Source organism: Afipia broomeae ATCC 49717 (genome assembly GCF_000314675.2).
Taxonomy (GTDB): domain Bacteria; phylum Pseudomonadota; class Alphaproteobacteria; order Rhizobiales; family Xanthobacteraceae; genus Afipia; species Afipia broomeae.
On sequence record NZ_KB375282.1, the window covers coordinates 1 to 56,649 of the forward strand.

At 61.7% G+C, this 56,649-nt stretch carries 53 protein-coding genes and 1 pseudogene (1 of these 54 only partly in view); 46 read left to right on the forward strand and 8 right to left on the reverse strand.

The features are described from left to right. Positions 1-329 precede the first annotated feature (329 nt). The 5 genes from HMPREF9695_RS00005 (at position 330) to HMPREF9695_RS00025 (ending at position 7,278) form a co-directional block, all read left to right on the forward strand. A complete protein-coding gene (locus tag HMPREF9695_RS00005; RefSeq protein ID WP_245258688.1) occupies positions 330-1,685 on the forward strand; it encodes a tyrosine-type recombinase/integrase in 1,356 nt (451 codons plus the stop codon). Beyond that, positions 1,682-3,523, forward strand: a complete 1,842-nt coding sequence (locus HMPREF9695_RS00010) for a hypothetical protein (RefSeq protein ID WP_006018699.1) — start codon at positions 1,682-1,684, stop codon at positions 3,521-3,523. Before HMPREF9695_RS00005 ends, HMPREF9695_RS00010 begins: the two co-directional genes overlap by 4 nt. Further along, positions 3,523-5,685: a hypothetical protein gene (locus HMPREF9695_RS00015; protein ID WP_006018700.1), complete on the forward strand. Its 2,163-nt coding sequence runs from the start codon at positions 3,523-3,525 to the stop codon at positions 5,683-5,685. The genes HMPREF9695_RS00010 and HMPREF9695_RS00015 overlap by 1 nt, the downstream gene beginning before the upstream one ends. Next, positions 5,682-6,122 carry a hypothetical protein gene (locus HMPREF9695_RS00020; protein WP_006018701.1) on the forward strand — a complete coding sequence of 147 codons (441 nt, stop codon included), beginning with the start codon at positions 5,682-5,684 and terminating at the stop codon, positions 6,120-6,122. The genes HMPREF9695_RS00015 and HMPREF9695_RS00020 overlap by 4 nt, the downstream gene beginning before the upstream one ends. A 223-nt stretch (positions 6,123-6,345) precedes the next feature. Further along, positions 6,346-7,278 carry an ArdC family protein gene (locus tag HMPREF9695_RS00025; protein WP_006018702.1) on the forward strand — a complete coding sequence of 311 codons (933 nt, stop codon included), beginning with the start codon at positions 6,346-6,348 and terminating at the stop codon, positions 7,276-7,278. A gap of 43 nt (positions 7,279-7,321) precedes the next feature. On the opposite strand, the gene HMPREF9695_RS00030 is transcribed toward HMPREF9695_RS00025, so the two are convergent. Continuing rightward, complete coding sequence (locus HMPREF9695_RS00030; protein ID WP_006018703.1) at positions 7,322-7,750, reverse strand: MerR family transcriptional regulator; 429 nt, start codon at positions 7,748-7,750, stop codon at positions 7,322-7,324. Positions 7,751-7,835: 85 nt separating this feature from the next. On the opposite strand from HMPREF9695_RS00030, the gene HMPREF9695_RS00035 reads away from it, so the two are divergent. From HMPREF9695_RS00035 to HMPREF9695_RS00085, 12 genes and pseudogenes are all read left to right on the forward strand, one after another. Continuing rightward, a complete protein-coding gene (locus HMPREF9695_RS00035; protein ID WP_006018704.1) occupies positions 7,836-8,261 on the forward strand; it encodes a mercuric transporter MerT family protein in 426 nt (141 codons plus the stop codon). A 21-nt stretch (positions 8,262-8,282) separates the two neighbouring features. Continuing rightward, the gene (locus tag HMPREF9695_RS00040) at positions 8,283-8,576 is read left to right on the forward strand and encodes a heavy-metal-associated domain-containing protein (protein WP_006018705.1); all 294 of its coding nucleotides are present in this window, start codon (positions 8,283-8,285) and stop codon (positions 8,574-8,576) included. A 1-nt stretch (position 8,577) separates the two neighbouring features. Continuing rightward, entirely contained in the window at positions 8,578-8,826 is a 249-nt protein-coding gene (locus HMPREF9695_RS00045; protein WP_006018706.1) for a hypothetical protein, read from the forward strand. Next, the gene (gene merBA / locus HMPREF9695_RS00050) at positions 8,823-11,087 is read left to right on the forward strand and encodes a bifunctional organomercurial lyase/mercury(II) reductase MerBA (RefSeq protein WP_006018707.1); all 2,265 of its coding nucleotides are present in this window, start codon (positions 8,823-8,825) and stop codon (positions 11,085-11,087) included. The genes HMPREF9695_RS00045 and merBA overlap by 4 nt, the downstream gene beginning before the upstream one ends. A gap of 120 nt (positions 11,088-11,207) precedes the next feature. Then, positions 11,208-11,435 (forward strand): annotated as a pseudogene (locus HMPREF9695_RS00055) (zincin-like metallopeptidase domain-containing protein); the annotation flags it as partial. A 97-nt stretch (positions 11,436-11,532) separates the two neighbouring features. Then, a complete protein-coding gene (locus HMPREF9695_RS26540) occupies positions 11,533-13,647 on the forward strand; it encodes a ParB/RepB/Spo0J family partition protein (RefSeq protein WP_006018709.1) in 2,115 nt (704 codons plus the stop codon). Between the two features lie 186 nt (positions 13,648-13,833). Then, positions 13,834-18,153 carry a bifunctional class I SAM-dependent methyltransferase/DEAD/DEAH box helicase gene (locus HMPREF9695_RS00065; RefSeq protein ID WP_006018710.1) on the forward strand — a complete coding sequence of 1,440 codons (4,320 nt, stop codon included), beginning with the start codon at positions 13,834-13,836 and terminating at the stop codon, positions 18,151-18,153. Beyond that, positions 18,153-19,214 carry a DUF7146 domain-containing protein gene (locus HMPREF9695_RS00070; protein ID WP_006018711.1) on the forward strand — a complete coding sequence of 354 codons (1,062 nt, stop codon included), beginning with the start codon at positions 18,153-18,155 and terminating at the stop codon, positions 19,212-19,214. The genes HMPREF9695_RS00065 and HMPREF9695_RS00070 overlap by 1 nt, the downstream gene beginning before the upstream one ends. 339 nt (positions 19,215-19,553) lie before the next feature. Beyond that, on the forward strand, positions 19,554-20,477 hold the full coding sequence (locus HMPREF9695_RS00075; protein WP_006018712.1) for a DUF2493 domain-containing protein: 924 nt from the start codon (positions 19,554-19,556) through the stop codon (positions 20,475-20,477). A 140-nt stretch (positions 20,478-20,617) separates the two neighbouring features. Beyond that, positions 20,618-21,067 carry a hypothetical protein gene (locus HMPREF9695_RS00080; protein WP_006018713.1) on the forward strand — a complete coding sequence of 150 codons (450 nt, stop codon included), beginning with the start codon at positions 20,618-20,620 and terminating at the stop codon, positions 21,065-21,067. 92 nt (positions 21,068-21,159) lie between these two features. Continuing rightward, entirely contained in the window at positions 21,160-21,456 is a 297-nt protein-coding gene (locus tag HMPREF9695_RS25375; RefSeq protein ID WP_080654815.1) for a hypothetical protein, read from the forward strand. Positions 21,457-21,644: 188 nt separating this feature from the next. Continuing rightward, a complete protein-coding gene (locus HMPREF9695_RS00085; RefSeq protein ID WP_006018714.1) occupies positions 21,645-21,965 on the forward strand; it encodes a DUF736 domain-containing protein in 321 nt (106 codons plus the stop codon). A gap of 101 nt (positions 21,966-22,066) precedes the next feature. Here HMPREF9695_RS00085 and HMPREF9695_RS00090 read toward each other — a convergent pair whose 3' ends face one another. Then, positions 22,067-22,315, reverse strand: a complete 249-nt coding sequence (locus HMPREF9695_RS00090) for a helix-turn-helix domain-containing protein (RefSeq protein WP_024337241.1) — start codon at positions 22,313-22,315, stop codon at positions 22,067-22,069. Positions 22,316-22,461: 146 nt separating this feature from the next. Here HMPREF9695_RS00090 and HMPREF9695_RS00095 point away from each other — a divergent pair, with 146 nt between their 5' ends. The 23 genes from HMPREF9695_RS00095 to HMPREF9695_RS00210 all read left to right on the forward strand — a co-directional run bounded on the left by HMPREF9695_RS00095 (position 22,462) and on the right by HMPREF9695_RS00210 (position 42,925). After that, positions 22,462-22,734 (forward strand): hypothetical protein, encoded by a 273-nt coding sequence (locus HMPREF9695_RS00095; protein WP_006018715.1) that lies wholly within the window; start codon positions 22,462-22,464, stop codon positions 22,732-22,734. A 165-nt stretch (positions 22,735-22,899) separates the two neighbouring features. Next, positions 22,900-23,094, forward strand: a complete 195-nt coding sequence (locus HMPREF9695_RS00100) for a transcriptional regulator domain-containing protein (protein ID WP_006018716.1) — start codon at positions 22,900-22,902, stop codon at positions 23,092-23,094. Between the two features lie 136 nt (positions 23,095-23,230). Beyond that, positions 23,231-23,671, forward strand: coding sequence for a DUF2285 domain-containing protein (locus HMPREF9695_RS00105; RefSeq protein WP_024337242.1), 441 nt, complete (start codon positions 23,231-23,233; stop codon positions 23,669-23,671). 134 nt (positions 23,672-23,805) lie between these two features. Continuing rightward, positions 23,806-24,087: a helix-turn-helix transcriptional regulator gene (locus HMPREF9695_RS00110; RefSeq protein ID WP_006018718.1), complete on the forward strand. Its 282-nt coding sequence runs from the start codon at positions 23,806-23,808 to the stop codon at positions 24,085-24,087. A gap of 22 nt (positions 24,088-24,109) precedes the next feature. Beyond that, complete coding sequence (locus tag HMPREF9695_RS00115) at positions 24,110-24,991, forward strand: replication initiator protein A (RefSeq protein ID WP_006018719.1); 882 nt, start codon at positions 24,110-24,112, stop codon at positions 24,989-24,991. A gap of 289 nt (positions 24,992-25,280) precedes the next feature. Beyond that, complete coding sequence (locus HMPREF9695_RS00120; RefSeq protein ID WP_006018720.1) at positions 25,281-25,745, forward strand: DUF2840 domain-containing protein; 465 nt, start codon at positions 25,281-25,283, stop codon at positions 25,743-25,745. Continuing rightward, a complete protein-coding gene (locus tag HMPREF9695_RS00125; protein ID WP_006018721.1) occupies positions 25,742-26,254 on the forward strand; it encodes a S26 family signal peptidase in 513 nt (170 codons plus the stop codon). Before HMPREF9695_RS00120 ends, HMPREF9695_RS00125 begins: the two co-directional genes overlap by 4 nt. A gap of 2 nt (positions 26,255-26,256) precedes the next feature. Continuing rightward, positions 26,257-27,087, forward strand: a complete 831-nt coding sequence (locus HMPREF9695_RS00130; protein WP_006018722.1) for a lytic transglycosylase domain-containing protein — start codon at positions 26,257-26,259, stop codon at positions 27,085-27,087. 385 nt (positions 27,088-27,472) lie between these two features. After that, a complete protein-coding gene (locus tag HMPREF9695_RS00140) occupies positions 27,473-29,236 on the forward strand; it encodes a relaxase/mobilization nuclease domain-containing protein (protein ID WP_006018724.1) in 1,764 nt (587 codons plus the stop codon). Between the two features lie 36 nt (positions 29,237-29,272). After that, a complete protein-coding gene (locus tag HMPREF9695_RS00145) occupies positions 29,273-31,261 on the forward strand; it encodes a conjugal transfer protein TraG (protein ID WP_006018725.1) in 1,989 nt (662 codons plus the stop codon). Positions 31,262-31,267: 6 nt separating this feature from the next. Next, on the forward strand, positions 31,268-31,693 hold the full coding sequence (locus HMPREF9695_RS00150) for a ribbon-helix-helix domain-containing protein (RefSeq protein WP_006018726.1): 426 nt from the start codon (positions 31,268-31,270) through the stop codon (positions 31,691-31,693). A gap of 133 nt (positions 31,694-31,826) precedes the next feature. Further along, positions 31,827-33,155, forward strand: coding sequence for an MFS transporter (locus HMPREF9695_RS00155; protein ID WP_006018727.1), 1,329 nt, complete (start codon positions 31,827-31,829; stop codon positions 33,153-33,155). Positions 33,156-33,383: 228 nt separating this feature from the next. Next, a complete protein-coding gene (gene trbB, locus HMPREF9695_RS00160) occupies positions 33,384-34,298 on the forward strand; it encodes a P-type conjugative transfer ATPase TrbB (protein WP_006018728.1) in 915 nt (304 codons plus the stop codon). A gap of 1 nt (position 34,299) precedes the next feature. Then, positions 34,300-34,623, forward strand: coding sequence for a TrbC/VirB2 family type IV secretion system protein (locus tag HMPREF9695_RS00165; protein ID WP_006018729.1), 324 nt, complete (start codon positions 34,300-34,302; stop codon positions 34,621-34,623). Further along, positions 34,623-34,886: a VirB3 family type IV secretion system protein gene (locus tag HMPREF9695_RS00170; protein ID WP_006018730.1), complete on the forward strand. Its 264-nt coding sequence runs from the start codon at positions 34,623-34,625 to the stop codon at positions 34,884-34,886. Before HMPREF9695_RS00165 ends, HMPREF9695_RS00170 begins: the two co-directional genes overlap by 1 nt. A 10-nt stretch (positions 34,887-34,896) precedes the next feature. Next, complete coding sequence (gene trbE / locus HMPREF9695_RS00175; protein ID WP_006018731.1) at positions 34,897-37,338, forward strand: conjugal transfer protein TrbE; 2,442 nt, start codon at positions 34,897-34,899, stop codon at positions 37,336-37,338. Next, the gene (gene trbJ / locus HMPREF9695_RS00180; RefSeq protein ID WP_006018732.1) at positions 37,335-38,063 is read left to right on the forward strand and encodes a P-type conjugative transfer protein TrbJ; all 729 of its coding nucleotides are present in this window, start codon (positions 37,335-37,337) and stop codon (positions 38,061-38,063) included. Before trbE ends, trbJ begins: the two co-directional genes overlap by 4 nt. Next, complete coding sequence (gene trbK-alt / locus HMPREF9695_RS00185; RefSeq protein WP_006018733.1) at positions 38,063-38,434, forward strand: putative entry exclusion protein TrbK-alt; 372 nt, start codon at positions 38,063-38,065, stop codon at positions 38,432-38,434. Before trbJ ends, trbK-alt begins: the two co-directional genes overlap by 1 nt. Next, entirely contained in the window at positions 38,431-39,654 is a 1,224-nt protein-coding gene (gene trbL, locus HMPREF9695_RS00190) for a P-type conjugative transfer protein TrbL (RefSeq protein WP_006018734.1), read from the forward strand. The genes trbK-alt and trbL overlap by 4 nt, the downstream gene beginning before the upstream one ends. A gap of 100 nt (positions 39,655-39,754) precedes the next feature. Beyond that, a complete protein-coding gene (gene trbF / locus HMPREF9695_RS00195) occupies positions 39,755-40,438 on the forward strand; it encodes a conjugal transfer protein TrbF (RefSeq protein WP_006018735.1) in 684 nt (227 codons plus the stop codon). Beyond that, positions 40,435-41,469 carry a P-type conjugative transfer protein TrbG gene (gene trbG / locus HMPREF9695_RS00200; protein WP_006018736.1) on the forward strand — a complete coding sequence of 345 codons (1,035 nt, stop codon included), beginning with the start codon at positions 40,435-40,437 and terminating at the stop codon, positions 41,467-41,469. Before trbF ends, trbG begins: the two co-directional genes overlap by 4 nt. Further along, a complete protein-coding gene (locus HMPREF9695_RS00205; protein WP_006018737.1) occupies positions 41,466-42,677 on the forward strand; it encodes a TraB/TrbI/VirB10 family type IV secretion system protein in 1,212 nt (403 codons plus the stop codon). Before trbG ends, HMPREF9695_RS00205 begins: the two co-directional genes overlap by 4 nt. Before the next feature lie 8 nt (positions 42,678-42,685). Continuing rightward, the gene (locus tag HMPREF9695_RS00210; RefSeq protein ID WP_006018738.1) at positions 42,686-42,925 is read left to right on the forward strand and encodes a DUF2274 domain-containing protein; all 240 of its coding nucleotides are present in this window, start codon (positions 42,686-42,688) and stop codon (positions 42,923-42,925) included. Here HMPREF9695_RS00210 and HMPREF9695_RS00215 read toward each other — a convergent pair. The 5 genes from HMPREF9695_RS00215 to HMPREF9695_RS00235 all read right to left on the reverse strand — a co-directional run bounded on the left by HMPREF9695_RS00215 (position 42,898) and on the right by HMPREF9695_RS00235 (position 48,832). Further along, complete coding sequence (locus HMPREF9695_RS00215; RefSeq protein ID WP_013500405.1) at positions 42,898-43,854, reverse strand: LysR family transcriptional regulator; 957 nt, start codon at positions 43,852-43,854, stop codon at positions 42,898-42,900. The two genes, HMPREF9695_RS00210 and HMPREF9695_RS00215, sit on opposite strands and share 28 nt — an antisense overlap. Before the next feature lie 59 nt (positions 43,855-43,913). Beyond that, positions 43,914-44,543 (reverse strand): acyl-homoserine-lactone synthase, encoded by a 630-nt coding sequence (locus tag HMPREF9695_RS00220; RefSeq protein WP_006018740.1) that lies wholly within the window; start codon positions 44,541-44,543, stop codon positions 43,914-43,916. Between the two features lie 81 nt (positions 44,544-44,624). Beyond that, on the reverse strand, positions 44,625-45,353 hold the full coding sequence (locus HMPREF9695_RS00225) for a LuxR family transcriptional regulator (RefSeq protein WP_013500406.1): 729 nt from the start codon (positions 45,351-45,353) through the stop codon (positions 44,625-44,627). Between the two features lie 330 nt (positions 45,354-45,683). Further along, the gene (locus HMPREF9695_RS00230; RefSeq protein WP_006018742.1) at positions 45,684-47,276 is read right to left on the reverse strand and encodes a GMC family oxidoreductase; all 1,593 of its coding nucleotides are present in this window, start codon (positions 47,274-47,276) and stop codon (positions 45,684-45,686) included. A 308-nt stretch (positions 47,277-47,584) separates the two neighbouring features. Next, on the reverse strand, positions 47,585-48,832 hold the full coding sequence (locus HMPREF9695_RS00235) for a CaiB/BaiF CoA transferase family protein (protein ID WP_006018744.1): 1,248 nt from the start codon (positions 48,830-48,832) through the stop codon (positions 47,585-47,587). A gap of 187 nt (positions 48,833-49,019) precedes the next feature. On the opposite strand from HMPREF9695_RS00235, the gene HMPREF9695_RS00240 reads away from it, so the two are divergent. From HMPREF9695_RS00240 to HMPREF9695_RS00255, 4 genes are read left to right on the forward strand one after another with little or no spacing between them, the layout of a single operon-like run. Continuing rightward, positions 49,020-50,180 carry an ABC transporter ATP-binding protein gene (locus HMPREF9695_RS00240; protein ID WP_006018745.1) on the forward strand — a complete coding sequence of 387 codons (1,161 nt, stop codon included), beginning with the start codon at positions 49,020-49,022 and terminating at the stop codon, positions 50,178-50,180. Further along, positions 50,140-51,501 (forward strand): ABC transporter substrate-binding protein, encoded by a 1,362-nt coding sequence (locus HMPREF9695_RS00245; RefSeq protein ID WP_006018746.1) that lies wholly within the window; start codon positions 50,140-50,142, stop codon positions 51,499-51,501. Before HMPREF9695_RS00240 ends, HMPREF9695_RS00245 begins: the two co-directional genes overlap by 41 nt. 32 nt (positions 51,502-51,533) lie before the next feature. Beyond that, complete coding sequence (locus tag HMPREF9695_RS00250; protein ID WP_006018747.1) at positions 51,534-52,406, forward strand: carbohydrate ABC transporter permease; 873 nt, start codon at positions 51,534-51,536, stop codon at positions 52,404-52,406. Positions 52,407-52,408: 2 nt separating this feature from the next. Beyond that, positions 52,409-53,389: a carbohydrate ABC transporter permease gene (locus HMPREF9695_RS00255; RefSeq protein WP_006018748.1), complete on the forward strand. Its 981-nt coding sequence runs from the start codon at positions 52,409-52,411 to the stop codon at positions 53,387-53,389. An 87-nt stretch (positions 53,390-53,476) separates the two neighbouring features. On the opposite strand, the gene HMPREF9695_RS00260 is transcribed toward HMPREF9695_RS00255, so the two are convergent. Then, positions 53,477-54,205 (reverse strand): FadR/GntR family transcriptional regulator, encoded by a 729-nt coding sequence (locus HMPREF9695_RS00260; protein ID WP_006018749.1) that lies wholly within the window; start codon positions 54,203-54,205, stop codon positions 53,477-53,479. Positions 54,206-54,407: 202 nt separating this feature from the next. Between HMPREF9695_RS00260 and gor the strand changes: the two genes are divergently transcribed. After that, positions 54,408-55,793: a glutathione-disulfide reductase gene (gor, locus tag HMPREF9695_RS00265; protein ID WP_006018750.1), complete on the forward strand. Its 1,386-nt coding sequence runs from the start codon at positions 54,408-54,410 to the stop codon at positions 55,791-55,793. Between the two features lie 215 nt (positions 55,794-56,008). Then, positions 56,009-56,649 carry the beginning of a class I adenylate-forming enzyme family protein gene (locus HMPREF9695_RS00270; RefSeq protein ID WP_006018751.1) on the forward strand. Its footprint extends 916 nt past the window's final position, so the window shows 641 of its 1,557 coding nt (coding positions 1-641); it begins with the start codon at positions 56,009-56,011; its stop codon lies off the right edge, out of view.

Here is a 56,649-nt window from a genome sequence, read left to right on the forward strand (position 1 = left end):
TTATCCTGACTCTGTGATCCTGTCTCAGAATCAGCCATGGAGATGCATCACCGGTGGTTCCGGTGAGGCTCTTCAGACGTCCGGGTCAAGCGTTCCCGCAGCGTAGCGAGGACAACGCTTGACGCGGCGGCGACACCACAAGCTGTTGATGGGGTGCAGGCGAAGTCCTGCACCCCTGCCACGCGGCGAGCGGGAGAGCGCGAGGGGAACCCCTCGCATTCTAAACAATGAAGTTGCGCCGAAGGCGCTCCGCTTAGGTATCTTGCGTGCAGTTGTATTTTACAGACGTTGATGTTGTTTCGCGCCCGCTTTCGATTGGTGACCTTGCAGTGAACGTGGTGGCCGGCGCGCTCGGCACCGCCGAGCGCGCCGGATTGATCGAGGGCATGCCCTTCATCTTGATGGATGACGGGAGCTACGATCTTCATCTCAATCGATTCTTCCGCGTATGTCCGGGCATGGGTGCGCGGTCGCCGAACACATGGCGCTCCTACGCCCACGACATTCTCGTCTGGGCGCGTTTTCTCAGCGAGCGGCGGGACCGCAAGACGGTCTGGCAGGCCGACCGTCACGACGTGCTGGCCTTTCACCGGGCGCGGCGCCTGTCGGACGCCGCGTTCCGAGTCTCGGCGGCGAGCTGGAACCGCGGCATTGCGGCACTCGATAAGCTTTATCGGTGGGCCGTCGAAGAAGGGATCATCACGACCTCGCCCTTCAGCTATGGCGTCACCCTTCGCAGGGCAGCTGGCACGCGCGCCGTGCTGGCCGTTACGACGAACCGGGCGCGCGAGCGCGCGGCACGGCAGCACGATATGCGTTACGTTGATCTCGGCCGCTATCTGTTATTCCGCGACGTGGGGCTGAGAGGACGCTCGCCCGACGGCACGGACGATCCGACGTGGCGTGGCCGCAATGGCGAACGGAACGCGCTCTTCGCAGAGCTGTTGGTCACGACTGGACTGCGGCTGACCGAAGGCGGTAGCCTGCTTCTGGCTGATCTTCCTCGTGCGACAGAAGCCGGATTGCGCTCGGTCGTATTCGATCTGCCAGGCGCGGTCGCCAAGGGCGGACGGCCGCGCCGTGTTCGCATTCCCCGTCGGGTATTGGCGCTGATCAATGACTACATCGATCTCGAGCGAACCATATCGTCCGCCCGATGGGAGCCATCGGTCACCAATCCACTCTGGTTGGCGCCGGAGGGCGGGAGGATCGTCGACGCGGCGGGCAAGCGGGTCCGGCTCGATCGGCTGACGCCGAGCGAGCGACGGCGTGTGCTGATCGGCGTGCCCGGCAAGGCGCAACACGCCTTGCTCTGGTTGACGGAAGGTGGCCGGCCGGTCCCATCAGCCACTTGGGAAGCGGCTTTTCGCCGGGCCTGCGTCCGCTGTCGCCGTTTCGGGATCGACCTCGACGTATCGCCCCATACATTGCGGCACTCCTTCGCCGTCAACATGCTTTCAATGCTGATCCGCGAGCAGATTGGCGCGGTGTTCGATCCGCAGGATCGGCACGGCGCGGCCTATCGCCGGATTCTCGGCGATCCCTTGCAGAAGCTGCAGCATCTGCTGGGGCACGCGAGTGTGACCAGCACCTACATCTATCTCGACAGCTTGGCTGAAGCGCAGGAACTGGTCGAGGCGGCCGCGGATCGCTGGGCCCAAGATACGGCCGGTGATGCGCAATGACCGCCGCCATGACTACATCGGCGCGGCGGCCTGGCCGTCGTGCCCTCTTTCCCGAGACGCTGCCCGATCCCGAGGAGGAAGCTGCAGCGGCGATCGCATCGCTCCGCTTCCCTGTCACCCTCGCGGACCGCACCGTGACGATCGACCTGACGATGCTGGGCGGTCGCAGAGCATTGGCGCGGACGCTTGCGGGGGCGCTTTGGCGCGCCTGCCAGGTTGGCGGTCCGGCAGGCTCGATCTCGACCGCCGCTGCCTACGCCAATGCGCTCAAGATGTTCTGGCGCTACCTCGACGCCGGCACTCATCACGTGATGCGTCTGTCGGACGTCAACGCCGCGTGCATCGACGGTTTCGACGCTTGGATGGAAGAGAGTGGCCTGCATCCCAATCATCGGTTGCACCGGATGAGCAAGGTGCTCAATCTGCTCCGGCTGGCGGATGCGGCAGAACCGCGGCAATTGCCACCTGATGCGTCGCGCCGGCTCATGTACACGAGTAATCGGCCGGGCGTGCGCGCCCAACCGCGCGATGCCTATGGCGATGATGTTGCGTCGGCACTGCGAAGTGCAGCACGCGCCGACCTCAGCGCGATCATGCATCGCTTTGCTGCGGCCGAGCGCCTTCCGGCGCACGACGATGCCGATCGGAGCAGCGTTCTGGCAGCAGCACACGAAGCGGCCATGGCAGCGATCGATGTCGAAGGCGTCATCGGGCACCGGCATCCGCTCTTCAAACGGCTCTATACGCTTCGCCGGGAAAGCGGTTTGGCGAACGATCGCCTGATCCACGATCTCCATGGCCGTCGGCACCTCCTCGCCGCCGACTTGGTGCCGCTCATCGTTCTCATTTCGCTCGAGTCTGGTCTCGAGGTCGAAGCCATCAAGGGATTGCGGTCAGACTGCCTGAAGAACCCATCCGGCGGCTATGTCGAGATCGAGTATTGCAAGCGGCGGGCGCGCGGCGCCGAGTGGAAGCGACTGCGCGTCCGCGCTGGCGGATCGTCGACGCCCGGCGGCCTGGTTCGGAAGGTGCTGCACTGGACGGAAGCCGCCAGACACCGGCTCGGCGTGCACTCGCTGTGGGCTCATTTCGCCTGGGGCCGGCTGACCCCACGCGTCCTAAGCATGAAGGAAGTTATCGCCTCATGGGTCGGACGGCATGGCATCCTCGACGAGCAGGGCCGGCCGCTCCGCCTCAACCTGACCCGCCTGCGCAAGACCCATAAGGCGGCATGGTATCGCCGAACCGGCGGCCAGCTCGACCGCTTCGCGGTCGGGCACAGCATCGCGGTCGCGGCCAATCACTACGCCGACATTCCCGCGCTTCGCCATCTCCACGAAGCGACCATTGCCGACGCCATGACCGATGCGCTCGACGCCGCTCGGCAGCCGCACGTCTTGTCATCAGGGCAGGAGGCCGCCCTTCGAGCTGATCCTGACGAGGCCGGTGATCTGGCGGTCACGGGCGCCGCCGCCGTCAATGCCCTGTTAAGCGGCGAGCAGGACGTCTGGCTCGCCAGTTGCGGCGGCTTCTACAAGAGCCCGTTCGGGGCCGACGGCGAAGCCTGTCCGTCGCCATTCTGGGGATGCCTGGAATGCAGCAATGCGGTGATTACCGCCCGCAAGCTGCCCGCGCTCCTGTCGTTCCTTACCTTCATCCGCGCGCAAAGGCAGACGCTCACCGAACATGACTGGACGACGAAGTTCGGACGCGTTCACAGACGGATCGCCGATCAGATCCTGCCCCGCTTCAGTGATGCCGAGATCGAGCAGGCGCGTCAGGTCGCGGCTTCAGACCCGGCGCTGATTTACCTGCCGCCTGAAGCGGGAGCGCCGTGATGCCGACGCCGATCACGCTGCCGGCGCGGCGGTCGCTGCCATCCGCCATCTATGGTGACGACGAGCCTGTCCTCGCCGGCGTCACGGTCAGGGAGGATGTCGACCGCGCGCAGCTTCCCCGTTTCGGTGACGATCACTGGGATTTGGGCGCCACCATCTTCCGCGTGAACGCCCGCTACAGCAATTATCGGCTGAACTTCGCCCGCATCGCCGATCCTGTGACGCAGCGGCTTGCGAAGGAGTATGTGATCGCCCGTTTGCGCATCCATGTGCCGGGATACCGCGCGCCTTGTGGTGCGACCTCGGCGATCCGCTTGCTGCGCTACATCCAGCATTTCGCGGCGTTTCTCAGCACAAGGATCGGTGCCGTCGATCTGAGCCGGATCGATCAGGCGCTGCTCGATGCCTATCTGGTGCACGCCCGCGACGGCGGGCGGCGAACGCCCAACGAGACGGTGAAGTATGTCGAAGTGCCGATCGATCTGCATCATTTGTCGCCATGGTTGACGGGCGGCGGCATCGGCATTCTTCCGTGGCGCGGGCGCGCGGCGCACCATGTTGCAGGACGTCCGCCTGCGCCCGCCGAGAATGCCACGCCGCGCATTCCCGAGCCGATCATCGGCGCCATGCTTCGCTGGTCGCTCAAGTACATCGAGGTCTATGCGCCGGATATCCTGGCGGCGCGCGCAGAACTCGATGCCCTGGAAGCCCGCTGCGCTCGATTGATGGCGCGCGATGCCCGGACAAGTCGAGCCGTTGCCAAGACCTACCGCGCCCGTGTCGCGAAGTGGGTCGACGCGCGCCGGGCCGCAGGCCGAGGCGTGCCGATCTGGGAGCGGGCGCCCAACGCCGCCCGCCGGATCGATCCGCTGACCGGCCGCGAGATTCCTCCCTACAACCTCCATCTGATGCGGCTGCATGTCGGAGCTCCCGAGAGCGGGCGCGTCAGCCAATCCGAACCGACCGCGCGGCTGATCGATGCCGCGGCGGCTGAACTGGGAACCGAGATCGGCGGTCTCAATACGCCAATCTCGATCGATACCGACACGGGTTTGCCATGGCGCGAGCGCTTCGACGGCTTAAGCCTCGCCCGCGAGGAGCGGATGCTGCAAGCCGCCTGCTATGTGGTCTGCGCCTATCTCACCGGCATGCGCGACAGCGAGGTGCAAGCCATGCAGCCGGGCTGCGTGTCGGCGGTTCGTAGCGCCGATGGCCTGGTCGAACTCTACCGGGTGCGCAGCACCGTCTACAAGCGTCAAGGCGCACGCGGCATGATGGCCGACTGGATCACGATCGAGCCGGTCGCTCGCGCCGTCGCGGTCATGGAGGCCCTCTCCGCACCTAATCGCCGCGAGAAGGGATTGTCATCCTTATGGGTGACGCTGAAGGATTGGCCCTGGAGCAACGATCATCTCGGCATGGGTGCGACGATCACGCTCAATCTGTTTCGCGACGGGCTGGATGCGCGCTCCGCCGACACGCCGGCGATCCCACGGATCGGAGACGAGCCCTGGAAGTTCACCACCCGGCAATTACGCCGCACGGTCGCATGGTACATCGCCAATCGGCCGTTCGGCACCGTTGCGGGAAAGATCCAGTACAAGCACGCCTCGGTCGCCATGTTCGAAGGCTATGCGGGCTCGGCGCACACGGACTTCCGTCTGGCCGTGGAGCGCGAACGCGCGCTTGGCCAACTCGACGACATCGTTGCTCATTACGAAGCGTTTCTTCGTCATGAGGGTCCGGCGGGACCAGGCGCGACACGATTGCGGCGGGAGTTCGCGCGTGTGCAGGACGAACTCGGCGAGCTTCCCGGCCGGATCATGGATCGCAAACGGTTGCGCACCATGTTGGCTCATCTCGGTCGAACCTTGCACGTCGGCTTTCTCAACGACTGCCTCTTCGATGCCGCGACCGCGCTGTGCCTCAACGCCGCACCGCATTCCGAGCGGGCGGCACCGGCCTTGTCCCGATGCAGCCCCGATCGCTGCCCGAACGCCTGTTTGACCGCCCGACACCGCGAGCCGTGGCAAGCCTCGATCGCGGACGGCGAAGCCCTGCTCGCCGACCGGCGCCTGTCGCCGCTGCAGCGCGCGGCCATCACACGCGACAACGAACGCAAGCGTCGGCTGATCGCACATCTGATGGACGGTGATGCATGACCAGCCTGGGTCCGAAGAGCGAGGCGGCATTGAGGGCGGGAATGGCACGACTGCTCGACGGTCGGCCCGAGCGCACCGACGGCGCGCTCACCGTCTCCAATCTGGCGCGCGAGGCCGGCGTCAGCCGGGCAACGGCGAACCGTGCGATCGATCTTCTTGCTGAGTTTCGCGCCGCCGAAGTACGCCACCGGCGATCATCTCCCCAGGCACTGAAGGAGCGTGTCCGCTTCCTCGAAGCCGAGCTCCGGGCCGTGCGTGGCGCCGAGATGACCGAGTTGCGTGCGCTCACCCGCACACTCGCACAGCACATCCAGGTGCTGACGTTGCAGGTTGCCGAGCGTGACGAGGTGATTGTCGGCTTGCAGAATGAACTGGCGCGATCGAATGAGGCCAAGGTCGTTCCGCTGCGGCGCTCGCCGCGAGATGGCGCTGGCTGAGAGCCACGCAATATCCCCGTAACCGGCCGGTCCTGCGGCCATCGGTCGTGGCCGACGTCTCCTGTGCTCGCCCGTCGAGGCAGGGGCTCGGTTGTGGCAGACGTTGCCAGCCCGTCAACCCTGTTCCGCACCGGTAACCGAGAACAGGGTGTGACGGCCCGGCTCGCCGCGTCTGCCCCTGCCGCTTCGCCCTCGACGGAGAGGGCGAGCACAGGAGGCACCCATGACCACCAATCGCAACAGCCAGGCCCGCACCGTCAACGATATCTACGAGCGCGTGACCAACCAGATCATCGCCGCCATCGAGGCCGGCGCCGGAGATTACCGGATGCCCTGGCATCACGACGGATCGGCCATCACCAGGCCCGTCAACGTCACTTCACGCAAGGCCTATCGCGGCGTCAACGTCATCACCCTCTGGGCTGCGGCGCATGCGGCCGGCTATCCCGCCGGCATCTGGGGCACCTATCGCCAATGGCACGAACTCGGCGCTCAGGTTCGCAAGGGCGAGCGCGGCCACCTCGTCGTGTTCTGGAAGACGGCAGATCGCAGCAGCGACACAGATCGTCAGGATGGCGACGACAATCATCACGAGCCCGCACGGCGCCTGTTTGCTCGCGGCTACACTGCCTTCAATGCCGCTCAGGTCGACGGCTACACACCGCCCGAGCTGCCGGTGCTTCCCGAGGTCGAGCGGATCGAGCACGCCGAGCGCTTCTGCGCCGCCCTTGGCATCGATATTCGCCACGGCGGATCACAAGCTTGCTACATCCCGTCCAAGGATCACGTGCAGATGCCCGAGTTCGCTTGCTTCCGGGACGCGATTGCCTACTACGCCGTGTTGCTCCACGAATGCGGCCACGCTTCCGGCGCCAAGAATCGCCTCGACCGCGATCTCTCCGGACGGTTCGGCTCGGCCGCCTACGCCATGGAAGAATGCACGGTCGAGCTTCTCAGCGCCATGATCTGCGCCGACCTCAACCTCAGTGTTGAGCCACGACCCGACCACGCCCGCTACATCGCCTCCTGGCTCGAAGTGCTGCGCTCCGACAAGCGCGCCATCTTCACCGCGGCGAGCAAGGCACAAGAGATCACCGACTGGATGCACGCCCGGCAAGCCAATGCTCATGGGCACGACGTCAGGGGCGCTGCATAGGCGCCCCCTCAACGGGCCGTTTCAAAGGGTCCACCGGGTGCGATCAGTTGACCGCACCCTCCCGGAACAGCGTCTCGATCAGCGCGCATTCCGGCAACGTGCCGTCAGCACATTGCGCGACAACCTTCTTGAGCACCCGCTCCATGCGCTTCAGATCGGCGATCTTCGCCTGCACGTCCTCAAGGTGTGCGGCGGCGACGGCGCGCGCCTCGGCACAGGGCTGGTCGCGCTCGTCGACGAGACGCAGTAGCTCACGGATTTCATCAAGGGAGAAGCCGAGCTCGCGCGCCCGCAACACGAAGCGAAGGCGCCGCTCATGCGACGTGTCGTAGCTGCGGTAGCCGCTCGTTGTACGCGGCGGTTCGGGCAGAAGGCCGACCTTCTCGTAATAACGCACCGTCTCCAGATTGCAGCCCGTTCGCTGGGCGAGTTCAGCCCGCTGCAGTCCCTTCACCACGGCGTGATCGCGCATCGCAAAATCCTTCTTGACCCTGTAGCGACTACAGACCGCATGGTACGGCACGCTTAGGATTTCGACAAGGAAAGAGAGAGTGGACATGGTCGCATCGCGATCCAGAACGGCAAGCATGGCGCCTCTTGTGGCGGATCCCTCCGCGTCCGAGCGCGGCGAGGTCGGACGGCAGCGTCTGATCGCCGTTGGCGGCATTTTCGGCGCGCTCGCCGCCTCGTCCTGCTGCATCGTGCCGCTGATCCTGTTCAGTGTCGGCATCGGCGGCGCCTGGATTGGCAATCTGACGGCGCTTGCACCCTACAAACCGATCTTCGTCGCCGGAACGGCAGGCCTACTCGGATACGGCTTCTACCTTGTTTACTGGAAGCCCAGACGGGCCTGTGCTGATGGCGCTGCCTGCTCACGCCCCATTCCCAGCCGCCTTGTTCAACTCGCGCTCTGGATGGCGACCGCGCTTGTGATCGCCGCCTTCGTCTTCGACTACGTTGCCCCACTGCTGCTTCGCACCTGACACCAAGAGGAGACCCGACCCATGAAGAACAGTTTGGGCGCTTTCGCCCTGATCGCCTCAGTGATGACGGCGTCGACCGCATTCGCCGGCGAACGCACGATCACCTTCGCTGTCGACAACATGACCTGCGCCTCGTGTCCCTACATCGTGAAGAGTTCGATGGAGGGGGTCCTCGGCGTCGCAAAGGTCGCCGTTTCGTTCCGAGCCAAAACCGCGACCGTGACCTTCGACGACGCCAAGACAAACCCGGCCACCATCGCGGCCGCCAGCATGAACGCGGGCTATCCAGCCCGTCCGGTGCAGCAGGGCAGTTGAGGTGAATGACCGCGCCCTCATCGGTGCAGGCACGGCTGGCGCCGTCCTCGCTGTGATCTGCTGCGCGGCGCCGCTCCTCGCCGGAGTCCTGCCACTGGCCGGCCTCGGCGCGTGGCTGGCAGGTGCAGGTCTGGTGATGCTTCCCCTGGTGATCACGTGCTTCGGTCTCGTCGCGTGGGCTATCCATCATCGCCGTGCAAGACCCGCCTGCAGCGAGACCAAGATTCACAACGAAGGCGTGAAGCCATGAACGACTGTTGCGCATCCTCCTCGTCTCGCGACAAGCTTGCAGCTTCCGCATCCGCGACGCTCCCGAGCTACGTCGTGCGGCCGGGCGTGACGTTTCCGGATTGGTCTGTGGTCAAATCACCAGCGGTCAAGGACGCCCTGCTGGCCATGGTCGGGTCCGACCATGTGTTCGATCGCTGGAGCGGCTACGATCCCGCCACCGACCGCGTTCGCATCGCGCTGCTCCAGCTCTACGCGGAACATGGCCGAGCTCCGGCCGCAGACGCGCTTGCGGAGCGCGCAGGGTTGAGCGAGACGTCCGTCCGGGCTCTGCTCGAAGAGCTCCGCCGTCGCGACCTGGTCGTGCTCGACGGCGAGCGGATCGTCGGCGCCTATCCCTTCACCGATAGTGACACCGGCCACCGGGTCACACTCGACGGACGTGTTCTCAACGCAATGTGCGCGGTCGACGCACTCGGCATTGGCGCCATGACTGATCGCGATGTCACGATTGCATCGCGCTGCCGCCATTGTGGTGCGCAAATTCGGGTCACCACACGGGATCAAGGTCGGATGCTGGCTCGCGTTGAGCCGAATACGTCGGTCATGTGGCAAAGCGTCCGCTATGAAGGCGCGTGCGCTGCGAACTCGCTTTGCGCGACGACCGCCTTCTTCTGTTCGGACGACCATCTCTCCGCCTGGCGCCGTGAACAGGCGGCGGACGAGGCCGGATTTCGGCTGTCGATCGAGGAAGGGATGGAGGCTGGCCGCGCTCTGTTCGGCCCGAGCCTCGCCGGCCTCGATACCCCGGCACAATCGTCGGTCGGCTCGACATCGAAGAACCCTGCAGCGGCGGACCGTCGCTTTCGCACGAACGATCGCAATGGTGGCGCCTACGATCTCGTCGTCATCGGCGCCGGCTCGGCCGGCTTCTCGGCCTCCATCACAGCGGCCGATCAGGGCGCGCAGGTGGCGCTCATCGGCAGCGGCACCATCGGCGGCACCTGCGTCAATATCGGCTGCGTGCCGTCGAAGACTCTGATCCGGGCCGCCGAGACGCTTCACAACGCGCGTGTAGCAGCACGTTTTGCCGGCATCACGGCGGAGGCCGAACTGACCGACTGGCGCAGCACCGTTCGTCAGAAGGATGCACTCGTTTCCGAACTGCGCCACGCCAAGTACACGAATCTGCTGCCCGCCTATAACGGCATTGCTTATCGCGAAGGCGCGGCGCGCCTCATAGAAGGTGGTGTCGAGGTGGACGGCGCGCGCATTCCCGCCGGCAAGATCATCATCGCGACCGGCGCGCGGCCGGCTGTGCCCGCCATCCCCGGCATCGAGACCGTACCCTATCTGACCAGCACGACCGCGCTCGACCTTGAGGAGCTACCACGATCGTTGCTCGTCATCGGCGGCGGCTATATCGGGGCCGAGCTTGCCCAGATGTTCTCCCGCGCGGGCGTCAAGGTGACGCTCGTATGCCGGTCCCATTTGCTCCCCGAGGCCGAGCCCGAGATCGGCGCGGCGCTGACAGGATATTTGCAGGACGAAGGGATCACCATAGTCTCCGGCGTTGCCTACCGTGCGATCCGCAAGACCGAGCACTGCATTGCGCTCGATGTTTCGCGCGACGACCAGAACACGACGATCGACGCCGATCAGGTGCTGATTACCACCGGGCGCGCGCCCAACATTGAAGGTCTTGGGCTTGCCGAGCGCGGCATCACCGTCTCGCTGAAGGGCGGCATCGTTGTGGATGACCGCATGCGCACCACCGGGGCCGGCATCTATGCCGCCGGCGACGTCACCGGCCGCGACCAGTTCGTCTACATGGCCGCCTATGGCGCCAAGCTCGCCGCCAAGAACGCCCTCAATGGCGACAGCCTGCGCTACGACAACAGCGCCATGCCTGCCATCGTGTTCACCGACCCGCAGGTGGCGAGCGTCGGGCTGACCGAGGCCGCGGCGCGCACGGCCGGGCATGCCGTCCGTGTTTCCACGATCGGTCTCAACCAGGTACCGCGCGCGCTCGCCGCTCGCGACACCCGGGGACTCATCAAGCTCGTGGCTGACGCCGGCAGCGGCCGGCTGCTCGGCGCGCACATTCTCGCGCCGGAAGGGGCCGACAGCATCCAGACCGCAGCACTTGCGATCCGGCAGAGCCTTACCGTCGAGGACCTCGCGGATACGATCTTTCCGTATCTCACCACTGTCGAGGGCTTGAAGCTCGCAGCGTTGTCATTCGGAAAGGACGTCGCGAAGTTATCCTGTTGCGCTGGGTGAGCTAGGGCCCCTAAGCGATCCGCGAATCTGTCTCACGCGCCGACATCCAGCGGCAGTCCGCATTTTCAGGCAAACGCCGCCGCAAATCCGACTGAGACAGCTTGACTGTTCAGATAACGCGCCGAATTGAGTTCCGCGTTCAGCTGCGCGTCGCTAGGGATCGTCCCCACCGTGCGCCATGCCGACTATATCGGCTCCTGGCTCGAAGTCCTGCGTGAAGACAATCGCGCCATCGTGCGGGCCGCCTCGCAGGCGAGCAAGGCCGCGGACTATTTGCTCGGTTTCGTTCCCGGGTCCATTGAGCCCGCATCGCTGGATTCGGCTGTCGCCGATCACGAGACGGCGTGATGCCTGGCCTCGCGCGAGAGTGAGAGGAGGGGAGGCTGTTCGCGACGGGTTGGAAGCCGAGAGAGAGTCTCACGGCCACCCGTCGTGGAGAGCCAAAATGACGAAAGCCGTACAAAAGATCACGCTGTCCCCTTCTCGGGACATTCCCTTCAACAAGCTCGTGCTCGGCCAGTCGAACGTTCGCCGCGTCAAGGCCGGTGTCTCGATCGAGCAGCTAGCCGAGAGCATCGCGCAGCGTACGCTTCTGCAAGGTCTGAGTGTCCGGGCCGTCGTCGATGCAGATGGCAACGAGACCGGCATGTTCGAGGTGCCAGCGGGCGGCAGGCGCTATCGCGCTCTCGAGCTCCTGGTAAAACAGAAGCGGATGTCAAAGACGCAGGCGGTGCCGTGCGTTGTGCGTGAAGGGGGCATCGCCGAGGACGATTCGGTGGCGGAGAACGATGAGCGGGTCGGCCTGCATCCGCTTGATCAGTTTAGGGCCTTCCAGACACTCCGCGATCTCGGCATGAGCGAGGAAGACATTGCCGCGCGTCATTTCGTGAACCCTGCAATCGTCAAGCAGCGCCTGCGCCTGGCGTCGGTCTCGCCAAAGCTGCATGAGGTCTATGCCGAAGACGGCATGACCCTCGAGCAGCTCATGGCGTTCTCGGTCACGGCCGATCACGCCCGCCAGGAGCAAGTCTGGGAGAATGTCAGCCGCTCCGGTTATGACGAGCCATACCAGATCCGCCGGCTGCTCACGGAGAACACCGTGCGCGGTTCCGATCCCCGGGCCCAATTTGTGGGCCTCGATGCCTATCAGAGCGCGGGTGGCGGCGTTCTGCGGGATCTGTTCGAGCACGACGACGGCGGCTGGCTTCAGGACGTCGTCTTGCTCGACCGCCTCGTAACCGAGAAGCTCAAGGCCGAAGCTGAGACGATTGCTGCCGAAGGCTGGAAGTGGATCTCGGTCGCCGTAGATTTCCCCTACGGTCACACTCAAGGCCTACGACAAATCGAAGGCAAGCCCGTCGATCTCTCGCCTGAGGAGCAGGCCACCATCGATGCGCTGAACGCCGAGCAAGCCAAGCTGGAAGTCGACTACCGGGATGCCGACGAGTTGCCCGACGAGGTCGATCAGCGTCTCGGCGAAATCGAGTCGGCCCTGGCTGCATTCGAAGACCGGCCGATGCTTTACGAACCGGCGGAGATCGCCCGAGCTGGTGTCTTCATCAGCATCGACTCCGAAGGACGCCTCGCCGTGGACCGGGGTTACGTCCGGCCGGAGGACGAGGTGCCGGCAACTGATCCTGATGTCGGGCAGGGCGCCGATGCGTCGTCGACCGAAGGTCTTGAAGTGGGCCCTTCCGTCCAGCGCACGGTCATCGCGGTCGCAGGCGGCGCTGCTGATGCCGAGGAGGATGATGAGGACGCGACCAAACCTTTGCCGGATCGTCTCATCATCGAGTTGACGGCGCATCGTACACTGACATTGCGTGATGCGTTGGCGGGAAATCCAGCGGTCGCGTTCCAGGCAGTTCTGCATAACTTCGTGCTGACGGCCTTTTACCGGTTCGCATCGTCCGGGAGCTGTCTTGAGATCAGCCTTCGCACGCCGAACTTTCCCGCCCAAGCTCCGGGGCTGAGGGAAAGCGTCTCGGCCAAAGCAGTCGAGGCGCGACATGAGGTCTGGAAGGCACGGTTGCCAAAGAGCGAGAACGATCTCTGGGATGCGCTGACGGCTCTCGATGGTGGTGCACAGGCGTCGCTGTTCGCCCACTGTGCGTCGTTTGCGGTCAACGCCGTCCATGAGCCAGCCAATCGCTACAATCAGGGTCGCGTCTCCGCCCATGGCGTTCGCACGCGTCTCGACCAGGCCGATGTGCTGGCGCGCGCGGTCGGGCTCGACATGGTGCAGGCCGGCTGGCGACCGACCGTCGACAACTATCTCGGCCGGGTTACCAAGCCGCGTATTCTGGATGCCGTGCGGCAGGCCAAGGGCGAGTCGTCGGCGCAACTGATCGACCATCTGAAGAAGGCCGACATGGCCAAGGAGGCTGAACGACTTCTGGATGGCTCGGGTTGGTTGCCGGAGCCGTTGCGTCTCCTCGATCCCGATGCGGCGTCAGAGCAGGAGAGCGAGGCGGGCCGGCTGCCCGAATTCCTCGCCGACGAGGAGGATCAGGAGACCGCCGCCGACGAAGATCCGCAACATCTCGACGCGGCTGAGTGATCATCACAGAGCGGGGCGGCTTTGGCCGTCCCGCGGTTGCTTGGGGACCGGTGTGTAGCGCTGGTCCCCATTCTTATTGGGAACGGCGGAGAGTGAGAGTCGGGCCGGGAAGGGTTTGAGCCGTCGGGGGCAAAGGAGAGCGCCTGATGGTTCGACCCATTCCTGCTCTCCGAAAGAATTCCTGCCATGACCGAATCTCTTGCCGGCGGCATCGCCACGCCGCTCTCCATGCGTGCCGCTGCAAATCTCACCTCTGCCGCTGTCAGGGCCGCGCGACAGGTCCTGACCGAGCTCGAACGCGGCCGTCGCATCGATGCCGCTGTTCTGCGTAGCGCCATGGAGTCTGCCTTTGGCGCCTCGGACACGGCCGGCGTTTGGAATTGGAAGACCGCCTATGACGTCTGCGAGGCGGCAGCCGTTCTGTTCCTTCGCAAGTTCGGCCCCGCGATGCGTGCCAAGGCTGGGTCGACGGCAGCAATGCTGCCGATGCTCACGAAGATCGCTAGCTGTCTGCCGACCCACACGCGGCGTTCCGAGGACAGCCAGGCGCTTCAGCAATTCTCGACGCCGATCCCGCTTGGGCTGGCCGCATGCGCCGCGGCTGGCATTACGCCGGCCGATCGCGTTCTTGAGCCTTCTGCTGGGACCGGTTTGCTCGCCGTCTTTGCCGAGCTCGCCGGCGGCGTTCTGGTCTTGAACGAGTTGGCCGAGGCCCGCGCGGCGCTGCTCGATCATCTCTTCGCAGGCGTTAAGGTCTCGCGGTTCGATGCTGCACAGATCGACGACCACCTCGACGCGAGTGTCGTGCCGAGCGTCGTTCTGATGAACCCGCCGTTCTCGGCATTGACGAACGTAGACCGACGGATGACGGATGCGGCTCTCCGTCACATCGCTTCAGCGCTCGCGCGTCTTGGCGACGGTGGACGCCTTGTCGCCATCACTGGCGCCAGCTTCGCACCGGATAACCCGGCATGGCGAGAAGCCTTTGTGCGGCTCCAGGAACGCGGGCAGGTAGCGTTTTCTGCGGCGATCGACGGCGCCATCTACGCGAAGCACGGAACACAAATCGACACACGGCTGCTTGTGATCGACAAGCTGCCCGCTGCCGATCCGACGGCTTTTCCGGCTTCGCCAGGCATGGCGGCCGACGTCGCTACCTTGCTCGACTGGGTGAACCAGCATGTGCCTCCAAGGCTGCCCGTCGCCATATCACCGGAGATCGTCGCTATCGAGCGGCCGGCTATGTCGCGATCGCTGGGCGCCGTTGCACCACGCTCATCGTCTTCTTCGAGAGACGCCGCGCCAGAAGGCGTCGAACTTACATACGAAACGGTCGAATGGTCGCCGCCGGAAGGCACCCGGCTCACCGATGCCCTTTACGAGGAATACGGATTGCAATCGATCCGTATTCCCGGATCGTGCGCACACCCGACCAAGCTCGTGCAGTCCGCGGCGATGGCGTCCGTTGCGTCACCGAAACCATCCTATCGTCCGCACCTGCCTTCGAGTCTGGTGGCAGATGGAGTTCTGTCGGACGCCCAACTTGAGAGCGTCATCTATGCCGGCGAGGCGCATTCTGAGTTTCTCGTGGGCTCCTGGACGGTCGATGCGACCTTTGATGTTATCGCCGCCGCGCGCGATGACGCAGAGAATGCCGTCCGCTTTCGCCGCGGCTGGTTCTTGGGCGATGGCACCGGCGCGGGCAAGGGCCGGCAGGTCGCCGGGATTCTGCTCGACAACTGGCTCAAGGGCCGCCGACGTGCCGTCTGGGTCAGCAAATCCGACAAGCTGATCGAGGACGCGCAGCGCGATTGGTCCGCGCTCGGGATGGAGCGCCTGCTCGTTACGCCCTTGTCCCGGTTTCGCCAGGGCACCCGGATCCGGCTTGCGGAAGGCGTCCTATTTACCACCTACGCCACGCTACGGACCGACGAGCGTGGCGAGAAGCTTTCGCGCGTCAGGCAGATCGTCGAATGGTTGGGCTCGGACTTCGACGGAGTGATCGTCTTCGACGAGAGCCACGCCATGCAGAATGCGATCGGGGGCAAGGGCGAGCGTGGTGACCAAGCGGCCTCTCAGCAGGGGCGCGCGGGCTTGAGGCTCCAGCACGCGCTGCCGAATGCCCGCGTGGTCTATGTGTCGGCGACGGGCGCAACCACGGTCCACAATCTCGCTTATGCCCAACGCCTCGGCCTTTGGGGCGGCGCCGACTTTCCGTTCGCCACCCGTGCCGAGTTCGTCGAAGCGATCGAGGAGGGTGGGGTCGCGGCCATGGAGGTGCTGGCGCGCGACCTCAAGGCGCTCGGCCTCTACGCAGCCCGCTCGCTCTCTTACGAGGGCGTCGAGTACGAGCTTGTTGAGCACCAACTGACGCCGGAGCAGGTCCGCATTTACGACGCCTATGCCGGTGCGTTCAGCGTCATCCATAATAACCTGGACGCGGCGATGCGGGCCGCCAACATCACCGGCGCAACGGGAACGCTGAACGGGCAGGCCAAATCTGCGGCACGCTCCGCCTTCGAAAGCGCGAAGCAGCGCTTCTTCGGTCACCTCCTGACCTCGATGAAGACCCCGTCACTGATCCGTGCGATCGAGAACGATCTTGAGGCTGGGCACGCCGCGGTCATCCAGATCGTGTCGACGGGCGAAGCGCTGATGGAGCGCCGGCTCGCGGAGATTCCAACTGAAGAATGGGGCGACGTCCAGGTCGACATCACCCCGCGCGAGTATGTCCTCGACTACCTCGCCCACTCCTTCCCGGTCCAGCTCTACGAACCCTTCACCGACTCGGAAGGTAACCTCTGCTCCCGGCCTGTCTATCGCGACGGCCAGCCGGTCGAGAGCCGGGAAGCCGTCGCACGCCGTGACCGCCTCATCGAGAAGCTTGCCTCGCTGCCGCCGGTACCTGGGGCACTGGATCAGGTCATCCAGCGCTTCGGCACCGAACTGGTCGCCGAGGTGACGGGCCGCTCGCGCCGCGTCATCCGCAAGGGCGACCGGCTGGTGGTCGAAAACCGCGCAGGCTCGGCCAATCTCGCCGAGACCTCGGCCTTCATGGATGACGTCAAGCGCATCCTCGTGTTCTCCGACGCCGGCGGCACGGGGCGGAGTTACCATGCCGAACTGTCGGCGCGGAATCGCCGGTTGCGCGTCCATTACCTGCTCGAGCCCGGCTGGAAGGCCGACGCCGCGATCCAAGGCCTTGGCCGCACCAACCGGACCAACCAGGCGCAGCCGCCGCTGTTTCGTCCGATTGCGACAGACGTGAAGGCCGAGAAGCGCTTTCTCAGCACCATTGCCCGCCGGCTCGATACGTTGGGAGCCATTACGCGCGGCCAACGTCAGACCGGAGGACAGGGCCTGTTCCGGCCCGAGGACAATCTCGAAAGCCAGTATGGACGTGATGCGTTGCGTCAGCTCTACACGCTGCTCGCGCGAGGCAAGGTCGACGGTTGCTCGCTTGGGAGGTTCGAGGATGCAACCGGTCTGAAGCTCATGGATGCCAATGGGCTCAGGAATGACCTGCCGCCGATCACGACCTTTCTGAACAGGTTATTGGCGCTCACCATCGACCTCCAGAATGTGCTGTTCACCGCCTTCGAGCAGCTCTTGACCGCTCGGATCGAAGGCGCGGTTGCATCCGGCACCTACGACGTCGGGTTGGAAACACTCCGTGCCGAGAGCCTTGTCGTCACCGACCGGCGGACGATCTATGACCAGCGGGGGACCGGCGCCGAGACCCGGCTGCTCACTGTCACACAGCGCCAGCGCAATCATCCGGTGAGTCTGGATGACGCTCTTGCTCGTCTTTCCGATCGTCAGGCCGTCCTGCTGGTCAATGAGCGCTCGGGACGAGCCGCCGTGCAGGTCCCCGCGGCGAGCGTCATGCTCGATGACGGCGAGATCGAGCGGCGCGTCCGTCTGATCCGGCCGATGGATCAGCACACGGTCCCCTTGAGCATGATGGCGGAGAGCCACTGGATCGAAGCGGACCGTGGGCGCTTCGCTGCGGCCTGGGTGGCGGAGCTTGCCGAGGTGCCCCAGTTCACGGAAAGCACGATCCACGTTGTGGCGGGCTTGCTGCTCCCTATCTGGAAGCGGCTGCCGAACGAATCAACCCGCGTCTATCGGCTCCAGACCGATGCGGGCGAACGCATCATCGGACGCAAGTTTTCGGCCACATGGGTCGCAAACGTCCTTTCGAGGGACGCGCCCGCGCTGACGCCGGACGCTGCCTTTGCCGCGCTGATGGAGGGACGCACCGTCCTCGACCTCGCGGAGGAACTCCAACTTCGCCGCGTCCGGGTGATGGGCGCCTATCGCATCGAGCTGTCCGGATTCAACGACACGATACGCGATCGCCTCCGTGCTTACGGCCTCTTTGGGGAGATCATCTCCTGGAAGCTGCGCATGTTCGTACCCACGGACGCGAGCGGCATCGAGGTCCTGTCCAGGGTGCTCGACACCTATCCGGTTACGGGCGTCAGTGAGCGGGAGGCCGCGTGATGGCCGGCGATGCTTCCGAACTGGCACGCCGCCTCTCGTGCGAGGCTGAGGCGGTGTGCCGACACTATCTCTCTAATGGCAGGCGGGCGGGGCGGTACTGGCTGGTCGGCGACGTCTACAATACGCCGGGCCGCTCGTTGTTCGTGCGGCTGCACGAATCACCGAAGGGACCCGCTGGGAAATGGACCGACGCCGCGACCGGAGAACATGGTGATCTCCTCGACATCATCCGCGAAAGTCTGGCCTTGCGAGACTTTCGCGAGGTCGCCGAGGAGGCGAGGCGCTTTCTGAAGCTGCCTCGTTCCGAGGAGCAATCACTCCCGAGGCCCGTTCGTCCAGTCGCGCCGGCCGGATCGCAGGAAGCCGCTCGTCGGCTCTTTGCGATATCCAACCCGATTGAAGGGACATTAGCCGAGGCGTACTTGCAGCGTCGCGGAATTAGTTGCATCAACCATGGTGGCAGCTTGCGCTTCCATCCTCGTTGCTACTATCGACCGGATGAGCATTCGTCGACCGAAACCTGGCCGGCGATGATAGCCTGTGTCACCGACCTCGATGGACGGATCACCGGCGTGCACCGCACCTGGCTAGATCCACACGGTTTTGATCGCGTGCGGCTCGGCAAGGCTCCGATCGACACACCACGACGCGCCATGGGTGACCTGCTCGGCAACGCCGTTCGCTTCGGCGTGGTCGATGATGTGCTCGCTGCCGGCGAGGGAATCGAGACCATGCTGTCACTGCGTTACGCACTGCCGGCCCTGCCCATGGCGGCCGCGCTTTCGGCTAATCATCTCGCAGCGATGATGCTGCCATCTGGCCTGCGTCGGCTCTATATCGCCCGCGATGACGATGCTGCCGGAGATACCGTACAGGCGATTCTCACGCAGCGCGCGGTAGAGGCCGGCGTTGAAGCGATTCCGCTGTCGCCTCGGGTGGGCGATTTCAACGAAGATCTGCACATCTTTGGCCTCGAAGCCCTCCGCGCATCGTTGCGGCTTCAGCTCGTACCAGAGGACGTCGTCCGTTTGCTGCATTCGTCGTTGGCAACCGCGGAATAGCCCCGGCAATTCGATGGGCATCGACAGGTCGGTCGCGGTGCGGCCACTGCCGGGAGAGCACGCGACCACGGCCTTCTAGAGGGCGATCGGACGGCAAGCGGCTCGGACCGGCAATGGCTGCGTCCGGCTATTTTCCGCCGCGCGCCGGCGACGAGAAGACACATTAGCCATCTGGCGAGCGCGCTTTGCATCGCGAAGCAAAATAGCCCGGCCTCCGCCATCCTCCGCTGCGCTTCGGCCCTCCGCTCTGCTCCGGGTTCTGGCCCGTTCCGCCTGCCGTCTGAGTGATCGCCACGAAGGCCGCGATGGTCGCGGCCGATCCGGCAAAGGATCGCCTCCATGACCGACCACGATGACATCGAACCACCGCACGACGCATCTCCGACCGAACACGTTCTTGCCGAATTGCAGCTCTTCGGTTACCGCCCCTTCGACGACCAGCCCGATCCACGGCCGCTTCCCGACGGCAGGATCATTACCGGTGCCGTCGTCGATATCTTCGATGCCCTGGTCGCGACGTTGAGCGACACGCGGCTCGAGCCGGACCTCGACGATCTGCTCTGGTCGACCGTCAACCTGTTCCACCGAGCCGTCGACCGCATCGGTCGCCAACTCGACGACAACGAACAGGCGCAACGGAAGAGTCAGCGCGAGCAGGACGGTTCCGAAGTTCGATCCGTCGAACTCGAACGCATCACGGCGGAAGGCACCACGTTGATCGAGCGACGCAACTGCCTGGAGCTCTTCCGTGACCAAGCCATCGAACGCTTCGAGACTCACACCGGCACATTATGGCGCCCCCGATCGGGATCGCTGGTGAACCACCGCACCCTGACCGCGGCGATGATCGACTCCCGCGACTTCATCGCAGCCAAGCGCCGCGCCGAGACCGAGATCCTGCTGCCCTCAGGGCCAAAGATCGCGCTCACCGGAGGGCTCGACTTCAACGACCACCACCTCATCTGGGATCGTCTCGACAAGGTTCATGCCAAGCATCCCGACATGGTCCTGCTGCATGGCGGCTCCCCGAGGGGGGCCGAACTGATCGCCTCGAAATGGGCGAGCAACCGCAAAGTGGCCCAGATCGCCTTCAAGCCCGACTGGACGAGGCACGCCAAGGCAGCACCGTTCAAGCGCAACGATGCCATGCTCGAACTCCTGCCGATCGGCGTCATGCACTTCCCGGGCACGGGCATCCAGGACAACCTCGCCGACAAGGCGAAACGGCTCGGCATCCCGGTCTGGATGTTCGGCGGCGCATGAGCGCCGTCTGCTCAACTGAAGTCTTTGAGGCGAAATTGCTCCCGCCGCAACTCCGCCTCGTTTCAGTCTCATATCCAGAGTTGCGCCGTGGTGGTGGTGGAAGGCGCGACTGGTAGATCTATGCACATGGAGCCACCACCATGCTCGCTATTGGGCTTGTTCTCAACACACTCGGCATCGGTCTGTTCTGCTGGGCGATCATTGCGCTTGCCGTGTATGCCCTGCCGTTTTTTGTCGCACTCATTATCGGGATGATGACGTTTCACAGCGACGCCGGCCTCATTGGCGCCATGCTTATCGCGACGGCCGGCGGTGCGCTGACGCTGGTCCTCGGCCAGGTCGCCTTTGCTGTTACTCGGTCCTCGGCCTTGCGCATCGCGATCGCAACAGCATTCGCTGTTCCCGCCGCCGTCGCCGGCTATCATGTGGTGTTCGCCGTGTCCAATATCGGGGTGCCCTCGCTGGCTTGGCGTGAAGTCTTCGCTTCCTTGGGCGCGGTTTGCGTTGGCGGCACGGCGATGACGCGCTTGGTGGTTTTGGCGAAGACCCGCCCGTTCGAGCCCGATGTGGTGGTGGAGAAACCGTCCTAGCCAATTCTTACGGCCGCATGGCCCCAGGGGCGATCGCTTACCGCTGCCATGTCGAATAGCTTCGTTTCGCGTAGATCGGCGCGGTGAACGGGATGATCGAACTTGAGCGCGGAGATCTCGTCCTGCTCGGAATTCATCGATCAAGCTGCCGACATTCGGTCTGGCCCACGCAGCCGCGGCAGAACGATCTTATCTCGATCCGTTCTTGGGAGACGATACCGCCTTTTGCAGGAGATTGTTTCTCTTTCCCCGCTGAATCGTTCACGCCTCTTGTTCATCAAAACCGAGATAGCCACGCTTCTCCAGATATCGTGGTTCAGCACGCGGACGCACGTGGCCTCGTTGATGGCTTGATCTGGCCGAAGACCGGCTTCGCCTCGATCGTCTGAGCCGCAACGCCGTTGATGCGACTTTCTTCCCCTGGGCTTCGCCCATTCCTCGCGAGGCAAGAAAGTCGCCACAACGACGTCCTCCGCTGCGCTCCGGCCCGAGCGGGTGCGTCGCCGATCGTCCTCGGCCCTAGATCGCCATCGAGGCCGCGGTGGTCGCGGGCTCGAAACACAACAGGAGAAGTGACATGGCTAACATCGGTTCTTTCAAGAAGGTCGGTAACGAATTCCAGGGCGAGATCGTCACCCTGAGCCTGAAGGCCAAGGGCGTCCGCATCGTCGCCGAGACCAACCGCTCCAATGACAACGCCCCCAGCCACCGCATCTATGTGGGCCGGGCGGAGATCGGCGCAGCCTGGTCGAAGCGTTCCGAGGAAGGCCGCGACTACCTCTCGCTCAAGCTCGACGATCCTTCCTTCAACGCGCCGATCTACGCGAACCTGTTCGACGACGAAGGCGGTGAAGGCTACACCCTGCTCTGGTCGCGGCCGCGCAAGACCGGCGAGTAGGCCACTTCATCAAGCCCCGTCCGGTCTGCCGGGCGGGGCTTCCCATCCTTCCAGGCGTCAGTGAGCGCGAACCGGCCGCCGGATCGAGCGGGTCGGCTCAATCACTCGGCCTGCCCCCGAGTCCTTTTCTTGGTGCTTGTGGGCGGGCGAGTGAGCAGGTCGGCGGCCTCGACACCCAGGCTGCGAGCGAGCCGATCGACAACGTCGATACCCGCCGCATAAACGCTTCGCTCGAGTGCGCTGATATAAGTGCGGTCAATTTCAGCACGATGAGCCAATTCCTCCTGTGACAAACCACGGGCCTGCCGGAGCTTCCGCAAATTGATTGCAAGTATCTCGCGTATATCCATACGCGAGAGGGCATGTCCTTGAAGAGTATTTCACCACGGAGTATTTTCGACAAAACGCGATCCGGACGGCTTCCGCGACAATTTTGGCGCTTCTGCTCCTTCCTGCCCGCGTGTTAGAAATTGTCTAAACTAAGGCGTGGAGTCTTATGAGGAAGCCGCCGCTCGACCCAGGCGTCGCCGACGCTGCGCCTGCAGATCAAATTCTCACTGCCTACGATGAGCAGCATGTCGTGACCTACATGCGCCTTCTGCAGGCCGAAAGCCAAGGGGCTGACTGGATGGAAGTCGCTCGAGTGGTGCTGCATATCGATCCGGTGCGGGAGCCGGACCGTGCGCGAAGCGCATATCAGAGTCATCTCGCGCGCGCCAAATGGGTGACCGAGCAGGGACGCCTCTTGCGCGGCACCGGCTCAAAATAGAAGAAAACCGCCGGCCGGCGACTTGCAGGCAGAACTATTTTCTTTTGCTGATCGGTGGTCATTCCGGTGCACCACGTGGTGCCAAACTAGGGGCTTCCTACAACCGCCTCGTTCATACCTATTGCGGCGCAATCGTTGTTAGCAGCGTGCAATGGGGCGGAAGCAATGCCTGAATTCGACTGGCGGTCGCCGGAATCCTACAAGAGCCTACAAGACGCCGAAATCACCGACATCGCCTGGGAATGTCTCCGCCGCAACGCCGGTTACCGGCGTGAGTACGAGGTGATGATTGCCAACAGCCCGAACGGCGAAGTGACTGACGAATTCAGGAGGAGGTGGGGCCTCTGCTTTCGCCCATGACCCGCGGCGGTCGTTCGATGAGCAGACGATCTTTTGGGCGCCTGAGGTTCTAGCGGCGGTCGTTCCGGTCAAGGTTGCCTCGGCCGCCGATCGCAGTTCAGCGCCTCAACCGCTGCTTGACCTTGCAGCAGGCCAGATGCGCCGCGCCGCCGACGGCTGGCACGCCGTGCTGCGCATCGGTGCAGTGGATCACCGTGTCTGGTCCAAGGATCCACCGGTGCTTGGCGCGTCATATGCAGCCGAACTGCCATTTGACGGCGATTTCGGCGCGCGTGCGTATGCAGCCCGCCGGCTGTGGCGCGCGATGAATGGACGCGCACCAGGTCCTGCCTTTCACCAACTATCTAAACAGCGGCGCGAACGCTTGAGCGCCGCGATCCGTGCGCTTGATGCTCGCAGCGCCGGCGGAAGCTATCGCGTTATCGCCGAAGCGCTCTTCGGCAAAAAGCGAATCCCCGACCGTGCCTGGAAGACCCATGATCTGCGCAATCGAACAATCCGCTTGGTGCAAGGCGGCCTTGCGTTGATGCGCGGTGGTTACCGCAAACTTCTGCGGTCCGGGCGCAGGGACGAATAGCCCTTCCGGTTGGGGGGTATCGAAAGCGGCCCCCTCCATATTCGGCATCCCCCTCCGAGATCTTGCTTCTCCATGATGACCGCACACACGCCGGCCTAGCCAGGCGTAGTGCGATGTCCTCCTGGAGTCCTCAAATGCCCGATCCGATGGCCGGTCTACCACCGCGATTCCTGCGTACACCTGAGGCCGCGCGCTATCTTGGCCTGTCCGGTCGCACGCTCGAGAAGCACCGCACGTACGGTACTGGACCGACGTATCGGAAGATCGGCGGACGTGTTGTCTACGCCGTCGATGACCTGAAAGCGTGGGCTGACCGCGGCGCCAAGACGTCGACGTCCGATCCCGGGAAGGGGACGGTACTGCCGGCCAAGAAGCAGCCCGCGCTGCGCCCGTATGCGGGCCAGGAACGTCGCTGATTGCCGCGTGAGAGTAGTGACCATGCGGCGCAAACACCATTCGGAGCGCGACCAGCTTGAGCTCTTTCGGGCGTTGCCCGGCGATCTTGCGCCGCGCGACGCGCAGGATCTGATGGCGTATCCGTTCTTCTCCCTCGCAAAGACTAAGCGGATCGTGCCGATCGACTTCCGTGCCGGTGCGATCGCAATTCGTGTCGAAGCCGTGCCGGAACACGGCATGGCGACGATCTGGGATGCAGACGTTCTGATCTGGGCCGCGTCCCAGATTGTCGAAGCCCGTGATGCCGGCCTGAAGACGTCGCGCCTGATGGCTGCAACGCCGTATGAAATTCTGACGTTCGTCGGCCGCGGCACCGGCGCACGCGACTATGATCGGCTGAAGGCGGGTCTCGACAGACTTCAGTCAACGACCGTGCTGACGTCGATCCGTCAGCCGGCAGAGCGGCGACGGCATCGCTTCTCCTGGATCAACGAGTGGAAAGAGACGGCCGATGCAAATGGCCGCCCATTTGGGATCGAGCTGATCCTGCCGGATTGGTTCTACGCTGGCGTCATCGATGACGCGCTCGTGCTGACGATTGATCGCGCCTATTTCGAGCTGACGGGCGGACTTGAGAGGTGGCTTTATCGTCTTGTGCGCAAGCACGGCGGACGCCAGGACGGCGGCTGGAGTTTTGATCTGGTGCACCTCCATGCCAAGTCCGGCATCCTCTCGCCCCTCAAGCACTTTGCTTACGACGTGCGCCAGATCGTCCAGCGCCAGACATTGCCCGGTTATCAGCTCGTGCTCACGCGCGACCCTGATGGCACCGAGCGACTGAACTTTGCACCCACGCCTGTTGATCCCTTAACGGCCCGCTTGCGCCGGCGCGGTCTCATTCCAAATTCGGAGGACAACCTGTGAATCAGCTCGTGCTATCGGGGACCGCAACCCTCGTGCTATCGGGGACCCGATCCTCGTGCTATCGGGGACCGGAATCGAGCTTAAGAGCTTGTTTCTCCGCGCTTTCCAGCCGCTCTAACTTTACTAACCGGAAATCCTTCGGATTTCTTCTAACGGAGCAGGCCGAAAGCGGCGTCGATGGCGCTCGGCAACGGCAGTCCGACAGGCCAGCCTGCCTTTGCAGGCGATACACACTCTCGACCGAGCCCCAAGCTCACGGCTGCCAGCCCCAGCGTCCGGGAGCCGCCGCATGAGCGATCTCACGGAAGTGGAAGTGTTGTGGCTCGAGAAGCGCATCGAAAACCGCATTCGGTTCGGTCGCATTGTCGGGGAACGGAAGCTTGATCGCCATCGGCGTGTCCTGTCATTCGCGCCAGGCAGCATCTTTGCCTTCGTCCGGTGGACCTCCAACGACTTTGGCACGATCATTTCGCGCATCGACATCTTGCGCGCGGTCGCACTGGGACAGCGCTGCTCGACCGTTCCTTATGTGACGCCCGGCGGTGAGATTCTGCTGCGCCTGTCCGGCTGGCCGAAGGTCGAGCGCGTGCTGCAGATGATCGATGCCGTTGAGGCGCTCGGCGTCGATCCGGCTGATGTCGCTCCCGACCATTGGCATCACGTTCACAACCGTCTGTCCGTTAATGAAAACCCGCGCCCGTATACGAAAGCGCGCCATCAGGCCTGGCTCCATCGCCAAAGGGTGATGCGATGACGGGCCGCCTACCGATGCTGGCCGTGACGATTGGGGTCGCTGCTGCGCTCATCGCGACGATCGTCCTGGAGCCGATTCCGCTATACATCTGGAACGCATCCGCGAGCGTGCCGATCGGTCTCTACCGCCTCCGACCGGCGGACCAATTCCAAGTTACTGAATTGGTCGCCGTGCAGCCGCCGGAGCCGCTCGCGACCTTCCTCGATTTGAACGGCTATTTGCCCATTGGCGTGCCCATGCTGAAGCGCGTGCTCGCCCTTCCGGGGCAGAGTGTTTGCAGAACCGGCCTCACGATTTCGGTCGACGAGGTCGCGGTGGGCGAGGCGAAGGACCGCGACGGACGCGGCCGGCCGCTGCCGAAATGGCAGGGCTGCCGCGTCGTCGGCGACGGCGATCTGTTTCTGATGAACTGGCAGTCGGACGACTCTCTTGATGGCCGGTATTTTGGATTTCTTCCGGCATCCAGCGTGATCGGCCGTGCGATGCCGGTGTGGACGTGGGAGGGGTGATCGTGCGTATTCGACGTGTTCTCCTCGCCATGCCCTTGTTCGATCGATTGCGGGATCATTCCTCCGTCTCGATCGATGTCTGCAAGGCTGGCGCGAGCCCGACCGCGTGCTTGGGTCGGTTGGGCACGCGCGTTTGTGCAGTCGTGCCCGTGATGCTTCTTCTGACCGCGTTCGACGGTGCTGCTTTGGCCCAGAGCGGATCAACCGCCCAGCCGGCGATCAGTCAGACCGCTCACTCATTTGCCGGCTTCATCAATGAAGCCGCACAACGCTTTGCGATTGCGCCGAACTGGATCCGATCAGTCCAACGCATCGAGAGTGCTGGTGACGTGCACGCCAGATCGCCAAAAGGCGCAATGGGCCTGATGCAAATCATGCCAGCGACTTGGGCGGAACTTCGTGTGCGCTACAATCTCGGGAACGACCCCTACGACCCGCACGACAACATTCTGGCCGGTACGGCGTACTTGCGCGAACTGCTCGATCGGTATGGCTCGCCTGGCGTGTTTGCGGCGTACAATGCGGGACCATCTCGCTATGAAGAGCATCTTGCGGGCGGCTCTCTGCCAGACGAGACGCGAGCATACGTCGCAAAGCTTGCAAATCTGCTTGCCGTCGAACTGCCGCCGAGGTGGACGTCCGGCGGACAGTCATCAGCAGCTGCGACGCTATTCGTCACGCGATCCGATCTCATGAAGACGCGTGATCGGTTGTTGGCGCTCATGCCGTCTAGCGGTGTCACGACCGCGTTCTCGGCGCCCGATGTTTCGCCCATGGTCCCCCGGCCAATTGGCATGTTCGTCCCTCGATCGGATTCGGGAGTATCGCGATGACCAGGTGTGCGGGTTCGCAAGCTGATGGTGTATGGGCGATGCCTTCGGCCCGCGCTCTACTCGTCGCTTCGCTCCTCACCGAGCCACCCTTCGGGTGTCTCGGCCCTTCGGGTAACGATCGCTATCGCAAGCGCTCGGAAGCAGTGGGGGCTTCGCGAGTTGGCGGCCAGGTCGCGGTGGCTCTTTCGGGAACCGGCGACCCGGAGACCACGACGGCAGGACGGCGAGATAAAAGGGGCTCGCCGCTCGAACCGCAAGCCATTGACATGGCTTGGGTTCCGGCGTGCCGGTCGGTCGGGGCGCGTGCCGCGCCTTGGATTTTTAAGAATGAGATCAACTACATTTTCGGCACTCTACGCGTTTTGGCGTCCTTCGAGGCGCAGTCATGACCACGGGCGACAGCGATCTGCGTATCCGGCCCGGGCGCATCCGCAGTACCCGCGCGCCGAAGCCGAAAAGCTTCATCAATCAGGTGCTACGCGCGGCGAAGAAAACCGGACACACCTCGGGTCAGACCCCGGCCGGCAGGCGTTCCGCGGCCCATGGGCGTTCGACGTTTGGCCGCGGGCGCCTCGCCTTTAGCCGGGCGAGATTGTTCAGCCCGACGCGGCGCGTTGTGGTGAAGGCGCGCGTGGTTCGCCACAAAGGACGAGCCTTCCGCTCAGCGCCGCTGACGGCCCATCTCTCGTATCTGAAGCGCGATGGCGTGACCCGGAGTGGTGAGCGGGCCGAGATGTTTGATGCCCGCGGCGACGGCGCCGATAGCGCGGCGTTTGCCGAACGCTGCAAGGACGACCGTCACCATTTCAGGTTCATTGTCTCGCCGGAGGACGCCGGCGATATGACCGACCTGAAGGCCTTCACCCGCGACCTCGCCAAGCAGATGGAAGCCGACTTTGGCACGCGACTGGATTGGGTGGCTGTCGATCATTGGAATACCGACAATCCTCACGTCCATCTTCTCGTTCGGGGGGTCGACGAAGAGGGCGCTGATCTCGTGATCTCCCGCGACTACATCAGCCGGGGCCTGCGTTCACGCGCCGAGGAATTGGTCGCGATCGAACTGGGTCCAAAACCGGAGCACGAGATCCGCAATTCGCTGGAGAGGGAAGTCTCGGCGGAACGATGGACGCGGCTCGACCGGGAGGTCCGACTGGCGGCGGAAGAGACCGGGTATATCGATCTTCGACCCAAGAATCCCGGCAGCGCGGATCCTGAGATCCGCCGCCTGATGGTTGGCCGTCTTCAGCACCTCGAGAAGATGGGCCTTGCCGCATCCGCCGCACCAGGGGAGTGGATGGTCGGACTCGAGGCCGAGCGCAGCTTGCGCGACCTCGGCATGCGCGGCGACATCATCAAGACCATGCACCGCGCCTTTACCGAGCGCGGGGAAGCGCGCGGCGTCGCCGACTTCGTCATCGAGGGTGGACAGCCGACGTCTCAGCTTATGGGACGACTGGTCGAGCGTGGATTGCATGACGAACTGACTGGCGAGGCCTACGCCCTGATCGACGGGACCGACGGACGCGCGCACCACGTGCGCTTTCGAGGTATCGAGGCCTTCGAACATGCTCCGCCCGTTGGGGGAATCGTCGAAGTCCGACGCTTCGGTCAAGCCGGCGATCCACGGCCGACCGTGGTGCTCGCCATCCGCTCCGATCTCGATCTTGCCGAGCAGGTCACCGCAAAAGGCGCGACCTGGCTTGACCACAGGCTGGTCGAACGCGACTCCATGCCGCTTGCCATGGGCGGATTCGGCCGAGAGACGCGCCAAGCCATGGAAGCCCGTACCGAGCATCTGATCCGGGAGGGCCTAGCGCGGCGGCAGGGCCAACGCATCATCTTGCAGCGCAACCTCCTGAACACGTTGCGCCAGCTTGAACTGGACCAGGTGGCCGCAAAAGTCTCGGCCGACACCAGCCTCCCTTACGTGAAGTCCGAATCCGGGGAGCATGTGGCGGGGACATATCGCCAGCGTCTGACGCTCGCCTCGGGACGCTTCGCCATGATCGACAATGGGCTCGGCTTCCAACTCGTGCCCTGGTCGCGCGAACTCGAAAGGAGGCTCGGCCAACACGTCACCGGCGTCGTGAAGGACGGCGGTGGAATCGAATGGGGCTTTGGTCGCAAGCGCGACCTCGGTCTCTAACAATCGCACCAATCCAGCTGCGGAAGGGCGTTCGGGATGTCCGGAACCAAAATCCTTTGGGGGCAGGTGATCGTGGTCGGCCTGATCGTTTTGCTGGCCATCTGGGGAGCAACCGAGTGGACGGCCTGGCGGCTCGCCTGGCAACCGGAGCTTGGGCGGCCCTGGTTCGAACTGTTGGGCTTCAAGGTCTATTACCCGCCCGTCTTCTTCTGGTGGTGGTTCGTCTACGACGCCTATGCGCCACGGGTCTTTGTCGAAGGAGCCTTCATTGCGGCGTCGGGGACCTTCGTTTCGATCGCGGTGGCGATCGGCATGTCGGTTTGGCGGGCGCGCGAAGCCAAGAATGTCGCGACCTATGGGTCGGCGCGCTGGGCTGGTGCGGACGAGGTTCGAGCGGCGGGACTTCTCGGTCCGGATGGTGTGGTGCTCGGCAAGCTCGACCGCGACTACCTTCGCCACGACGGGCCGGAGCACGTGTTGTGTTTTGCACCCACCCGATCCGGCAAGGGTGTCGGTCTTGTCGTCCCCTCGCTCCTGGCTTGGCCCGGCTCGGCCATCGTTCACGACATCAAGGGCGAGAATTGGCAACTGACCGCGGGCTTCCGCTCGCGACACGGCCGCGTCCTGTTGTTCGATCCCACCAACCCAAAGTCCTCAGCCTACAATCCGCTGCTCGAGGTCCGGCGCGGGGAATGGGAGGTTCGCGACGTCCAGAACGTGGCCGACGTCCTGGTCGACCCCGAAGGCTCCCTCGACAAGCGGAACCACTGGGAGAAGACCAGTCATTCGCTCCTGGTCGGCGCCATACTCCACGTTCTCTATGCCGAGGCGGACAAGACCTTGGCCGGCGTCGCCGCCTTCCTGTCCGATCCGAAGCAGCCGATCGAGACCACGCTGAGGGCGATGATGACTACACCGCACCTTGGCGAGCAGGGCGCCCATCCCGTCGTCGCCTCGACCGCGCGCGAACTCCTCAACAAATCCGAAAACGAACGCTCCGGCGTCCTATCCACCGCGATGTCGTTCCTCGGGCTCTACCGCGATCCCGTCGTGGCCCAGGTGACCTGTCGCTGCGACTGGCGGATTGCCGATCTGATCGCAGATGGTCGCCCGACGACGCTTTACCTCGTGGTGCCGCCGTCGGATATTTCTCGGACCAAGCCGCTGATCCGTCTGGTGCTGAACCAGATCGGCCGGCGCCTGACCGAGGATCTACACGCCCGCGACCGTCGGCATCGAGTGCTAATGATGCTCGACGAGTTCCCGGCGCTGGGGCGGCTGGATTTCTTCGAGTCTGCGCTCGCCTTCATGGCGGGGTACGGCATCAAGAGCTTCTTGATCGCGCAGTCGCTCAACCAGATCGAGAAGGCCTACGGGCCTAACAACGCCATCCTCGACAACTGTCACGTCCGCGTCAGCTTCGCGACCAACGACGAGCGGACCGCCAAGCGGGTATCGGACGCGCTCGGGACCGCGACCGAGATGCGGGCCATGAAAAACTATGCCGGCCATAGATTGAACCCGTGGTTGGGGCACTTGATGGTCTCGCGGCAGGAGACGGCCAGACCTCTCTTGACCCCGGGCGAGGTCATGCAGCTTCCACCGATGGACGAGATCGTCATGGTGGCGGGTACGCCGCCGATCCGGGCGAAGAAAGTTCGCTACTACGAGGATAGGCGGTTCACCGAGCGGGTTCTGCCGCCGCCAAATCCGGCGAGCGCCGGCCGATCATCGAGAACGGACGGTTGGTCAGCGCTAGGACCATTGAAGCCGACGGCGGGTCCAACTGACAAAGCCGCGGAGGTCGAGGAAGACACGGCGAACAGCGGACTCCGTCGCGAGCCCGAACTCCCCGATCACGTCGCGATCGCCAAGGAGACGACCGAACCGACGCCGGCAGAAGAATTTGCCGCCGTTCTTGACGATGACGAGGATGGGGTCCGCCAGTCCCGGCTCATACGCCAGCAGATGCGCGGCGTTGCGCGTCAGGTCGCCATGGACCCGAATGACGGTATGGAGCTCTGAGGCATTATGCGCGACCGGATGAACGTCTACTTCCCGCCAGAACTGCTGAAACAGATCTCAGAGCTCGCCGATCGCAAAAGACTTTCTCGGTCGGCGATCGTGGAAGCGGCAGTTGTTTCGTTTCTGTCCCCGGATGGAGCGGACAGGCGAGAAGCGGCGTTTACCCGGCGCCTCGATCGGCTGTCGCGCCAGATGCAGCGGCTGGAACGCGACGTGGGCTTGACGGCCGAAAGCTTGGCGCTCTTCATCCGCTTTTGGCTGACGATCACGCCGCCGCTACCCAACGACGCACAGGCTGCCGCGCAGGCAAAGGGCAGGGATCGTTTTGAAGGATTTGTCGAAGCACTCGGGCGCCGTTTGCAAAAGGGGCAAAGCTTTCTCCGGGAGATTCCAGAAGACATCGGTCGTCAGGAACCGGCCGAAGAAACTTGAGAGAGCCACGTAGACAGACCATTTCGCGGATCCTTCTTATTCTACGCCACCCTACGACCGCAGGGATTTACCCGAACTGACGAAAAGCTGGTCGCGCTATCGGCTCGCACGAGCTGACAGCAAGAGGGCCAGCATGCAAATTTCCGGGACATGGCGTCTCATCTCGCGCGTTTTTCTCCCGTTTGCTGCTGGATACTATCTTTCGTATCTGTATCGAACGATCAACGCTTTGATCGCCAGTCATCTCAGCTCGGATACCGCGCTCGGGACTGCCGACCTCGGGTTGCTTACGTCAGTCTATTTCCTGATATTCGCGGCGGCTCAGATCCCTGTCGGTATATTGTTGGATCGCTTTGGTCCGCGTCGCGTCCAGAGTGTTCTGCTCTTGCTAGCCGCAGCGGGCGCCGGACTCTTCGCGATATCGACCGGTTTCCTGTCGCTTTTGATCGCGCGTGCAATGATCGGGCTTGGCGTGGCGGCGGCGTTGACCGCAGGACTGAAGTCGATCGTCCTTTGGTTCCCCAGAGAACGAGTTGCCTTGCTTAACGGCTACATGATCATGCTGGGATCGCTAGGAGCGGTGACCGCTACGGTTCCCGTAGAATACCTACTCGCTTGGATGAGCTGGCGGCAGCTCTTTGAGATCCTAGCGGCGGCGACCGGCGCGACGGCCATTTTCATCTATGTCGTGGTTCCCGAGCGGGGCATTGTCCCATCAGCAGCCTGCGCCACTCTTAGCTCCGTTTTCAGCGATCGGCGCTTCTGGCGAATGGCCCCGTTGTCGGCGACTTGCGTCGGATCAGCCTGGTCTCTGCAGGGGCTGTGGGCATCACCGTGGCTGATCGACGTGGAGAGGCTTGATCGCACAAGTCTCGTCAGACAGCTGTTTACAATGTCCGTCGTACTAAGCGGCGGTGCCTGGTTGTTCGGTATGGCCGTCCATTACATCAAACGCAAAGGAATCGGAGCGGAGGCTATATTAGTGGTGGTTGCAGTGCTGTTCATCGCAGCCGATTCAGCCTTGATCTTGCGAGCGCCCCTGCCGTCCATCCTGCCCTGGTCGGTTGTCGCAATTGCCGGAACGGCAACCGTGGTCAGCTTCGCGGTAATAGCGGATTACTTTCCGCCGGAGCTTGCTGGTCGTGCCAACGGCGTCTTGAACGTCCTGCACTTTGGTTGGGCATTTCTGGCACAATACGCGACAGGCCTGATCCTGGAGCAATGGCACACGATCGATGGCCATAGGTCCGTCCAGGCCTATCAGGTCGCGTTCGGCCTCAACGTAGCGCTGCAGATCGCAGCCTTGGTCTGGTTCGCGCTGCCTTGGCGTAGAGTCTGCGCTTCATGGATGAGTTTAACTTCCCGCTCCACGCCAGCCTCTGTTTCCAATGGTGTCAAGTCGGTCGGCTTGTACGAGAATTCGCCCATCCTGATACCCGCGGACGACGGCGCGGAGTGGTGAGCGATAGCTCTTAGCGGACTGGTACGATTGAGCAGGAGTCCAATATCAGTTCTCAGTCTTCCTTTTTCTACGCCAGTCTACGATCACCGAAAGCGCTTGTTGCGCCAACTCCATAGGTGCTTTTTCTAATCATCCCATCTGAGGGCCCTTTGCGGACGCTCTCACTGGGTGGGGACGACGGTGCCAAGCCATTCCATTCAATCGGAAGCGAATTCGCGCGGCGCGCGCATGCTTCGTAGTGCGCTTGGCACAGCGATTGCCGGCTACCTCGAAGATGAAGCGATCATCGAGGTGATGCTCAATCCGGATGGGCGGTTGTGGATCGACAGGCTGTCGAGTGGCTTGATCGACACAGGCAAAACTCTCTCCGCAGCGGATGGCGAGCGCATTGTTCGCCTGGTAGCGCACCACGTAGGTGCGGAGGTGCATGCCGGGGCGCCACGGGTTTCGGCAGAACTGCCTGGAACTGGTGAGCGCTTCGAAGGCCTTTTGCCTCCGGTCGTTGCCGCCCCGGCCTTTGCTATCCGCAAGCCAGCGGTCGCGGTGTTTACCCTCGACGATTACGTCGCCAAGGAAATCATGACCTCGGAGCAGGCCGAGATCCTGAAGAGCGCGGTCGCCGCACGGAAGAACATCCTCGTCGCCGGGGGAACGTCGACCGGCAAGACGACTCTGACAAATGCGCTCCTGGCCGAAGTGGCAAAGACTGCCGATCGGGTCGTGCTGATCGAAGATACGCGCGAACTGCAGTGCACAGCGCCCAACCTTGTCGCTTTGCGTACCAACGATGGCGTGGCGACGCTATCGGACCTCGTTCGCTCCTCGCTGCGACTGCGTCCTGACCGTATTCCGGTCGGCGAGGTCCGCGGTGCCGAAGCCCTCGATCTGCTCAAGGCCTGGGGTACCGGGCATCCCGGTGGCATCGGGACCATTCATGCTGGTACCGCGCTCGGTGCCCTGCGGCGGCTTGAGCAACTCATTCAGGAAGCCGTCATCACGGTTCCGCGTGCCCTGATCGCCGAGACCATCAACGTTATCGCCGTGCTGGCGGGGCGTGGCGCTGATCGTCGCCTCGTTGAGCTCGCGCTCGTCCGGGGGCTTGGAGCTGCCGGCGACTACAGCCTTTCAACAGCAGGAGACTGACATGCGTCAGCAAATTCGTTTTCTTCGAGGTGCATCGGTGGCCGCCTTCGGCACGGTGCTTTTGGCGGCGGCGCCGGCATGGGCCGCTGGTTCGAATATGCCATGGGAGCAGCCGCTCAATCAGATCCTGCAATCGGTTGAAGGTCCGGTTGCCAAGATCATCGCGGTCATCATCATCGTCGTGACCGGGCTCACGCTCGCGTTCGGGGATTCGTCGGGTGGTTTCCGCCGGCTGATCCAGATCGTGTTCGGCCTGTCGATCGCATTTGCCGCCTCGAGCTTCTTCCTATCGTTCTTCTCCTTCGGCGGCGGCGTGGTGGTTTGATGGATGAACCGGTCACAGGTTTTGTCGTGCCCGTTCACCGCGCACTCACTGAGCCGATTCTGATGGGCGGCGCGCCGCGGTCCGTCGCGATCGTGAACGGCACGCTTGCTGCGGCCCTTGGACTTGGATTGCGGCTCTGGATCGCGGGTCTCATCCTCTGGTTCATCGGCCACATGGCCGCCGTCTGGGCCGCCAAGCGCGATCCCGCATTTGTCGATGTCGTGCGCCGACATCTGCGCATTCCCAGCCACCTCAACACCTGAGCGCTCCGCCATGATGAACCTTGCCGAATATCGTCATTCCAACGCGCGTCTCGCCGACTTCCTGCCCTGGGCAGCTCTCGTCGACGAGGGAATCATCCTGAACAAGGATGGTTCTTTCCAACGGACAGCAAAGTTCCGGGGACCTGACCTCGACAGCGCGGTGCCGGCCGAACTCGTTGCCGTCGCCGGTCGTCTGAACAACGCCTTGCGCCGCCTCGGATCCGGCTGGGCCGTGTTCGTTGAGGCGCAGCGTCATTCTGCGGGCGCTTATCCTCCAAACACCTTTCCGGATGTCGCGTCTGCGCTGGTCGATGCCGAACGCAGAGCGCAATTCGAGGAGGCAGGTGCCCACTACGAGTCCAGTTATTTCCTGACCTTCCTCTATCTGCCGCCGGAGGAGGGAGCGGCTAAGGCGGAGCGATTGCTCTATGAAGGTCGCGACCGCACCGTTGGAGCAGATGCCCGGGAGGTGTTGCGCGGCTTTATCGATCAAACCAACCGCGTGCTGCAACTCGTCGAAGGGTTCATGCCGGATTGCGCCTGGCTCGATGATCAGGCCACGCTGACCTATCTGCACTCGACGATCTCGACTAAGCGTCACCGCGTTCGCGTGCCCGAAATTCCCATGTACATCGATGCGCTTTTGGCCGACCAGCCACTGACCGGCGGGCTTGAGCCGATGCTGGGTTCAGCGAACGTGCGGGTCTTGACGATTGTCGGCTTTCCGGGCGCGACGACCCCGGGGGTCCTGGACGACCTGAATCGCCTGGCATTCTCGTATCGTTGGTCGACGCGCGCAATCATGCTCGACAAGACCGATGCCACCAAGCTGCTGACCAAGATTCGGCGGCAGTGGTTCGCCAAGCGAAAATCCATTGGCGCCATTCTCAAGGAGGTCATGACCAACGAGGCGTCGACGCTGCTCGATACCGACGCCCACAACAAGGCGATCGACGCCGACGCGGCGTTGCAGGAACTGGGGTCGGATCAGATCGGACAAGCCTTTGTTACGGCCACCCTCACTGTGTGGGACCGAGATCCCAACGCTGCCGATGAAAAGCTGAGGCTGGTCGAGAAGGTCATTCAGGGCCGCGATTTCACCTGCATGATCGAGACGGTGAACGCTGTCGAAGCCTGGCTCGGTAGCCTGCCGGGACATGTCTATGCGAATGTGCGGCAGCCACCGGTCTCGACGCTCAACCTCGCCCATATGATTCCGATGTCAGCCGTGTGGGCCGGTGAGGCGAGGGATCTGCACTTCAAGGCGCCGGCACTCCTGTTTGGCAAGACTGAGGGATCGACGCCCTTCCGATTCTCTCTCCACGTCGGCGACGTCGGCCACACCCTCGTGGTGGGCCCGACCGGCGCCGGAAAATCCGTTTTGCTGGCTCTGATGGCGTTGCAATTCCGCCGTTATCCGAACTCTCAGGTCTTTGCGTTCGACTTCGGCGGTTCAATTCGGGCGGCTGCGCTCGCCATGGGTGGCGACTGGCATGATCTCGGCGGTGCATTGTCAGACGGGGACGAAAACCCCGTCGCCCTGCAGCCGCTGGCCTGGATTGAGGATCCTTCCGAGCGCGGATGGGCGACGGAATGGATCGGCGCGATCCTGGCACGGGAAAAGGTCGAGATCACCCCGGAGGTCAAGGATCATCTGTGGTCGGCACTGACATCTCTCGCTTCGGCGCCGAGGGAGGAGCGGACCCTGACGGGCTTGTCAGTCCTGCTCCAATCGAACTCTCTGAAACGCGCCTTGCAACCTTATTGCCTCGGCGGACCTTCCGGGCGCTTGCTCGACGCCGAATTCGAGCGCCTTGGCGAAGCCTCGGTCCAGGCGTTTGAGACCGAAGGTTTGATTGGAACGGGTGCTGCGCCGGCCGTGCTGTCGTACCTCTTCCATCGCATCGGGGGCCGTCTCGACGGCCGGCCTACACTCCTTATTGTCGATGAAGGTTGGCTTGCCCTCGATGACGAGGATTTTGCGGGGCAACTCCGGGAATGGCTGAAGACGCTTCGGAAGAAGAACGCGTCCGTCATCTTCGCCACACAGTCGCTTTCTGACATTGATGGCTCCGCGATAGCACCGGCGATCATCGAAAGCTGCCCGACGCGCCTGTTGCTGCCGAACGAACGGGCGATCGAACCGCAGATCACCGCCATCTACCGCCGCTTCGGACTCAACGATCGCCAGATCGAACTTCTGAGCCGGGCAACGCCAAAGCGCGACTACTATTGCCAGTCTCGTCGCGGCAACCGGATGTTCGAACTTGGCCTTGGTGAGGTTGCGCTCGCCTTCACCGCAGCCTCTTCCAAGACAGACCAGGCAGCCATCGCGCAGCTCCTTGCCGAACATGGACCTGACGGCTTCGTGCCCGCCTGGCTCCAGCACCGCGGCGTCGCCTGGGCCCTCGACCTGATCCCCAACCTCGTCAATCTGGAGAAATCGCAATGAGACCTCTTGGCCTATTGGCGACCACGGCCGCCTTCGCGCTGCTGCTTGGCGTCACGGTGCCTGCACGGGCGCTGATCGTCTTTGACCCCACCAACTACGTCCAGAATGTCCTGACGGCCGCGCGGGAGCTCCAGCAGGTTAATAATCAGATCACCTCGTTGCAGAACGAGGCACAGATGCTGATCAATCAGGCAAGGAATTTGGCAAGCCTGCCGTATTCATCGCTGCAGCAACTGCAATCATCGATCCAGCGGACCCAGCAATTGCTGGCCCAGGCCCAGCGGATCGCCTACGACGTTCAGCAGATTGATCATGCCTTCTCGACAAGTTACGCGCCAGCGACCAGCAGCCAATCGAACCAGTTGCTGATCTCCAACGCTCAGTCACGTTGGCAGAATTCCTATGCCGCAACGCAAGACGCGCTTCGCGTCCAGGCGGGCATTGTTGGCAACCTCGACACCAATCGCATCCAGACATCCGCGCTCGTAACGTCAAGCCAGGGTGCCAGCGGCGCGCTGCAGGCAACGCAGGCTGGCAATCAGATTCTCGCGCTGAACGCGCAGCAGCTCGCCGACCTCACCGCCGTCGTGACGGCGCAAGGTCGGGCGCAGAGCCTTGAAGCGGCTCAGCGCGCCTCGGCCCAGGATCAGGGACGAGAACAGCTTCGTCGGTTCCTGACTCCGGGACAGGGCTATCAGTCATCCAACGTACAGATGTTCCACTGATGACGGACATAAGGGCATTCAAGGCGTTGTCGCTGCTTACGACAATCGGCGTGTTGGTCGTCACTGCCTGCACGATTCAGCTTCGCGGTGGTGACGAGCAGCCCGCGCTGCCGAAGGCCGCGCAGACGACAGATGCAACCAGCTCTGACCTCGCACGCTGCCGCAGCGTCACTGCGGAGGAAACGGCAGGTTATCAGCATTGCAGGCAGGTCTGGGCCGAAAACCGGCGACGCTTCTTGGCCAAGAAATCTGGTGCCGCGGTTCGTGGCCAAGAAGAACCCGCCGCTGCGTTGGCGCCGGCCCCAAAGGATCAGAGCCGGATCCCGCAGGGATATCTGCTACCGGCGACACCTGAGGCGAGCAAGCCATGACGGGTACGGGGATTATCGACCAATTCCTGGAAACGTTCACGCGATATATCGACAACGGCTTCGGCCTGCTCGGTAGCGACGTCGGCTATCTCGCAACGACCCTTGCCGCGATCGACATCACGCTTGCTGCGTTGTTCTGGAGTTGGGGGCCGGACGAAGACATCGTCGCGCGCCTCGTCAAGAAGACGCTCTTTGTAGGCGTCTTTGCCTATCTAATCGGTAATTGGAACAGTCTGGCACGCATCGTTTTCGAGAGCTTTGCCGGCCTTGGGCTAAAAGCATCAGGCGCAAGTCTCTCCGCGTCGGACTTCCTTCGGCCGGGAAAGATCGCTCAAGTCGGACTTGACGCTGGCCGACCGCTGCTCGATTCGATCTCCAATCTGATGGGCTACATCAGTTTCTTCGAGAATTTCGTCCAGATCGTCGTTCTCCTGTTTGCCTGGATCGTGGTGCTGCTCGCCTTCTTCATTCTGGCGATCCAACTCTTCGTCACCCTGATCGAGTTCAAACTCACGACGCTGGCCGGCTTCGTGCTCATTCCCTTTGGGTTGTTTGGCAAGACAGCCTTCGCGGCAGAGCGGGTCTTGGGCAACGTCATCTCTTCAGGGATCAAGGTCTTGGTCCTGGCCGCCATCGTCGGCATCGGCTCGACTTTGTTCTCGCAGTTCACCGCTGGCTTTGGTGGCAATCAGCCGACCATAGAAGACGCGATGACCCTGGTCCTTGCGGCGCTCTCCTTGCTTGGCCTGGGCATCTTCGGTCCTGGAATCGCCAACGGCCTGGTGTCGGGTGGGCCTCAGCTCGGTGCCGGTGCCGCGGTTGGAACAGGCCTTGCTGCCGGTGGCATTGTTGCGGCGGGCGCGGGTCTTGCCGCCGGCGGTGTTGGTCTCGCTGGCGGCGCGATTGCGGGCGCCGCGCGCGGTGGTGGCGCTGTCATAAGGGGAGCGTCAGCCGCCTATCGAAGCGGCGGCCTTGCTGGCGTCGCTGAGGCGGGCAGCTCGGCTGCCATGAGTCCATTGCGTCGTGCAGCGGCTGCCTTCGGGGGCGAGCAAGCTGGCGAGCAGGCCGCAAGCGCTTCGGCCGAAGGGCTGCCCGATTGGGCGCGCCGCATGAAGCGCGCCGAGACTATTCGGCATGGTGCCTCGGCTGCTGGTCACGTCCGCTCGGGCGATCATGGTGGCAGCGGCTCCTCCGTCGATTTGTCCGAAGGAGAGCGCTGAGACGCATCACCGCACTTTCGCCACCCGCCACGCGGCAGCGCCTCAAACCCAGACACTACACGGCTCAAAGCCGATCACTTGATCTCAGGGGCAATCATCAATGATCAAACGACCATTAGTTCACTACGGGCGCATGCCCGAACCGATCACGCCTTATCAAAAAGCAGCCCAAGTTTGGGACGAACGCATTGGATCCGCCCGCGTGCAAGCCAAAAACTGGCGGCTGATGGCGTTCGGTTGTCTCATACTGTCAGCCGGTCTCGCTGGTGGGTTGGTCTGGCAATCAAGCCATGGGTCGATCACGCCCTGGGTGGTCGAAGTCGACCATCTTGGCCAAGCCCAGAGGGTTGCGCCGGCCAACTTCGACTATCAACCGACTGATGCGCAGATCGCCTACCATCTGGCGCGCTTTATCGAGGATGTCAGAGGTCTGCCGGCCGACGGCATCGTTCTACGCCAAAACTGGCTCCGGGCCTATGATTTTACGACCGATCGCGGCGCCGCTGCGCTCAACGACTACGCGCGGAACAATGACCCCTTTGCCAAGCTCGGTAAGGCGCAAATCTCCGTCGACGTCTCGAGCGTCATTCGCGCGTCGTCGGAAAGCTTTCGGGTCGCATGGACCCAGCGCACCTATGACAACGGTTCGCTGAGCTCGACCGAACGCTGGACCGCAATTCTCACCATCGTGATCGAGATGCCCCGCGATGCCGAACGCCTGCGCAAGAATCCCCTTGGCGTTTACGTCCGCGCCATCAACTGGTCAAAGGAGTTGAGTCAGTGACCAAGACGCCGTTTGACGTTTATTCGAAGCGCCCCGCCCCGGACTGCGGGATCGGTCCCACTTGGCCCGCGTTCTTGACCGCGAAGCGAGCAGTTTTGTTTGCTCTCCTGCTTGGTTCCTCGGCGCTCGGTGGGTGCGCGACCTACATTCCTCCGGAGATCAGCTATGACGCCGAAGTGCCTCCGTTACCGGCTACGCCGGTGGCTCTCGACGACAGATCGCGACCGCTTCACATTCCACCCCTCTGGAAGCCGGCTCTCGGCGGCAAGTCGGGAGGGAAGGAAGACGCTGAACCTGTGAGCCGGGTTGAGACAGCAAATAGCGCGGCCCGGGTCGAACCGCGCAAGCGAGGGTATTTCAACGCAGCGCAAATCTACGCCTACAGTCCTGGGGCGCTCTATCAGATTTACGCCGCGCCGGGGCAGATCACGGATATCGCGCTCGAGGAAGGAGAACTTTTGACGGGATCAGGGCCGATCGCGGCCGGAGATACCGTACGCTGGGTCGTGGGCGATACCGAGAGCGGGAGCGGCGACACACGGCGCGTCCATATCCTGGTCAAGCCGACCCGAGCCTCGATCGAGACCAACCTGGTGGTCAATACTGACCGGCGCACCTACCTGATTGAGCTCCGCTCTCGCGAGCGGCCGTACATGCCATCCGTTGCTTGGTACTATCCTGAGACGGTACGCGAACGGTCGCGTTCAGCTGCTCTGAAGCCCGTTCTTCCGGACCCAGCGCAGCGTATCTCCCGCTATTCCATCGAAGGCGACAGTCCTCCCTGGCGGCCGCTAGCCGCATATGACGATGGCCGCAAGGTCTACGTCGAATTCCCGCTCGGCATCGTGCAGGGCGAAATGCCTCCGCTCTTTGTCATCGGCCCAGACGGCAAGACAGAACTCGTCAACTATCGCGCCTACGGCAATGTGTTGATCGTCGATCGGCTGTTTGCGGCCGCCGAACTCCGGCTCGGCGGTGAGCACCAGCAGAAGGTCAGGATTGTCAGGACCGACGGGAGACCGTCGTCATGAACACCCGGAATGAAAACGATCACGAGCAAGCAGTTCCGCCGGAGACACAAGCGGAGCAGTCCGAAAGTTTCCGCTTGAGAGCGGAGCATCCGCGCGTGACGCGGTTGTCGCGGAAGGTCTTGGCTGGCGGGAGCGCGGTTGCCCTGCTTGTTATCGGCGGAGCAGTGTTGTGGTCACTTCAGAGCAATCGTGCTCGAAATCAGGCGGCCGATGAGCTTTACAGCACCGACCATCACAATGTTGCCGACGGCATTACGACCCTGCCGAAGGACTATGCTGGCGTTCCGCGCCAGCCAATCCCGCAGCTTGGTCCGCCGCTCCCCGGTGACCTCGGTCGACCGATCCTTGCCGCTCAAGGCCAGTCGCCGACGAGCGGCGCTGATCCGGACCAGCAGCGCCGGGATCAGGAGACCGAAGCAGCCCGCATCAGTCATCTGTTCGCTTCGACCAATGGACGAGAAGTGCGTCCGTCCGCGACTGCGGCTGTTGGAAGCGAGCGGGTCGTGCCACCGAACGCAACGAGCACCGGCGACGATGGATCTGTGCAAAACGGTCAGGACCGGAAGCTTGCCTTCGTCAACGCCTCTGTGGACCGTCGCACGGTAAGCCCTGACCGCATCACCAGGCCGGCCTCACCGTATGTCGTGCAGGCTGGGACGGTCATTCCGGGTGCCCTGATCACCGGGATCCGATCAGACCTTCCGGGCCAGGTTACAGCGCAGGTAACCGAAAATGTTTTTGATACCCCGACCGGCCGCTTTCTGCTTGTGCCTCAGGGAGCGCGTCTGATCGGCATCTACGATAGCCAGGTCACTTTCGGCCAGTCCCGCGTCCTGCTCGTCTGGACCCGGCTGATCATGCCGAACGGACGTTCTATCGTTCTCGAGCGGCAGCCTGGCGTTGACGCTGCCGGGTATGCAGGCCTCGAAGACCAGGTCGACAATCACTGGGGTGAGCTGTTCAAGGCTGCGGCCCTATCGACGTTTCTGGCGGTCGGGACCGAACTGGGTGCCGGCTCGGACACCAACAGCAACGACAGCGCAATTATCCAGGCCTTGCGACACGGCGCCTCGGACTCACTGAATCAAACCGGACAACAGGTGGTTCGGCGCAGTCTCAACATCCAGCCGACCCTGACGATCCGCCCGGGTTTTCCGGTTCGTGTCATCGTCAACCGGGATCTCCGCCTCGAGCCTTACACAGGATGACAACCTCAATGACGAAGCTGAAGATCGCCGCCGTCCCAGACGACAAGCCGGTGAAGGTGACCGCGGAGTTGCCTGCATCCGTCCACCGGGACCTTGCTGCGTACGCGGAGGCAATCGCGCGTGAAACGGGTCAGCGCGCCGATCCAACAAAATTGATCGCGCCGATGCTGGCGCGGTTCATGGCGGCTGACCGAGGATTCGCCCGTCTACGACGCGCGTGTCAATCGCCGAGAGATGGGGAGGAATAGCGCTCCGCCAGCATTTCGAGAAAGCGGTTGAGGGCTGGATTCTCGTTGTCAGCGCACCAGTGTGCAGAAAAGCCGATATGGCTTGATCCTGTCCCGTCCCGTAGTTCGCGATATTTCAGTCCGGCGAAACTCGCGCCCATATCGGACTCCATGACGAGGCTAATGCCTAGTTTCATACTGACGAGACCCTTGATCATGCTTCGGCTGACGTCGTGTCGGTCGATCTTGGGCCGATCGTCCGTAGATACAAATTTCGATATGATGAGATCTTCAAACTCGCGGCTGGAATCGTGATGGCTTAGTAGTACGGTTTCGTCGCGAAGATCGGTCCAATAAACCGCGTCGCGCGCCGCCAAAGGGTGATCCTCAGGCAATGCAACGAGGACGCGTTCGCTCCAGACCCTGAGCGTCTTGTTGTCCGATGATGGCGTGTCGCTCGTAACGATGAGAACGTCGAGTGTTCCGCTCCGGAGCGCGTTCATAAGCAAAGTGCGCGGCCGTTCGGCTATAGCGAGTTCGATCCGAGGAAATCTCGTTCTAAAGTCGAGGAGGGTAGTCCGCAGATTGCCTGCTGAAATCGACGTGCAGAAGCCGACCGAAAGGTGGCCAGTTTCGCCACGACCAATTGATCTGCCGGTTGCAACGAGTGTATCAACCTGCTCCAGCACCATTCTTGCGATCCGCACGACTACTTTACCAGCAAGTGTTGGCTGGACTCCCGCGGTCGACCGCTCAAACAAGCTGGTCCCGACTAGGCGCTCGAGTTGGCCAATGGAGCGGCTCACGACAGAATGTGGAATGGAAAGTAATTCAGCGGCTTGCCGAAGACTTCCACAGTCGTTGGCAACGACTGCAAACCGAAGCAGGCGCAGGCCGATGACGGGCATTCCGGTCGTGCGCTGCTGGTTGTCAATGTTGTTGATTTCCATCATGCCTGTAGCCCGTCAGTAGGCGAAACTGCGTCCCAGGGGTCCGCTGTGCGACCGTTCTAGGCGACGCGCAATACAGGCGCCCAGAGCACTGGCCCGGAAAGTCCGCCTGCCCCACGGAGTTTCGCGAGCGCCGCACTGGAGATATCCAGATATCCAGCGACGGCGAGAGTGTTCCCAATCTTAGAGGGAGCGCCGATTCGACGTAGCGGCCACCCAGCGCGCCGCAGGATCCTTTCCATTCGGGCGTCGGTAACGGTAACAATATCGCTCAGATGCCGCGAAAGCCCAAATTCCACCATGCCAGCAAACAACTCGTAGGTGGCACAAGCTATTCCGTGTTCTCCTTTTGGTGTGTCGAGTCTAGCGTCGATCGCAAAGCGGCTGCTTTCCCATATCTGCGGACTCATGGGCATCGGCTGACCATTCAGAAGCGCGGGAAATGTGTCGCGGAGCATCGTCGGTCCCTTGGTTGGAAGCAGGCGGACGCAGCCTTGTACCCGGCCGTCGTCCGAGAGTTGGGCGAGGTATGCCGGATGCAACGAGTCGAACTTGTCAACTTCCATGTCGCCGCTAATTTGAACGTCCCAGTCCATCCGGACCTTGAAGACGCGATGTCGTAGTTGGTGTATTGCAAAGAGCGTATGGGAGAATTCGCCGTACCAAGGCTCCGTGATGAGCTGAATCATGACATCCTCCAAGGTTGCCATGATTCTTTGAGGCGAAGTTACGCTAAGAAGCATCACCCCTAGTTGTGGGAGGAGTTCGCCTTAGTTTTGCTGTTCTCGTTTGGCAGCGGCCACGCGTAGTGCCGCTTGAACAACGGTTCGCACTCCCAATTTTGCTTTCGCGTTGTTCAGGTAAGAGATAGCAGTGTGATGCGATATTCCCAGAATGCGTCCGATGTCCCAAGCGCTCTTGCCGCGGGCGGCCCACTCCAGACATTCGAACTCGCGGGCGGACAAAGCTGCTCCATCAACACGAAGATCGCTCGCGAGTTTGCGGCGAACGTGTGAGTGGAAGAACATCGCCATCAACTGAAGCATTCGAGGGTTCGACGTGACGAAGCGTTCGAATTGAGCTTCCCGTTGGTTGCCGGCAAAGGTGACGGCGGCAACGGGGCCGTGTCCGTCATGGATAGGAACGGTGAATCCTAGCCGAATGCCATATTGGGAGGCTTCGTCCAGCAACCGCTTCTGTGCCGGCGAAAGATATCGTTCGGTCGATCCGATTCCCCAGCGAAACGGCTCGGTGTCCCGTAGCGCCTGCATGATAACCGGATCGATCCGTTCGTAGTGGCTCCTTAGGTAGTGTGAAGTCCACTCCTTTGGGTATGTCGACATAAGACGGGGTGTCCCATCGAGCTTTTGCGGTAGCGCGAGGTACGCAAAGCAAGACAGGTCGAGAGCCGCGGCTGTGACGGCCATGGCTCCCGAAAGCTCTGCTTGATCTTCAGCGCTCGAAAGATGATCAATGAAGTCTTGAAATATGCGATGCATGTCGAGCTAGGTTAGGTGGCGTCGGTACTTGATCTCCGGCACGGCTGTCCCGGTTAAACCTTCCTTATCGAACGGTCAGAGCAGCACGGACATCGTTGACGATTGCGGGTGATGTCCAAAAGGGTACTCAAATCCATAAAAGAAGCCCGGGACCCGTCATCGGACCCCGGGCAGTCTAGGGAGGACGCCCTCAGGCGCTTGCTGCCATTTACTGACACCTTCGCGTCAGACCGCCGACAACGAGCGGGACCACGGGAAATCAAGCGATGGCCTGTGCGATGAAAGGCAGGGTTTCAGATTGTTCCTGCCATTGAGGGAGAGAACATTGGGTCACTTCCCGGCAATCAACTCTGCAGCTTTCTCCGCCATAGCCATGATCGGCAGATTGGTGTTTCCGCTGATCACGGTCGGCATAAGTGAACCGTCGATAACGCGTAGATTGTCGATGCCCCGAACCCGAAGCTTGCTATCGACCACGGCGTCGCGATCCTCACCCATGCGACATGTTCCGACCGGGTGGTAGATCGTTTCTGCGCGGGCTCGTATCCACTTTTTGCGGGATTCCGTGCTGGTAAACGGATCGATATCGAGTTTGCGCTTAATGTGTTTTCGGAGCGCCGGCTGATCGATGATCTCGCACATCTGCCGAACGCCTTCTTGCATGCTGACGAAATCACTTTCATCGGATAGAAAGCGGGGGTCGATCGCCGGCGCGACGAAGGGATCGGCCGACCGCAGGCGCAGCGTTCCACGACTCTTCGGACGAAGCTGGCATACGCGAATGGCAAAGCCGTGCGGGACGCGCTCGCCCTGCGGCGGGTTTCGCAGCGCGACGATGAGATGAGCCTGCCACTCAGGCCACGATGAGGTTTTATCGGGCCCCCAGAAGGCTCCGGCTTCGACCCCCTGTGAGGTGCCGGGCCCCGTGCCTCGGAGCATATATTGTGCGCCGGCCAAGGCACCTCTGAACAATCCGATGTACGGCGTCAGTGTGATCGGCTGCGACGCCTCCAATCGAATTGCGCAATCCAAATGATCTTGCAGATTGCTTCCAACGCCGGCGGAATCGAGCACCGGCTTGATGCCGAGTGAACGGAGGTGATCGGCCGGTCCAATTCCTGACAGCATCAGTAATTGCGGCGAACCAATGGCCCCGGAAGTCAGCAAGACTTCTCGTTCGGCCGAAACGGTGACCTCACGCCCGTTGTGGTCAATGACAACACCCCGAACGCGCGTGCCTTCGACCGCGAGGCGCCGAACCTGAGTGTTGGCCATGATGGTCAGATTGCTTCGTCCTTTCCCCTGGTCGAGAAACTTGAAAGCACCTGAACGCTTGCCGTCTGAAATCGTAAGTTCGTAGAAGCCTGCGCCCATCTGAGACGGACCATTGAAGCCGTTGTTCTCGGGGAGGCCTGCCGACTTGGCGCTCTCAATAAATGCCTTCGAGATTGGATGCTGCAACACGCCATAAGAAAGTCGGATCGGACCCGAATAACCTCGGTCCTGATCGGGCTGGGACGTTACCTGGGCGGCGTCCTCGATTTTTCTAAGGTAGGGGCGGAGGTTTTCGTACCCCCACCCACGACAGCCTTGCGCTTCCCATGAGTCGTAATCCTGAGGATTTCCCCGGATCGCAATCATGGAGTTGATGGCGGACGACCCTCCCACCACCTTGCCACGGGGAATATAGATCTTGCGATTGTTGAGTTCGGTCTGCGGTTCGGTCCAAAATTGCCAGTTATGCTTCGGACTCGTGTAGAGCACGCGAATGCCCGCCGGCATGTGAACGAAGATTGAAGAAGAGGGACGTCCGGCCTCGAGCAGCAACACCTTGACGTTGGGATCTTCGCTCAATCGAGCGGCGAGCACGCATCCTGCCGATCCTGCGCCGACAACGATATAATCGTATTTCGAGAGCTTCATCCTCCGTCCCCTATTTCAAAAGCCGACGATCGGTTCGTTTTTGCGACCAGTTTCGCCAAGGTCAGGCCTTCCCGACTTGCAAAAGCCATCGCCAAACTATAATTGGTCCTACCAATCAGGTCGATCCAATTATAGCGACGAAGGCCTGGTAGTCAACGGAGAGCTCGTCTCATGTTTCAATACCGGAGGATCGTGGCCGCGTTCCTGCTCCTCGGCGCAGGGCTCGCCGTTTTGCTGCTCGCTCCTGCCAAACCTGCCATCCAGCCGGACCAAGAGACGATTCGACGAGTGATATGGGCTCTTGGCCCCTAGCCGACTTCGGGACGTCCGATATCGATGATCCGTCGCTCACTTAGATCTTGGATGGCCGCCGAGTCGTACTTCAGTATCGACTTGAGGATGTTTGCAGTATCCTCGCCTCGCCGCGGCGGTCCTTTGGCATATTCGATCTTCGTTCCGGAAAACTTTATCGGATTGGCGACGAGAGGGGCTGTTGTTCCGGAAGAATGAGGAAGATTGACCTGCATCTCCCGATGGATAACCTGAGGGTGAGCGAACACCTGATCCAGCCGGTTGATCGGTGCGCAAGGCACGCCCACGGGCTCCAGAATGGAAATCCAATGCTGGGTCGTCTGCTGTATCAGATGCGCATCGAGTAGGGGGATGAGTTGATCACGATTCTTAAGCCGGTCGGTGTTAGTGACGAAACGGCTATCGGTTGCCAGGCCGCTTAAACCAGTAGCTGCACAGAACTTCCGGAATTGCTGATCATTACCAACGGCGAGCACGAAGGAACCGTCGCTGGTTCTGAAGACCTGATATGGAACGATGTTTGGATGCGCGTTGCCGAACCGTTTCGGCGGCGTGCCGGTCGTGAGGAAATTCAAATTTTGGTTGGCGAGAACCGCGACCTGGACGTCCAGCAGTGCCATGTCGATATGCTGTCCTTCTCCGGTGCGTTCGCGATGCAGTAATGCGGAGATGACGCCGGCGGCGCTATACATGCCAGTGAGAATATCGACGATCGGAACCCCGACCTTCTGCGGACCCCCGCCTGGCTTGTCATCACTCTCTCCGGTAATGCTCATCAGGCCGCCGATGGCCTGAATGGCCATATCGTATCCTGCGACGTCCTTCATCGGGCCGGTCTGGCCATAGCCGGTGATGGAACAGTAAATGATGTCAGGCTTGACCCTTTTAAGCGCCTCGTAGTCGAGGCCGTAACGCGCCATGTCGCCGACCTTGTAGTTCTCGATCACGAGATCGGCTTGCTGGGCAAGTGCGCGCACAATGGCGCTACCCTCGTCAGTCGATATATCGACGCATATCGAATGCTTGCCGCGATTGGCGCTCAGGAAATACGCGCTTTCGGTCGTATCAATTCCACCGTCTTTCCGCAGAAAGGGCGGGCCCCACTGCCGCGTATCGTCGCCGGTGCCAGGGCGTTCGATCTTCCAAACCTCGGCTCCTAGATCAGACAGCAACTGCGCTAACCAAGGCCCCGCGAGGATTCTCGAAAGATCCAGCACTCGATAACCTGCCAACGGTCCAGCCATCACGCTTCCTTGAAGTCTGCGGGTCAAATAGCCGCGCGCCGTGCGAGGCCGCACTAACTATATGTGGAGCGACCAGATTGGTCAAACCAAATGCTGCTTGACACCGCGCATCACGCGACATACGGTCCTGCCAAATTGGTTTAACCAATTAATGAAAATACCGGGAAGAACGTGAAGGTCTGGCTGTATGGCGCGAGTAACTCTCCAGAATGTCGCGAAATCCTTTGGAGGAGATCGAGGGCCATGGGCCGTTCAGGACTTTTCGTTGGATATTGCCGATGGCGAACTGGTCGTGTTCGTCGGCCCGTCCGGCTGCGGCAAGTCCACGACGTTGCGAATGCTCGCCGGTCTAGATGACGTCACATTCGGCAAGATTCTGATCGACGGAAGGGACGTCACCGCGCTTCCGCCGAAAGATCGCAACATTGCGATGGTTTTTCAGAACTACGCTCTCTATCCACAGAAGACGGTCTTCGAAAACATGGCCTTCGGCCTTCGGGTCCGTAGGACGCCACAGCAGGAGATCGATCGTCGGGTGCGCAGCGCGGCATCAAGTCTCGGATTGGAGGCCCTGCTGGAGCGCAAGCCACGCCAATTGTCGGGTGGTCAGATGCAGCGCGTAGCGCTTGGTCGCGCGTTAGTCAGAGATCCCGACGTATTCCTCCTCGACGAACCCCTCTCGAACCTTGATGCGAAGCTGCGGGTCCGGACGCGAGAAGAGATTGCGACGCTACACGCCCGATTGGGCGCGACGATGATATTTGTTACCCACGATCAGGTCGAGGCCATGACGCTCGGCGATCGTATCGTGATCATGCGTGACGGATTCATCCAACAGGCGGGCAGTCCGCTTGACCTTTATGATCGGCCCGCGAACGCCTTCGTGGCGACTTTCATCGGGTCTCCAGAGATGAACCTGATTGATGGCGGGTTGATGCGCGACGGGGGCGCGCTCGTAATGCGCTCCGGCGGTTTGAGCGTCAACTTGCCTGCCCAGTCATTCTCCGAAGCGGAAAGGGATGTCACGCTTGGCATTAGGCCCGAGCACATCGAGCGCGCGGAAACCTCCACGGCTTTTGAGCTGGTAGTCGGCTTGGTCGAGCAAATCGGCGCGCAAACCTATGTGCTGGGTAAGATCGATGGCAACAAAATCCGCGCGGTATTTGCTCGGGACGATGCGCTGAGGGCGGGCGACCGAATTTTTGTGAATTTGTCTCAAGAGAAGTTGCACCTGTTCTCGCGCGAGAGCGGCAAGACACTGAGGCGGACCTCGACGAAAGGCGAAAATGGCAACGGGAGAGAACTTCATGGACAAGCTCAGCTTAGGCGCGCCGAGTTCCAAGGCTAACGTGAGCGACATCGATCGGCGGCGTTTTCTCAAAACGACGGCTGGTGCAGCGGCTGGCATCGCGGGCTCACTTTCCGCGCCCTATGTCAACGCACAGTCCGGGGTAACGCTTCGCATTTTGAACGCTGAAACGACTGCTGCGAGCCAATCGGCCTTGCGCGATGCGTGCAATGAATACGAGAGCAAGTTCGGCGTAAAAATCGTCGTCGACTCGACGCCGATTAGTGGTGGTTATGCGAAGTCGATGGCGGCCATCAATGCTGGCGCTCCTTACGATATCGCCACGGCGGGATACATTGCGCACATCTTGCAATACGCGATGGCGGGTCACATCGTGCCGTTGACGGATCTTGTCAAAAAATATTCGTGGGGGAAGCAGGGAACCTGGTCATATAAGGGAGAAAATTGGTTCTATCCCTATGACTACAATTTGGTGACGGTTTTCTACAGAAAAGATCTGTATCAGGAGAAGGGCCTGAAGGTTCCCAACACATGGGCCGAGTTCCTTGAGAATTGCCGGGCGCTGACTGTCGCGAAGGATGGCAACATAGAGCGAGGGGGGTGCGTCATACCGCTCGCGAGTGACAGTGCCACCAACTGGGCGAGCTTCGGCAACTTGTTTGCAGACGCGCCGAAGTTTTATGACGACAAGTGGAACGTCGTTCTCGATGCGCCGGGGAATGCCGGACCGACCGGCCGTTTTCTCGATCTATATGCCGATCTTTATAAAACGATGCCGGCTGGCATGAACACGGTCAGCTATGCTGAGCTGATGAGTCTTTTCGCGACGGGAAAGGTTGCGCATACCGTCTATTCGGGCCGCGTAGTCGAGGCGCTGGAAGCTCGCAATCCGGACCTCGCAAACAAGTATGGTATTTTCGCTTCTCCAGACAGTGCTGGTAAGCAGAACGCACTGTCCTTCGCCTTCGATGGCTTTATTCTTTACAAGACTAAGCAGACTGAGGCGGCCTTTAAGTTTCTACAATGGTTTATTGACGCGCACTATATTCGCTGGCTGCACTCCGCCTGGATGAATTTCCAACCGGCGCGATTGGACATTTACGAAGATCCACGGTGGAAAAATCATCCGATGATTCAGAAGCATTGGGCGACGATGGAGCAGATGAAGTCGTTCATTGATGAAGACAGCAAGACGGTTCTTAACTCAATAGATATGACGGGTCCGTCGTTTGATCTGCGACCGTGCAAGGTCTTTGATGCGAACATTATGCCGGAGATGCTGCAAAATCGGGTTCTTAAGAACATGTCGTCAAGCGACTGCGTGAAAGCCGCCGCCGATCGAATCCGAAAAATTGGCTGAGCATCGGAACTGGTGAATAGAGGCCCGAGGCTATGCGACAGGACTGGCGAATCATCGGTTTGTTCATCGGGGGTGTACTGGTACTCGGTACAATTGTTGGCGGACCTCTCCTCTATTCGATAAAGCTCTCCTTCTACACAGCGGCGTCGTTCATCGACCCGCCGCAGTGGGTGGGACTTGGCAATTACGTGAAGGTTCTTAGTGAGCCGCTGTTCTGGGGCTCGCTGTTAAACGGTGTCACGATCGCCATCTCGGCGATCGTGCTGCAAGTCGTTCTCGGCGTCACCATTGCGCTCGTCCTCAATAGGCAGTTTGTGGGGCAGACTGTCGTGCGGGCGCTGTCAATCGTGCCGTATTTTCTTCCGACGGTCGTCGCCTGCCTCATCACGCAGTGGATTCTTGATCCCAACTACGGCCTTCTCAAGAGTGTCTTCGCGTCATTCGGATATGGGATGTTCGATTGGGGAGGTAATTCAACGAGCGCGAAGGCGACTATTGTCCTTGTTAGCGTTTGGATCTGGACGCCGTTTGTCGTGACCTGTGTTCTTGCCGGCCTTCAATCCATTCCGGCTCAACTGTATGAAGCGGCCCGGGTCGATGGAGCAGGGGTTATGAAGCAATTCTGGCATGTCACGCTGCCAGGATTGAGGTCAGTGTTGATCGTGGTCATCCTCCTGAGAGGGATCTGGATGTTCAACAAGTTCGACGTGATCTGGCTTCTAACGAAGGGCGGACCGCTCAACGAAACCGAGACGCTTCCCACGTTGGCCTACCGAAAAGCGTTTCTCGAGTTCGACTTGGGAGGGGGGGCCGCTGTCGCCACCATCTCGTTCTTGATGTTGGCGAGCATTATCTTGATTTACCTCAGGGTTTTTCCGATCGACGAGGCCAAGCAGGGACGATGACGATGTCGACTCAAAATCAAGCCCGCTCTGCTGCCGCTGTCGTCGTTGGTTCACGAGCGGTGCGGATGTTGCATAGCTCTAGCGGCTCAGGAAGAGAAATCTCAGACTCCACACCTTCAGTCTCGCACGGGAAAACGACGCGGTATTACGGCAAGTCGCTGAAGCAGATTGCCGGCCGCGTCGGTTTGTATGCCGCGGTTGCGCTAATCTGCATCTATTCCTTCTTCCCGATCTACTGGATGATCCTCTCCAGTCTGAGGTCGCCCGAAAAGCTATTTCTGGATTCATCCTTGGTTTTCTGGCCACCCGATCTAAGCTCTTACAAGTCACTCTTGCAGCTTACGAACTATCCGGCGAATTTCGTTAATAGCGTCATGATGGCTATGGCTACGATTGCCGTGGCGACGACGCTGTCATCATTCATTGCTTATGGAGCGACGCGTTTACGGTTTCGGGGCAAAACGACGTTGGTCGCGTCCATGCTGTTCGCCTACATGTTTCCGCCATTGATGTTGGTTATTCCGATGTCCGCCTTGTTCCGAATAGCTGGCTTAGCCGATAGCTTGTGGGGCCTGCTAATCGCTCACCTGGCGATTTCGCTGCCGCTGGCGGTGTGGCTGCTATGGGGCTTTTTCAAATCGATGCCGTTCGATCTGGAGGAAGCGGCAATGGTGGACGGCTGTTCCCAATTCGGCGCCTTCATCAAGGTGGTCCTTCCGCTTTCGGCCCCCGGCTTGATTACGGTCGGCATCTTCTCGTTTTTGCTGTCCTGGGCGGACTACGTATTCGCGCTCATCCTCATCATGAGTGATGATCGCAAGACATTGCCCGTGGGCTTGGCATCAATGCTTGGCGCGCAAGATCTGCGTTGGGGTGAGATACTCGCCGGCGCAACCCTTATTGCTCTGCCGTTGTTCGTTATCTTTATGTTCTGCTATCGATATTTCGTCGCAGGGCTGACGGCGGGTGCGCTCAAAGGTTAGGCACTGTTCGAGCGAAGCACGTCCTCGTGCTTCGCGCTAGACCGTGGGTATTTCGCGTAGAGATGGCGGACGGGGTGCCCGGCAAGACTAACGTTTTGTGACTTTGGTTTCCCCTAGAAGCGATTGCCATGCCTCCACTGTTCGCGAGAGGTGAGCGTTCATCTGTTGTTCGGCTAGGCCTACCCGCCGCTCTTCGATCGCTTCCAAGATGGTGCAATGGTCCTCATAAGATTGTCGACCTCGATTTTGGTCGGCAAAGTAGACCTTCCGTCGATGCCTGGACAGTTCGTAGAACGATCTCGCCACGCGCAGCAAAATGTCGTTCTTGGTTGCAGCAAAAATCGCAAGATGGAACGCCTCGTCCTCGCGCTCTATGCTTTGCTTTTTGGATAGGCGCTTGTTGGTCTCTTCAAGTATGGCGGTGATCTCGCGAATGTTGTCCGCGGTCCTGCGTGTGCAGGCCAACCTGACCGCCTGCCCTTCGAGCATGCGCCGGACCTCCATGACGTCGGCGATTTCCTTGGCCTCGAATGGAACTCCGGATTCAGCATAAAGCACTAGAGCATCGATGCTGCTCTCTTCGATCTTTCGCAGATAGATTCCAGAATTTGGGCGCCGTTCTATCACTCGCATGGTTTCAAGTGCGGCCAGAGCCTCTCGAACCGCGCCGCGACTGGTGTCGAACTTTTCCGCAAAGTCGCGTTCTGATGGCAACCGTTCGGAGGGCTGATAGCGGCGCTCACGGATGAAGGAAAGGATCTTTCCGATGGCGTTCGAAGGAGCCTCAAGCTTGTCGGTTCGATTTCGCTCAGTCATCTAAAATATCCTGCCTGGTCCTGCCGACCACTTGATTTCGATTTCCTCGGTAGCTAATCATGGCCGACCAAATTGGTCGACCAGTACTTTGGAGGAACCTTGAGGATCTCGGTCGAATCCGCCCTGCTTCAGTAGATATCAGGTTGAGGAAATTGAAGCATCTGAAACGCGCCAAATCCACCTAAAGAATTGATTTCCCAGCATGGATAGCTTTGAGACGGATCTGTTTGTCATAGGTGGCGGCTCGGGCGGCGTGCGCGCCGCGCGGATCGCCGCTGGCCATGGCGCCCGCGTCATGATCGCCGAGGAATATCGGATGGGCGGCACTTGCGTCATTCGCGGGTGCGTACCGAAGAAGCTATTCGCCTACGCCTCGCATTTCAGCCACGACATCGCGGATGCCGCGGGCTTCGGCTGGACCGTTCCGCCGGCGACGTTCGACTGGGCCACCCTGATCGCCAACAAAGACAAGGAGATCGCCCGGCTGGAAGCGGCCTACACCACCAACGTGGAGAAATCTGGCGTGCAGGTGATCAAGTCGCGCGCCGTGTTCGAGGACCCGCATACGCTGGTGCTCGACGGCGGCAGGAGGGTGCGCTCGAAGTATATCCTGATCGCCACGGGCGGCGCACCGAACCACGGCAAGGCCATTCCCGGCATCGAGCATGTCATCTCATCGAACGAAGCATTTCATCTACCCGAATTGCCGAAGCGTATCCTGATCCAGGGCGGTGGCTATATCGCGCTGGAGTTTGCGTGCATCTTCTCGGGCCTGGGTTCCCTCGTGACTGTGGTCTATCGCGGCGACAACATCCTGCGTGGCTTCGACGACGACGTCCGCGCCCATGTCCGCGATGAGATGGAGAAGAACGGCATTACCATCCTGACCGGTTGCACGGTCGACGGGATTGAGAAGCACGACGATTGGTACACGTCGCACCTGTCGAATGGCTCCAGCATCGCGTCCGACAAGGTGATGTTCGCCATCGGCCGTCACCCCGCCGTCGCAAATCTCGGGCTGGAGAAAGCCGGCGTCGCCATCAACCCGGATAACGGAGGCATCGTCGTCAACGAAGCCTCGCAGAGCTCGGTGCCACATATCTATGCGGTCGGCGACGTCACCCATCGCTTCAATCTGACGCCGGTAGCGATCCGTGAGGGCCACGCTTTCGCCGATACGGTTTTCGGCAAGCGGGCGGTCAAGGTCGATCACATCGATATTCCGACCGCCGTGTTCACGCAGCCCCAGGTCGGCACCGTGGGCCTCACCGAGGCGCAGGCGCGGGCGCAGTTCGCTATCGTTGATGTCTACAAGGCGGCGTTCCGCCCGTTGAAGGCGACGCTGTCCGGCAGCGAGTCGCGGGTGTTGATGAAACTGGTGGTTGACGCGGGGAGCGACCGCGTCGTGGGTTGCCATATCGTTGGATCGGACGCGGCCGAATTGGTTCAGGTCATCGCCATTGCCGTAAAGATGAAGGCTACCAAGGCGGACTTCGACGCCACTATGGCGCTGCACCCGACCTCCGCCGAGGAACTGGTGACTATGCGTACCCGCACTGCACGTTACGTGCGCGACGCGGCGGCTTAGAAAGCTCAATTTCGATCGATTGTGCAAATTCAGGCCGTTGGCGCGCGCGTTATGCGGCGCCGCTCAAAACGCACTTGACAATACGATTGTGATCATACCAAACTGGTCCTACCAGTATCGGTGAAAATCCAGCAACAGACTAACCTCGCCATCCGCAGCCGCTTGTAGTCGAGGAGCTGGATGCGGAAGTTCTGGCGAAGAAGATTGGGCCCACCATGGAAGTGGATTATTTGACTAGCCTGCCGCGACGCATCCACCTCATTGTGGATGAGGGGGCCAAAGCAGGAGCATCCCGGCCGGCTCTTACTGACGAGCGGGGCATCGTTTGGTCCTATCGGAGACTGATCGATACGATCGAGGCCGTTGCAGGTGACTTGGCGCGTCTAGGGATCCGTCCCGGTGATCGGGTCATGGTGGTGGGCGAGAACTCAATCGGCGCCATCGTCCTGATGTATGCGGCGAGCCGGCTTGATGCATGGGCAGTGATGACGAGCGCACGGCTCGGCCCGCACGAACTGGACGCCATTGAGGGTGATTGCAAGCCCAGACGCGTATTCTATACGCATGGAATATCGGCGGAAGCAGATGCTGCGGCGTGCCGGCGCGGCGCGGAAGCCGAAGCGTTCACGGGGATTGGAGCGATCAAGGTCGGTAAGTTGGAGGCGAGCGCCGTTCCCGAGGAGGTCTATGAGGATCCCGCCCGTCAGGTTGCAGTTCTCATCTACACGACGGGGACTACCGGTCGCCCGAAGGGAGTGATGCTCAGTCATCGCAACCTCGCTTACGTGGCGGGCCGGGGCAAAAGAACCAACACGCTCTTTCCCGAGGACGTCACGCTTTGCGTTATGCCGATCTC

Excerpts from the sequence above, each read along its gene's own strand:
- HMPREF9695_RS00245 (WP_006018746.1), top strand. The coding sequence starts at position 50,140 with ATGGACAAGCTCAGCTTAGGCGCGCCGAGTTCCAAGGCTAACGTGAGC.
- HMPREF9695_RS00015 (WP_006018700.1), top strand. The coding sequence starts at position 3,523 with ATGCCGACGCCGATCACGCTGCCGGCGCGGCGGTCGCTGCCATCCGCC.
- HMPREF9695_RS25375 (WP_080654815.1), top strand. The coding sequence starts at position 21,160 with ATGATCGAACTTGAGCGCGGAGATCTCGTCCTGCTCGGAATTCATCGA.
- gor (WP_006018750.1), top strand. The coding sequence starts at position 54,408 with ATGGATAGCTTTGAGACGGATCTGTTTGTCATAGGTGGCGGCTCGGGC.
- merBA (WP_006018707.1), top strand. The coding sequence starts at position 8,823 with ATGAACGACTGTTGCGCATCCTCCTCGTCTCGCGACAAGCTTGCAGCT.
- HMPREF9695_RS00170 (WP_006018730.1), top strand. The coding sequence starts at position 34,623 with ATGGATGAACCGGTCACAGGTTTTGTCGTGCCCGTTCACCGCGCACTC.
- HMPREF9695_RS00115 (WP_006018719.1), top strand. The coding sequence starts at position 24,110 with ATGCGGCGCAAACACCATTCGGAGCGCGACCAGCTTGAGCTCTTTCGG.
- HMPREF9695_RS00105 (WP_024337242.1), top strand. The coding sequence starts at position 23,231 with ATGCGCCGCGCCGCCGACGGCTGGCACGCCGTGCTGCGCATCGGTGCA.
- HMPREF9695_RS00110 (WP_006018718.1), top strand. The coding sequence starts at position 23,806 with ATGCCCGATCCGATGGCCGGTCTACCACCGCGATTCCTGCGTACACCT.
- HMPREF9695_RS00240 (WP_006018745.1), top strand. The coding sequence starts at position 49,020 with ATGGCGCGAGTAACTCTCCAGAATGTCGCGAAATCCTTTGGAGGAGAT.
- HMPREF9695_RS26540 (WP_006018709.1), top strand. The coding sequence starts at position 11,533 with ATGACGAAAGCCGTACAAAAGATCACGCTGTCCCCTTCTCGGGACATT.
- HMPREF9695_RS00090 (WP_024337241.1), bottom strand. The coding sequence starts at position 22,315 with ATGGATATACGCGAGATACTTGCAATCAATTTGCGGAAGCTCCGGCAG.
- HMPREF9695_RS00085 (WP_006018714.1), top strand. The coding sequence starts at position 21,645 with ATGGCTAACATCGGTTCTTTCAAGAAGGTCGGTAACGAATTCCAGGGC.
- HMPREF9695_RS00150 (WP_006018726.1), top strand. The coding sequence starts at position 31,268 with ATGCGCGACCGGATGAACGTCTACTTCCCGCCAGAACTGCTGAAACAG.
- HMPREF9695_RS00095 (WP_006018715.1), top strand. The coding sequence starts at position 22,462 with ATGAGGAAGCCGCCGCTCGACCCAGGCGTCGCCGACGCTGCGCCTGCA.
- HMPREF9695_RS00215 (WP_013500405.1), bottom strand. The coding sequence starts at position 43,854 with ATGGAAATCAACAACATTGACAACCAGCAGCGCACGACCGGAATGCCC.
- trbE (WP_006018731.1), top strand. The coding sequence starts at position 34,897 with ATGATGAACCTTGCCGAATATCGTCATTCCAACGCGCGTCTCGCCGAC.
- HMPREF9695_RS00140 (WP_006018724.1), top strand. The coding sequence starts at position 27,473 with ATGACCACGGGCGACAGCGATCTGCGTATCCGGCCCGGGCGCATCCGC.
- HMPREF9695_RS00070 (WP_006018711.1), top strand. The coding sequence starts at position 18,153 with ATGGCCGGCGATGCTTCCGAACTGGCACGCCGCCTCTCGTGCGAGGCT.
- HMPREF9695_RS00220 (WP_006018740.1), bottom strand. The coding sequence starts at position 44,543 with ATGATTCAGCTCATCACGGAGCCTTGGTACGGCGAATTCTCCCATACG.
- HMPREF9695_RS00080 (WP_006018713.1), top strand. The coding sequence starts at position 20,618 with ATGCTCGCTATTGGGCTTGTTCTCAACACACTCGGCATCGGTCTGTTC.
- HMPREF9695_RS00145 (WP_006018725.1), top strand. The coding sequence starts at position 29,273 with ATGTCCGGAACCAAAATCCTTTGGGGGCAGGTGATCGTGGTCGGCCTG.
- HMPREF9695_RS00035 (WP_006018704.1), top strand. The coding sequence starts at position 7,836 with ATGGTCGCATCGCGATCCAGAACGGCAAGCATGGCGCCTCTTGTGGCG.
- HMPREF9695_RS00120 (WP_006018720.1), top strand. The coding sequence starts at position 25,281 with ATGAGCGATCTCACGGAAGTGGAAGTGTTGTGGCTCGAGAAGCGCATC.
- trbB (WP_006018728.1), top strand. The coding sequence starts at position 33,384 with ATGCTTCGTAGTGCGCTTGGCACAGCGATTGCCGGCTACCTCGAAGAT.
- HMPREF9695_RS00225 (WP_013500406.1), bottom strand. The coding sequence starts at position 45,353 with ATGCATCGCATATTTCAAGACTTCATTGATCATCTTTCGAGCGCTGAA.
- HMPREF9695_RS00260 (WP_006018749.1), bottom strand. The coding sequence starts at position 54,205 with ATGACTGAGCGAAATCGAACCGACAAGCTTGAGGCTCCTTCGAACGCC.
- HMPREF9695_RS00235 (WP_006018744.1), bottom strand. The coding sequence starts at position 48,832 with ATGGCTGGACCGTTGGCAGGTTATCGAGTGCTGGATCTTTCGAGAATC.
- HMPREF9695_RS00075 (WP_006018712.1), top strand. The coding sequence starts at position 19,554 with ATGACCGACCACGATGACATCGAACCACCGCACGACGCATCTCCGACC.
- HMPREF9695_RS00030 (WP_006018703.1), bottom strand. The coding sequence starts at position 7,750 with ATGCGCGATCACGCCGTGGTGAAGGGACTGCAGCGGGCTGAACTCGCC.
- HMPREF9695_RS00210 (WP_006018738.1), top strand. The coding sequence starts at position 42,686 with ATGACGAAGCTGAAGATCGCCGCCGTCCCAGACGACAAGCCGGTGAAG.
- HMPREF9695_RS00065 (WP_006018710.1), top strand. The coding sequence starts at position 13,834 with ATGACCGAATCTCTTGCCGGCGGCATCGCCACGCCGCTCTCCATGCGT.
- HMPREF9695_RS00155 (WP_006018727.1), top strand. The coding sequence starts at position 31,827 with ATGCAAATTTCCGGGACATGGCGTCTCATCTCGCGCGTTTTTCTCCCG.
- HMPREF9695_RS00125 (WP_006018721.1), top strand. The coding sequence starts at position 25,742 with ATGACGGGCCGCCTACCGATGCTGGCCGTGACGATTGGGGTCGCTGCT.
- trbJ (WP_006018732.1), top strand. The coding sequence starts at position 37,335 with ATGAGACCTCTTGGCCTATTGGCGACCACGGCCGCCTTCGCGCTGCTG.
- trbK-alt (WP_006018733.1), top strand. The coding sequence starts at position 38,063 with ATGACGGACATAAGGGCATTCAAGGCGTTGTCGCTGCTTACGACAATC.
- HMPREF9695_RS00010 (WP_006018699.1), top strand. The coding sequence starts at position 1,682 with ATGACCGCCGCCATGACTACATCGGCGCGGCGGCCTGGCCGTCGTGCC.
- HMPREF9695_RS00205 (WP_006018737.1), top strand. The coding sequence starts at position 41,466 with ATGAACACCCGGAATGAAAACGATCACGAGCAAGCAGTTCCGCCGGAG.
- trbF (WP_006018735.1), top strand. The coding sequence starts at position 39,755 with ATGATCAAACGACCATTAGTTCACTACGGGCGCATGCCCGAACCGATC.
- HMPREF9695_RS00230 (WP_006018742.1), bottom strand. The coding sequence starts at position 47,276 with ATGAAGCTCTCGAAATACGATTATATCGTTGTCGGCGCAGGATCGGCA.
- HMPREF9695_RS00255 (WP_006018748.1), top strand. The coding sequence starts at position 52,409 with ATGTCGACTCAAAATCAAGCCCGCTCTGCTGCCGCTGTCGTCGTTGGT.
- HMPREF9695_RS00040 (WP_006018705.1), top strand. The coding sequence starts at position 8,283 with ATGAAGAACAGTTTGGGCGCTTTCGCCCTGATCGCCTCAGTGATGACG.
- HMPREF9695_RS00100 (WP_006018716.1), top strand. The coding sequence starts at position 22,900 with ATGCCTGAATTCGACTGGCGGTCGCCGGAATCCTACAAGAGCCTACAA.
- HMPREF9695_RS00020 (WP_006018701.1), top strand. The coding sequence starts at position 5,682 with ATGACCAGCCTGGGTCCGAAGAGCGAGGCGGCATTGAGGGCGGGAATG.
- HMPREF9695_RS00165 (WP_006018729.1), top strand. The coding sequence starts at position 34,300 with ATGCGTCAGCAAATTCGTTTTCTTCGAGGTGCATCGGTGGCCGCCTTC.
- HMPREF9695_RS00250 (WP_006018747.1), top strand. The coding sequence starts at position 51,534 with ATGCGACAGGACTGGCGAATCATCGGTTTGTTCATCGGGGGTGTACTG.
- HMPREF9695_RS00025 (WP_006018702.1), top strand. The coding sequence starts at position 6,346 with ATGACCACCAATCGCAACAGCCAGGCCCGCACCGTCAACGATATCTAC.
- trbL (WP_006018734.1), top strand. The coding sequence starts at position 38,431 with ATGACGGGTACGGGGATTATCGACCAATTCCTGGAAACGTTCACGCGA.